Here is a 56536-nt window from a genome sequence, read left to right on the forward strand (position 1 = left end):
TGTCCCATAGGGGTTAGATGCTTAAAAATAGCCTCCATTTTGTCCTATATGCCTGCATTGCTCACATTAAGCGAATATGTTTATCGCATTCTGTTTCATATCCCCAAACTCAACATTAGCCAAATTATTGAAACATTTGCACTAATCTCTGCTTTTGCAGCAGCTTATCTTTTCGCTCGTTACCGCATTAGCCGTATTGCCATTTTTATCTTCTTTGCAACCAGCATGATAATTAACAATATCCATTACACGGTTTACCAAAGTTGGATAACAGGCATCAATTATTGGCTTATGTTCAAAGAAATAACCGAAGTGGGTTCGGCTGGCGCATCCATGTTCAACCTTGTGTGGCTGCCCGCATTGTGGGCATTGGCAGAAAGTGCGCTATTTTTTAGTATGAGCAAATTCGCCCCCCCTCCCGCAAAAACGCGCGCCCATTGCCGATTTTATCTTTTTTGCCGCACTTGTTTTTATTGCTGCGCGATCGTTCAAAACCACGCAAGAACACGGCATCTCTCCTAAACATACATACAGCCGTGTCAAAGCCAATTATTTCAGCTTCGGCTACTTTATTGGCAGAATTTTGCCTTATCAAATATTTCATTTGAGCAAAGTGCCTGTTTATCGCCACGCAGCACCGGTCAAGGCGCACAACCCCAATAGCCCCCAAAACATCATTTTAATTATGGGCGAAAGCGAAAGTGCCTCACACCTAAAAACATTTGGTTATCCACGCGATACATCGCCATTTATAGGCAGCCTGAAAAATCGTCCCTTGGCTATTGTAATGCCCACCTACTCCGCAGGCATGATGACGGCTATTTCGCTGCCCAGCTTTTTTAACGCCATTCCCCATGCCAATGGCTTTGAACAAATCAGCAGCGGCGACACCAATATGTTTCGCCTTGCCAAAGAGCAAGGCTATCAAACCTATTTTTACAGCGCGCAAGCCAGTAATGAAATGGCTATTTTGAACCTTATCGGCAAACGCTGGATAGACCATCTTATTCAACCCACGCAGCTAGGTTATGGCAGTAGCCAAAATATGCCTGACGATAAACTGCTTCCCTTGTTTCAACAAATCAATTTGCAGCAAGGCAAACATTTTATTGTGTTGCATCAACGCGCTTCGCATATCCCATATGGCTCATTGTTAAGCGCGCAAGATAATGTGTTTGGCACAAAAACAGTCATTGATAAATACGACAACACCATTCATAAAACCGATCAATTCATCCAATCTGTGCTAACTCAATTGCAGCAGCAGCCTAAAAACAATTGGCTGTTTGCTTACACATCTGATCATGGGCAATACGTTCAACTAGAAACATACCACCAAGGCACAGTCCATCCCGACAATTATATTGTGCCTCTTGTGTTATACAGTTCTCATGAACGCACACAGTTGCTGATGCAACAAACTTTTGCCTCTTGCACCACAGCTTTTCATCAACAGCTTGCAACCTTGCTTATCAACAGCATGGGCTATGAGATGCCTATTTCAGGCTGCATCGAGGGCTATGTAACAGGCAATCTACTCACAGGCGATGTAGGCAGCTTAAAAATCCAACATAATCAAGTGCAATTTATTTATCCTAAATAAAGCAGCTTGAACTTGCAAAACAACCTATAATTGATTGAATTTGCAATGATACAACCGTAGCCAACGCTTTTATGACCCACTCGTACACAGCGGGCGTTGCCGTCTTGTCTTATTTCAATCAACTATATAACGGATGACATGGCAATGGTTCACCAATATTGCTAACCAGCAAAGCCCTGTTGAATACGCCATTGCCCACCACTCTTGCTTTTTTAGCTTTTCAGGCTGCCACAATGGCAAACGGCATGCACAACCCAATTGAAACCAACGGCAATCCAGTATTAAAATAACGCAAACGCTTTAGCTTTTTAGGAGAAACCATCATGGCTACCAGCAATTTCAATATGAGCTTTGACCCCGAACTGCGTAAACAATTCACCGAAATTGTGGCGGATTATGGTTTGACTGCGCCGCAAGCATTCAAGCTGTTTGCCAATCAAGTGGTTAAAACAGGCGTAATTCCCTTGTCGTTTGACTGGCGCGAGAATATGGCAGAGCGCGTGCCAACCGCCAAACTGCTTAACGCCATTGCCGAGCTGGAAAACGGCGAAACAACCCGCTATGCCAGCATGGAAGCGTTTGAGAAAGCGTTTAGAAATGAGAACGATTGAAACCACGCGCCAATTTGATAAAGACTTGAAAACCATCGGTTTAATGGCAGAATTGATTGATGTGCTCCACGCGCTGATTAACAACACGCCCATCCCCGCCCAATACCGCGACCATGCGCTGCAAGGCAATTTGAGCCCCTATCGTGAATGCCATCTCAAACCCGATTTGCTGCTTGCCTATCAGCTTACCGATGATGCGGTAAAACTGATTGCCATTGATAACTATAATAATCTGTTCAAAACGTTGAAGAAAAAATAATGCGCGGTTAAAGCGGTTTGGCGTGGATAAATTTTTCAGGCTGCCTATCGTGAACCAGTAGGCAGCCTGAAAACTATTCCGCCAGCAGTTTGCGCCAACGCGCTACTTGCGCTTGCACTTGCGCGGGGGCGGTGCCGCCGATGTGGTTACGCGCGTTCAGGCTGCCTTCGGGGGTAAGAATGTGGTAAACATCGTTGTCAATCAATGGGCTAAACCCTTTCAGCACGGCAAGCGGCAGGTCGGCAAGGTCGCAGCGTTGCGCATCGGCGTGGCGCACGGCTTGGGCGACGATTTCGTGACTATCGCGGAACGGCACGCCTTTTTTCACCAGATAATCTGCCAAATCGGTGGCGGTGGCGTAGCCTTGCAGCACGGCGGCGCGCATATTTTCGGGCTTCACGGTGATGCCGCGCATCATGTCGGCGTAAATGCGCAGTGTGTCTATCAGCGTGTTCACGGTGTCAAACAGCGGTTCTTTGTCTTCTTGATTGTCTTTGTTATAAGCCAAGGGCTGCGATTTCATCAGCATAATCAAGCCTGTAAGGTGTCCTATCACGCGCCCTGATTTGCCGCGCACCAGCTCGGGCACGTCGGGGTTTTTTTTCTGCGGCATGATGCTGGAACCTGTGCAAAAGCGGTCGGCGATGTCTATAAAGGCGAAGCGCGGCGACATCCACAAAATCAGTTCTTCGGATAGGCGGCTCAAATGCACCATGATTAGCGATGCGGCGGCGGTGAATTCTATGGCGAAGTCGCGGTCGGAGACGGCATCCAGCGAGTTTTGGCAAATTTGTTCAAAATCAAGCAGTTTGGCGGTGGTTTCGCGGCGGATGGGGAAGGTGGTGCCTGCCAGCGCGGCTGCGCCCAGCGGCATACGGTTTACGCGGCGGCGACAGTCTGCCATGCGTTCGTCGTCGCGCCCGAGCATTTCTACATAGGCGAGCAGGTGATGCCCGAAGCTGACGGGTTGGGCGACTTGCAGGTGGGTGAACCCTGGCATCACGGTGGCGGCGTGTTCGGCGGCTAAATCCAGCAGCGCGGTTTGCAAGTCTTTGATGAGACTGCGGATGGTGGTGATTTCGTCGCGCAGCCACAGGCGGATGTCGGTGGCGACTTGGTCGTTGCGGCTGCGCCCTGTGTGCAGGCGTTTGCCTGCGTCGCCGATTTTGTCGGTGAGACGGCGTTCTATGTTCATGTGCACGTCTTCTAGGTCTAGAGACCAGTTTAGGCTGCCTGCTTGGATTTCGGCGGCGATTTCTGCCATGCCGCGTTGGATGGCGGCTAGGTCGGCTTCGGATAGGATGCCTGCTTCGTGCAGCATTTGGGCGTGGGCGAGCGAGCCTTGGATGTCCCATTGGGCGAGCCGTTGGTCAAAGCTGATGGAGCCTGTGTATTGTTTGACGAGTTCGGATACGGGTTCGTTGAAACGTCCTGACCATGTTTTTTGTGGGGTTGTCATGAGGTGTCCTTTGGCGTTGGGGTGGGAATGGGTTTGGCTTTGTTGAAGCTTGTGGCTTTCAGGCTGAAACCTTTGCAAAACTCTCAGCAGCAGCCTGAAAAATAAGAAATGCCGTCATTCCCGCGTAGGCGGGAATCTTGTTTGATATTCAGAAATTTCCTTAAAAACAATTTATTGCATAAATTCAACCAAGATTCCCGCCTACGCGGGAATGACGGAGAATTGACTATTTCTTGTGGCGTTTTGGGTTTTGCAAAGGTTTCAGGCTGCCTTTGTGGGGCTTGGTTTGGTGATGTTTTGTTGATGGGGTGGTTTGGCTTTCCACCTCCATCCTAGCCTTCCCCCGCCAGTGGGAGAAGGGACAGGTTGCGGAATGGTTCAGTGATGCTGGGTTATCATCAACAATGATAACGATTGTGCTATTTGCGTTTTCAGGCTGCCTTGGTGTTGGGTGGATGTGTGGCAGCCTGAAATGGGGATTTAATCTGCGGGCGGTGGGGCTACATGGCGTGGGTATGGCGGCGCAACGCCATATGCATGGTTATGATTTTGGAATGTGTGTGGCAGCCTGAAATGGGGGTTAGGGTGCGCTGGCGGCGGTGGCTTGGCATTGGTCTAAATCGGTGCAGTAAAACGGGTAGGTGGCGGATAGGGCTTGGCGATAGACGGTGATTTCTTCGGGTGCGCCGCAGATGTCGGCAAAAATGACGAGTTGGGGCAGGTCGGCGCGGTGTTCGGGGTTGCGCCAGATGTGGTAGCTAAATGGTTGGTAGTCGCTGGCTTTGGGGGATTTTTGCTCGCACGATGTGGGTTTGATTTCTTCGGGCTGGCGGGTGTAGTCGGGCTGGGGTAGTCCTGCGGGCAGGGCGTAGCGGCTGTTGTCGCCGCCTAGGTTGTAGCGTTTGCCGCTGCTTTTGGCGATTTGGATTTGGTCGGTGGTGTTGTAGGTGAAGTCGTTGGGGCTGGGGGGCAGGCGTTTGATGTAGAGCGCGGTTTGGGCTTTGTCGTAGGCGAGCATTTCTTCAAATTGGGCATCGCGCTGCTCTTCGCTTTGGTTGCGGTAGTCAAAGACTTTTAAGCCCCATGCGGCTTCTAGCTCGGCGGTGGATAGGTCAAACAGGCAACCGCTGCCGAGCTCGCTGTGGATTTGTTGCAGGAGAGCATCGGTGGTGGGCGCGGGTTTCAGGCTGCTGCACGCTTTGCTGGCGGGGATGGCGTTGCTGGCGATGGCGGCGTTGGATGCGGCGTTGGGGGTGTGGGATTGGGGGTGGCAGGCGGTGAGGGCTGCTAGGGTTAGGAGGGTGAGGGAGGCGGTTTTCATGGTGGGTGTGGGTTTCAGGCTGCCTTTGGGTGTGTGTTTATAGGCAGCCTGAAAAGAGTTATAGAGTTAAATTTTCTGGATAAACAATAAAATAACCAAACTTGCCTTTTTTAACGATGCCGCCTGCGGCTTTGCCTTTTTCGGTTAGATGGTAGGACTTGCCTTGCAGTTCTTGCAAGCCTGCTGCGCATAGGCGTTTGTTGCATTCGGCGGTGTCTATGCCCCATTTCTCGGCGAGCTTGGCGGCAGTTAGGTGGTTGTATTGTTTATCGCTGGCTTCTTCGGCAAATTCTTCGGTTTTTTCTACCACGTCCAACGAAATTTTGACTTCTTCGCTGATGCGAATGATGCGTTGCGCTTCGTCATAGGCTTCTTTGTAAGTGGTGGCATCATCACGGCGGATAAGCAAAATGCCCATTTCGTTGTTGTTAATTTGGCTAAATTCGTAAAGATTGAGACTGGTAATGATGCACGCACCTTCGCTGATATAGCATTTGGCGTGCAAGTTAGCGCAATAGCTGGTGCGAACATAATCAAGTGTTTTGAGCCAGTTGGCTTCGGCGGGTTGCAATTCGCTTTTGCCGTACACAATCCGTATGTCAATTTTCATGCGGTTTTTGTCTTCCAACAGCTCTTTGATGCGGTCGCTGAATTTGAGATAGGGGCTAATCAGATACAGGCGTTCTTTGGCTTGTTTGATTAGCTCTTCTAAATAATAGGAAGTGGCACTGGTGTTGAGAAATTTGGGCATGGTGTAATCCTTGTACTGTAATTGTGTGAGACAGCCTGAAAATAGCTTTGGCGACGAGCCGTTGCCGCTCCATTTTAGGTTTCAGGCTGCCTATCCCATCAATCATCGCTCTTGCGTGCCAAAATCTTGCGCTTGCCTGAATGGTCGGCGGCGGAAACGATGCCTTCGGCTTCCAGTTGGTCGATGATGGTGGCGGCTTTGTTGTAGCCGATGCGCAGGTGGCGTTGCAGCGATGAAATGGTGGCTTTTTGCGTGCGCACGATGACTTCAACGGCTTGGTCAAACAGCGGGTCTTTTTCGTTGCTGTTGCCGCTGCTGGGGCTGCCGTCAAAGTTAAATTCGGCTTGCTCGGGCGATAGGATGTCTTCCACATAATCGGGCTCGCCAAATTGTTTCAGATAATCCACCACGCGGTGCACTTCTTCGTCTGCCACAAATGCGCCGTGCACGCGCTGCGGATAGCCTGTTCCAGGGGGTAGGAACAGCATATCGCCTTGCCCCAGCAGGTTTTCTGCGCCCATTTGGTCTAGCACGGTGCGGCTGTCAATTTTGCTGGATACTTGGAACGCGATGCGGGTGGGAATGTTGGCTTTGATTAAGCCTGTAATCACGTCCACGCTGGGGCGTTGGGTGGCTAAAATCAGATGGATGCCTGCGGCGCGGGCTTTTTGCGCCAAGCGGGCAATCAACTGCTCAATTTGTTTGCCGGCCACCATCATCAAATCGGCAAACTCGTCCACCACCACCACGATAAACGGCAGTTTTTCCAGCGGTTCGGCATCATCGGGGGTGAAGCTAAATGGGTTGGCGATTTTTTCGCCCCGCGCGGCGGCTTCGGCGATTTTTTCGTTGTAGCCCGCAAGGTTGCGCACGCCCACGTGGCTCATCAGGCGATAGCGTTTTTCCATTTCGTTTACGCACCAATTGAGCGCGTTGGCGGCGTGTTTCATGTCGGTTACCACGGGGGCGAGCAGGTGCGGAATGTCTTGATACACCGAGAGTTCCAGCATTTTCGGGTCTATCATAATCAGGCGCACATCTTCGGGCGTGGCTTTATAAAGCATGGAGAGAATCATGCTGTTTACGCCCACCGATTTGCCCGAGCCCGTTGTGCCCGCCACCAGCAAGTGCGGGGCTTTGGCAAGGTCGGTTACCACGGGTTCGCCTGTGATGTCTTCGCCCAGCGCAAGGGTTAATTTGCTGTGGCTGCTGGCAAAAGCGGGCGAGTCAAACACTTCGCGCAGGCGGATGGTTTGGCGTTTGGGGTTGGGTAATTCCAGCCCCATGCAGGTTTTACCCGGAATGGTTTCCACCACGCGAATGGCGGTTACACCTAGGCTGCGCGCCAAATCTTTTTCCAGATTGGTTACTGAACTGCCGCGCACGCCTACATCGGGTTCAATTTCGTAGCGCGTAATCACAGGGCCGGCGTAGGCATCCAGCACTTTCACTTTGACGCGATATTCGCCCAGTTTTTCTTCGATGGTGATGCTGTTTTCCAGCAATTCTTCGGGCGATTGCACGGCTTCGGGGTCGTGTTGCGCGGGGGAAAGCAGGTTTAACGGCGGCAGCACATAGCCTTGGCTGGGGTCAATTTCAGGCTGCCTTTGTTGCGCGTAATGGGCAGCGAAATCGGCTTCGGTGAGTGTGATTTCGCTATCGTGGTGCGCAGGGGCGTGCGGCGCGAAAAAGCTGCTGGCGAATTGTTCAGGTTCGGCGGCTTCGGGCGTTGCGCTGGCGGTTTGGGTTTGGGCGGCTTGCGCTTGGTAGAAATTGGCGGGCTCTATGATTTCGGGCGCAGGCAGCGGCGCGGGCGCAACAATGGTAGGCGCGGGGATGGCGACGCTGGCGATGGGCGCAGAGACAGCCTGAAACGCGACTTGGCTTTTTTCGGCAATGGGTAGCGGCAGACGGTTGGCTTGGGTGGTGAAGCGGGGGGCGTTTTCGGCTTGATGTTTACGCGCGGCGGGAGTGTCGGTGTGGGACAGGTTTGCCCAGATTTCGCGCTCGGGGATGGTTTTCAGGCTGCGTTTGTCGTCAAACGTGCTTGCCCACGGCTGTGGCTTGGGCAGGGGTTTTAGGTTGCTGGCAAGGGCGTGTTGCTCGGCTTGCTGTTTGAGCAGGCGGGCGGTTTGCTGTTTGGCAAGGCTGTATTGGATGTCGCTGAAATCAATGGTTTCTAAATTGGCGACGGGGAGCGTGATTTCGGGGTCGGGGTGGTGTTCGCTGGAGGGGTGGGGTAACTCGCTGTGTGGGTGGTTTTCAGGCTGCGGTTGGTTGGCGGCGATGAAGTTGGTTTCCAGCAGGAGGTTTACTTCGTCTTGCGGGTTGCGCACGATGGTGATGGGCGTGGCATCGTGGTCAATGGATGGGGGTTCGTTGGGGGTATTTTCGGGGGGTTCGTTGTGTGATGCGGTTGCGTGGAGCGGGGTGAACGCGGTTTCAGGCTGCCTATGGGGGTGCAATGCGCTGAAATCTAGCTGGATTTCTTCGTCTGGATGGTTTGGGCTGCGTTGGAACGTGTTGTAGTCGTTTTGGCTGCGCACAAACTCGCTTTGTTCGTTTTGGCTGTGCATCAACTCGCTTTGCTGGTTTTGGCTGCACGCAAATTCGTTTTGGCTTTGCCGAAACTCACTTCGTTCGTTTTCAGGCTGCGTTGGATGTTCGGGCTGGGGGTGTTCGGCGGCTTCGAGCGGTTCTACTAGGTGGAAGCGGTGGTCTATCAGGATTTCAGGCTGCTCGGCGGCTTGGGTGGCGGCGGCGCGCAGCATATTGCGGGTGGCTTCTTCTAGCGTGATAACGTTGTTGGGCTGCTCGGCGGGCTCGGCGGCGGGCGTGGATGCGGCGGCATCGTCAATCAGCGTGAAAGGGATGCTGTCGCTGGGGAGCGCGGCTTCGGGCTCGGGGGTGGGCTCTACGGGCAGTTCAAGCTGTTGTGTGATGGGTTCGGGCTGTGTGGTTTCGGGTTTGTAGCCGTCGATGATTTTGTAGCGGGGTTGGGTTTTTTGGTGTTGTTCTAGCTCGGCTTGCCATTGTTGTTCGCTTTTGTTTTGTTTGTAAACAAGGTAGGCAAGGGTGGTGATGAGCAGCAGGGTGAGAATAAAGTACATGATATTTAAGGGAGTTGTGGTGTCGTGAAAGGGGCGGATTTTACAGGGTTTTTGGGGGATTTTGTAGGGGTTTGGGGTGGGATGGGGCAGCCTGAAAGCCAATCTAGCCAGCAAAAAATCGTTTGGCAGGACACCAAGCTGTTTTGTTTTTTCAGGGCGATTTTGTTTTTTCAGGCTGCCTTTGGATGGGGCAGCCTGAAATGTGATGCGGGGCTTGGGGCGCGGGGGCGAATATTGGGCAGCCTGAAATGTTTGCCCCGCGTTCTCTACGGCTTGCGTGCAAGCCGTGCTATGGCTTAGTGGTTGTAATGGGTTGGTTTTGTTCAGGCTGCCTTGGGGTTGTGCTTATTTACTTGCTATGCGGGCTGTTTGCTATGCAAGAAGCGCACGGTTTTTTCTAAATCGCCTGCCATGATGTCGGGCATGGCTTGCAGGGATTTGGCGATGGCGTTGTCAATAAGCTGGCGTTCGGCGGCTGGGGGTTTGTTGAGCACGAAGCCGACCACTAGGCTGCGCTCGCCTGGATGTCCGATGCCAAGACGCAGGCGGTAGAAGTTGGGGGTGCCGAGTTTGGCTTGGATGTCTTTTAGTCCGTTGTGCCCGCCGTTGCCGCCGCCGAGTTTGTAGCGGATGTGTCCGCAGGGGATGTCCAGTTCGTCGTGCACGACTAGGATTTCTTCGGGCTGGATTTTGTAGAACTGGGCGAGCGCGGCGACGGCTTTGCCTGATAGGTTCATGTAGGTGTCGGGTTTGAGCAGCCATACGTCGCCTTGCGGTTGGGCGACGCGGGCGATGTTGCCGTGGAATTTTTTTTCGTTTTTGTATGGGGTGCGCCATTGGTAGGCGAGTTCGTCTAGAAACCAGAAGCCTGCGTTGTGGCGGGTGTGTTCGTATTCGGCGGTGGGGTTGCCCAGCCCGACAATGAGTTTGATGTTCATGGGGTGTCCTTTGGGGTGGATGGGCAGCCTGAAAATGGGGGAATGGGTTTTCAGGCTGCCTTGGGTTGTATGGAATGGGGGTGTTGAACCCAATCATTCAGGCAGCCTGAAAATGGGTTTTACTGCTTAGCTGGCTTTGTCGGCGAGCCGCCGACGCTCCATTTTGACTTTTCAGGCTGCCTTGCGTGTTCGCAAAATCAACAAGATACCAATACCGCGCTACTTCGTCCCTGCCACGATGCGGTTGAGCTGCCATTCCAAAAATGGGCTGTTGGCGATGGCTTGCTGGATGATTTGCTGGTCAGCGGGGCTGGGGGTGCTGGGCTGGGCGTTGGCGGTTAGGGTATCGCTGTTTTGCCATGTGCGGTATTGTTGGTTTTTGGTGTTGTAAAAGCCGTTGTCGGTTAGGATGACTTCGGGGTTGTAGCCGTAGCCGCAGAATGGGTTGGCGGTATTTTCGGCGGCGGTTAGGTTGCAGCCTGTTTGGTAATACTGGGCTTGCGATAGGCTGAGCGCGTATAGCGTGGGCACGATGTCTTTGTGCGAGCCTGCGCGGTTGGGCTGGTATTGCGCTGCTGCGCGGTATTCGTTGGGGACGTATAGGTAAAACGGCACGCCGTGCCCCAGCGCGGTGTCTTGCGGGGCGGGGTAGCTGATGGCGCGCATATTGTGGTCGCCTGTGGCGGCGATGATGGTGCGCGGGCTGTTTTGTTTCACTTGGCTGATAAAGTTGCCCAGCTGGTCGTTGCTGTATTTATAGGTGTTGAACACTTCGTTGAGCGTGTCGCCTTGGGCCAGGCTGGATAGGCGGCTTTGCTCTTGGACGGTAAGCTGGAAGTTTTGGCGTTGGTGCGGGGCGGGCAGTTGGTAGGGCGGGTGGTTGGTGATGGACAGCAGCATGATGAACACGGGCTTGCCGTCTTGCTCGGCGTGTTTGAGTTCATCGGCGGCGTAGCGGAACATATATTCATCGGGGATGCCCCATGTGGCGGGGATGGCTTGCGGATAGCGGGTTTTAATGGTGTTTTCGTCGATGATTTCGTCTGCGCCCAGGTTGCGGATAAAGGTGTCAAAATCGCGCCAGCCGCCGTTGCCTGCGGTGATGTAAACAATGCGGTAGCCTGCTTTTTTGTAGGGCGTGAACAGGTTGGTGGGGAAGGGTTTGTTTTTGGCGGAGGACTGGCTGATGTTGTTGCGCGGCGAGCGGATAAAGAAGCGGTGGAGCGTGTCGCTGGTACCGTCGCCTTCGGAAACAAATTTGTGATACACCCAATCTTGTTGCCAATGGCTTTTCAGGCTGCCTAATAGGTTGCGCTCGGGGCTGTCAAACGCCAATAAATGCGCGCTCATGCTTTCCATCACGGCAAGCACCACATTGGGCTGATGTTGCTCCACAGCGGGGTTTTTTGGCGTGGTGTGCAAAAATTGGTTTAAATCGGCGTTGCTGGTTTTGCCGATGAGCTGGCTGATGATTTTCGCGCCTTCGGCTTCGGACACGGGGGTGAAATGGTTGCTGTTGCGGTAGTCGTTCCATGCCCAGCTGATAGACGTGAGCGCGTTGGGCACGAGCTTGTTGATTTGTTGCACGGCGGAAATATACACGGCGGATTGGCGCAGCGGAAATTTGCCAAACGAGCCGCGAATACCCATCACCAGCGCGATAATCGGCAGCAAAACGATGGCGAACCACACGCCTTTGGATGCGCTCGCTTGCGGCTGGATGCGGCGCGTGCTGCGGTTCAGCAGCCATGTAAACAGGGCGATGGCGGCGATTAAGCCGATGATGCCACGGATAACGGGGTAGTCTGACCACATGGTTTTGACCACGGCGCGGGTGTCTTCGTCAAACAAGCCAAACATGAATACGTCAAACTGATGCCCGTACACCGAAAAATAGAACCAGTTGCCTATCGCGGCGGCGGCAACGATGGCGAACAGCACCGCCAATAAGGCAGCCTGAAAACGTTGCCACAGGCGGCTGGCGGCAGGATGCAGCAGGCTCAACAGCCCCAGCAAAAACGGCAGCGCGATGGTGATGCAGGCGACTTTGATGTCAAACAGCAAGCCTTTGGTGAACAGCGCGGCGGTTTCCAGATTGGGCTGGCTGCGGATGCTGCTGGGCACAAAATGCAGGAACATCAAGGCGCGTTCGGCAGAGAACAGGATAACAATGCTTGCCCACAGGATAAGGAGTTGGCGGATTTGGCGGCGGTAGTAAGCGAGACGGGTCATGGTTTCAGGCTGCTTTTGATGGTTAAGAGATGGGGTATGACTTATGGGCGTTTTGACTACGCTGAACTTCGTTTCAGGCTGCCTATGGTTTTAGCTTCTGCTCATTTTCAGGCTGAAACCTTTACCAAACCTTTGAGACAGCCTGCGTAGCGAAGCGGAGTTGCGAAGCTAAAAATAAGAAACGCCGTCATTCCCGTGCAGGCGGGAATCTTGTTTAATATTCATAAATTTATTGCAAAACAAGCTGTTGTTATCAGTAGGTCGGGCATTTATGCCCGACGTTTTTAGTTGTTGCGTATATAAATAGGTTAGTGTTTGTCGGGCATAAATGCCCGACCTACTCAGGTTTTGCAAAGATTTCAGGCTGCCTTATCAGGCGAAATCATGTAAACAGCCGCCGCACCGCTTCCCAACCATGATGGCTAATCGCAATCGGTGCGGCTGCTTGGGTCTTGGGCTTGGCATGATACGCCACGCCAAAGCCAGCGGCTTGCAGCATGGGAATGTCGTTTGCGCCGTCGCCAATCGCCAGCACTTCATCGCGCGTTGCGCCGATGGCTTGGCGATGCTGGTGGAGCAAATCGGCTTTGGCTTGCGCATCAATCACCTTGCCCAGCACCTTGCCCGTGAGCCTGCCGTTGATGATTTCAAGCTGGTTGGCAAACGCCCAATCCAGCCCCAAGCGGCTTTGCAGGCGGTCGGTGAAATAGGTAAAGCCGCCCGACACCAGCAAAAATCGGATGCCATGTGCTTGGCAATCGCGGATAAATTCTTCCGCGCCTTGCGCCAGTTGCAGCTTGTGTTCATACACTTCGGCAAGCTGGTTTTCAGGCTGCCCTTGGAGCAGGGCAACGCGGTGGCGCAACGATTGTTCAAAGTCCAATTCGCCTTGCATGGCGCGCTCGGTGATTTCGGCGATTTGGTCTTTGAGCCCCGTGCCAACGGCGATTTCGTCGATGCACTCGATGGTAATCAACGTGCTGTCCATATCGCTGACCACCAGTTTTAACGCGGAAAACGGCGTGTCGGGGATAAGCGCATAGTCAATGTGATGATGCTGAAATTCGGCAGCGGCAGCAGCGGGGATGCGCGTGTAGTCGCCATCGGTGGGCAGGCGCAGGATGCTGTTGGGCAGGGCATCGGGCAGGTCAAAATAATGCGCACTAATCGGCAGGCGTGCGCGGGCAAGGTGGGGCGATTGTAGGATTAGGGTGGCGGGCATGGTGTGGTGTTGGGGGGAACGAAATATTCTGATTTTATTGCTGTTTACGGCAAGTAGCATGGGTTGGATGTTCTGCAATCTGTTCCTTTCCCCGCTGGCGGGGGAAAGCTAGGATGGGGGTGGCTGTTTAACCTACCACCCCCGCCAGCGGGAGAGGGAACGGCGGTGCGGCATATTTTAGAACCTGTATTCACTATTTCCATAGGCAGATTTGATGATATAAAAGCGCGGATACAAGGCAAAAAGCACAGCAAGGTTGGACACCTTGCGAGCATTTTTAACGCGGTAGCCGCGTTTTTAGGGCATAAAAGATGCCTATGAGAATAGTGAATACAGGTTCTTAGGATGCTACTCATCGTTTTTGGGAAGAGGCAGCCTGAAAAAAGGAATGGTGTTTCAGGCTGCCTTTTGGCGCATAAACAAGCGGGGCGTGCGTATCATTTTGAACATTGCCAAACGGTGCATGGCACAGCCACACGCCCTACGCCGACTGAACTTTAAAACGCCAAGGCAGCCTGAAAACGCATCACCACATTTCAGGCTGCCTAAACCGTTTACGCCTGACTATCCAGCCAGCGTTCCGCGTCCAACGCCGCTTGGCAGCCGCTTGCCGCGCTGGTAATCGCTTGGCGATACACATGGTCTTTCACATCTCCCGCCGCCCACACGCCGTCAATATTGGTTGCGCCTGTGTTGCCATCGTTGCCGCCGCGCGTAATCAAATAGCCCGTTGCGTCCATGTCCAACTGCCCTTTGAAAATTTCGGTGTTGGGCTGGTGTCCAATGGCAATGAACACGCCTTGCACCGCGATGTCTTCGCTGCTGCCATCGTTGTGGCGCAAACGCGCACCTGTTACGCCCGCGTCGTCGCCCAAGATTTCGCCCAACTGCGCGTTGGTTTTCAGGATGATTTTGCCTTCGTCCACGCGCTGCATCAGTTTTTCTACCATGATTTTTTCTGCGCGGAACGTGTCGCGGCGGTGGATTAGGGTAACGCTGCGGGCGATGTTGGCAAGATACAAGGCTTCTTCCACCGCCGTATTGCCGCCGCCCACCACGGCAACGTCTTGCCCCTTATAGAAAAAGCCATCGCAAGTGGCGCAAGCCGATACGCCGCGCCCTGCAAACGCTTCTTCGCTGGGCAAGCCCAAATATTTGGCAGACGCGCCTGTTGCCACAATCAGCGCATTGCAAGTGTATTCGCCCATGTCGCCTTTGAGCGTGAACGGGCGGCGTTGCAAGTCCACGCTGTTGATTTGGTCAAACACAATTTGCGTGCCAAAGCGTTCGGCATGTTTCAAAAATTGCTCCATCAATTCAGGCCCTTGCACGCCATCGGGAAACGGCGGGTAGTTGTCCACTTCGGTGGTGGTCATCAGCTGCCCGCCTTGCGCCATGCCTGTGATGATAACGGGCTGCAAATTGGCGCGCGCGGCGTAGATGGCGGCGGTGTAGCCAGCAGGGCCCGAGCCTAGGATGATGAGTTTGTGGTGTTGGGTCATTTGGGGTTTCCTTGTAAACGATTGGGTTTAAATGATTTTCGGTTTTCAGGCTGCCTTGATGGTGTGTGCAAAAGCAGCCTGAAAATGGGTTAAGCAACAATATAAAAGGCAGCCTGAAACCTATTTCAGCGTGCGAATGCCCACCGCTTCTTTGGCTTCTGCCAACAATTCTCGCGCTTCGGTTCGCGCTTTGGCTGCGCCCGCTTGCAAAATATCTTCAATGCGCGATGGATGGGCAATCAGGTCGTTGTACACATCGGTTTTGTCGTCCAACTCCGCGCCGATTTTGGCGGCGAGCAGTTTTTTCGCTTCGCCCCAAGCCAAGCCTTCGTTGAGCATTTTTTCAAATTCGCGCGTTTCTTCGGGCGTGCTAAACGCTTGATAAATTTCAAACAATGGGCTTTCGTTTTTTTGCTTGGGTTCACCTGGTTCTTTTAGATTGGTTACGATTTTGTTTACCGATTTTTGCCGCTGTTTCGGCGTTTGAAACAGCGGGATGGTGTTGCCATAGGATTTGGACATTTTGCGCCCGTCCAGCCCCACCAATAATTGCACGTTTTCGTCAATCGCCGCTTCGGGCAACACAAAAATCTCTTTGCCAAAGCGATGGTTAAATCGTTGGGCGATGTCGCGCGCCATTTCAACGTGTTGGATTTGGTCGCGTCCCACGGGCACGCTGTTGGCTTTGAACATGAGAATATCGGCGGTCATCAGGATGGGGTAGCTGTATAGCCCGATTTCAATTTCGTAATCAGGGTCTTGATTTTCGGCGATATTTTTGTCCACGGCGGCTTTGTAGGCATGGGCGCGGTTCATCAAGCCTTTGGCGGTGATGCAGGTTAAAATCCAGTTCAGTTCTAGGATTTCGGGGATGTCGGATTGGCGGTAAAACGTGGTGCGTTCGGTGTCCAAGCCGCAGGCAAGCCATGTGGCGGCAACGGCGCGGGTGGATTCGGCTATCATCGCGGGGTCGTGGCATTTGATGATGCCGTGGTAGTTGGCTAGGAACAGATAGGATTGGGCGTTGTCTTGCGCGGCGGCGCGGATGGCGGGGCGGATGGCACCGACATAGTTGCCCAAATGGGGGATGCCTGTGGTGGTTACGCCTGTGAGAATGCGGTGGGTCATGGCTGGCTCGTTTGTTAAAAAGACAAGGGCAAATCTTAACACAGGCAGCCTGAAAAATCGCTATAATCGCGGTTTTTTCACACGCTATCAAAGGACACATCCATGAGCATTCAAGAGCAAATCAAAGAAGTGGTTACCACGCATCCGATTGTTTTATTTATGAAAGGCACGAAACAGTTTCCGCAATGTGGGTTTTCTTCTCGCGCGGTGCAAATTTTGAAAGCGGCAGGCTGCGAGAGCTTTGCCACGGTGAACGTGCTGGAAAACGATGAAGTGCGCCAAGGCATTAAGGAATTTAGCAACTGGCCTACGATTCCGCAGCTTTATGTGAACGGGGAGTTTATCGGCGGGGCGGATATTTTGATGGAGATGTTTGAAGCGGGGGAATTGCAGGAATTGTTGAAAACGGTTGAAGCGTAATTATTGGGATGGATGATTTTCAGGCTGCCTTGTCTTTTGGAGATGGGCAGCCTGAAATGTTTTTTATGGGGGGAAAGGCAGCCTGAAATGTGATGCGGGACTTGGGGTGCGGGGGCGAATATTGGGCAGCCTGAAATGTTTGCCCGCGTCTCTACGGCTTGCTTGCAAGCCGTGCGCTGGCGAAAGCTGGGGATGAGTGCGCGGTTTGTTTTTGGGTGTGGGCGGTTGTTTTGTGTATGGCGGTTGTGTTGATGGTTTTAGCTTTGCTGAAACTCACTTGGTTTGTTTTCAGGCTGCCTTGGGATTGCGCCCCCAAGGCAGCCTGAAAGTTTTATTTAATGGATGATTTGTAACCGCGCGGCGATTTTGTCCTAACTTCGCGTTTTATTTGTCCTATGTTGTAATGACAAAATGAATGCGAAGTTAAGCCCATCGTTAAATAACTTTGGCAATTTGGCGACGAGCCGTTGCCGTTCCATTGGTAAGGCAGCCTGAAACGCGCCATTATCCGTTCTTGCGCTGAAATTCGTGCATAAATTGCGCCAGCGTTTCCACGCCTGCTAGCGGCATGGCGTTGTAGATGCTGGCGCGCATTCCGCCGAGCGTTTTGTAGCCTGCCAGCGATTGCAAGCCGTTTAGCGCGGCTTCTTGCACGAAGCGTGCGTCCAATGCTGTGTTGCCTGTGCTGAAAATGACGTTCATGCGCGAGCGGGCTTCGGGGGCGATGGCGTTGCGGTAGAAGCCGCCGCTTTGGTCTATGGTTTGATAGAGCAGGGCGGCTTTGCGCTCGTTGATGGCGGCGATTTTGGCGATGCCGCCTTGTGTTTGCAGCCAGCGGAACACCAAGCCTGCGATGTAGATGGCGTAGGTGCAGGGGGTGTTGTACATGCCGTTGCGGTCTAGGTGGACTTGGTAGTTCCATACGTTGGGGATGCGGTCGGTGCAGCGTGCGAGCAGGTCTTCGCGGATGATGACGACGGTTGCGCCGGCCATGCCGATGTTTTTTTGCGCGCCTGCGTAGATTACGCCGAAGTCGGACACGTTAATCGGGCGCGATAGGATTTCGGACGAGAAATCGCACACCACGGGCGGTGCGTCGTTGCCGAGCTTGGGGATGGGGTGGTATTGCACGCCGTGGGCGGTTTCGTTGATGACGTAGTGCACAAAGGCGGATTGTGGGCTGATGTCCCATGTTTCGGGCGCGGGCAGGTTGGTGTAGTTGAACTGTTCGCCACCGTGCGCGGCGATGTGCACGTTTAGATGCGGCGAGAGTTTGCCCATTTGCTCGGCGGCGATGCGCGACCAGTTGCCTGTGATAACGGCATCCGCGCGCTGATGCCCTTGCGCTAGGTTGAGCGCGACTTGGGTGAACTGCGCCAATGCGCCGCCTTGCAAAAACAGGATTTTGTAGTGGCTGGGGATGTTCATCAGGCTGCGCAGGTCTTGCTCGGCGTGGTGCAGGATGCTGAGAAAGGCATCGGAGCGGTGCGACATCGTCATCACGGATAAGCCTGTGCCGTTGTAGTCCCGCATTTCTTGTTGCGCGGTGCGCAGTACGCTTTCGGGCAGGGTGGCGGGGCCGGATGAGAAGTTGTAAATGGGCATGGGCGTTCCTTTTGGGGCTGGTTGCGGATGCGGGGGATTGTAAGCGGGAAGTGTTAAGGTTTGCAAGGATGGGCTTTCAGGCTGCCTAATTGTTTTCAGGCAGCCTGAAAACGCCCATCCGATGCTTAAACGCGGGCGCAAACGTTAGGCAGCCTGAAACTATCCACGCGCTCCTACGGCTTGCTTGCAAGCCGTGCTCTGGCATGGTGGTGGGCTGGCTGACTATTGTGTGAGCAGTTCCACCAAATTCTGTTCACACGCCGCCGCCAATTCTGCCAACGATATGCCGCGCAATTGGGCAACCATTTCGGCGATGCGCTGCACGTTGGCGGGCGTGTTTTGCTGTTCAGGCTGCCCAAAGGGGCTGTCGGTTTCCAGCAATAAGGCGTTCAGCGGCAGTTGCGCGGCGGCAATGCGGGCTTTTTTGGCGCGGGGGTTGAGCAGCAGCGAGCCGATGCCGATTTTGAAGCCGCGTTGCATCAGCAGCCGCGCTTCTTCTAGGCTGCCTGAAAAGGCGTGGGCGATGCCGCCGCGTGTAAATTGGGTGGACTGGATGGCTTGGATGATGGCGGCGGTGGCGCGCAGGTTGTGCAGAATAATCGGGCGGCGATGCTGCTGGGCAAGCGCAAGCTGGGCTTGAAAGGCTTGGATTTGCGCGGCGCGGCGTTCGGGCGACTGGGTTTTGTCGTAAAAATCTAAGCCGATTTCGCCCACCAGCAGCGCGGGATGCTGATGCAGATGCTGCGCCAATTCGTGCAACGCGCTGGGACTGGCTTGCTCGGCGTGCCACGGGTGGATGCCCAGCGCAACGGCGCGGATTTCAGGCTGCCTGAGCAGCGCGAGCGCGGTTGCCCATTCGGCGTGTTCAGCGGTGGGCACGATAAACTGGCTAACCTGCGCGGCGCGGGCTTGGGCGATGATGTTAGGCAGCCTGAAAAACAGGGCAGGGTGGGTGAGATGGGTGTGGGTGTCGGTGAACATGGCGGGCGGGCGTTTATTGCAATTAACAAAGTTGCGTTACTTTTAACACATTTAAATAGTGTTTAAAATAGTAAACATCCGTTAAGCCATCAGGTTATCAACACGCAAACATAGGCAGCCTGAAAATTAACATTCAGGCTGCTTTTTTGGATTTTGACCATGAACGACAATCATCATCTCAACGCATCAGCCCAGATTCTGCAAACCATGCAACGCGCCCAGCAAGCCAGCCATTTGAAATGGTGGAAACGGGCAGCGTTTGCCATTGCCATTTTCCCACCGCTGTTGAGCCTGATTTTAGCGTGGCAACACACAGGCAAATTGCCCACATCGCTGCTGCTGTGGCTTGTTTTGATAACATTTGTGGCTATTTTCGGTTTATTTAGAAAGCCGCGCTAACCCCGTTTAGCTTTTTCAGGCTGCCTTTAAGGATTTCCCAAAATGAACAAACACACGCTTCACATCAACCAACGCGAACTCACCGCCTATCTCCCCGCCCAGCATCGCCCCAATGCCCCCACGCTGCTGGCGTTCCCCGACAGCCCCGCCGAAGCCGATGCGCTCGCCGCGCTGTTGCCCGACTACATCGCACTACTTGCCCAGCCCGAAGCCAACTGGGAACACGCCTTCACCCCGTGGCACGCGCCCAAGCTGTTTGCCAAAGGCGCAGATTTCGGCGGTGGCGCAGACGCAACCTTGCAGCAATTAACCGCCACCATCTTGCCCACCGCCGAGCGCGAACTGGGTTTGCAGCCGCAATGGCGCGGCTTGCTTGGCTACTCGTTGGCAGGCTTATTCGCGCTCTATACCGCCTACCGCAGCGATTTTTTCCAGCGCATCGCCAGCGTTTCAGGCAGCCTATGGTTTGACGGCTGGGCAGATTTCGCCGCTGCGCACACGCCCAACCCCTTGCCGCAAGCCATGTATTTTTCGCTGGGCGACAAAGAAGCGCAAAGCCGCAACCCGCGCATGGCAGCCGTGCAAACCGCCACCGAAGCCGTGTTCACACAATGGCAGCAATACGCCTGCCCCTGCACGTTAGAAATCAACGCAGGCGGGCATTTTGACAACGTGCCGCAGCGGCTAGCCCAAGCCGCGCGGTGGTTGATAGAGGCAGCCTGAAAAGCGGATAATCACATTTCCCACCATCTTTCTGTGAAAGGGCAACACCATGAGCGACAACAAAATTCTCCCCGCCATCATTCTCGCCGCAGGCATTGCATCAGGTGCAGGGCTGCTGGGCGCGCAATTCAAAAACCTGCGCCAACCGGGCACGATTACGGTAAAAGGGCTGGCCGAAGCGCAGCACAACGCCACGCTCGGCACATGGCGCGTGGGCGTAGAAACATGGGGGCAAGACTACGCCGCCGCATTAGCCGCCAACAAGAAACACCTTGCCAAGCTCAAAGATTTCCTGAAACAACAAGGCTTCCCCTATGAAGCCCTGCAACAAGACGAAGTGGACGTATCCAGCCACAACGAACGCTATTACGACGAAAAAGACAACGAGCGCACCCGCCAAAACGGCTACGATGCCACGCGCCACATCACCGTAACCACCAAAGACCTTGCCGCGCTGCAAAAAGCCCTATCCGCCATACAAGGCTTGCGCGCCGAAAACGAAAATGTTGTCTTTGGCGAGCCCAAATACTTTTTGGACAACTTGGAAACCATCAAGCGCGATTTAATCGCCAAAGCCACGCAAGACGCAAAAGTGCGCGCCGATGAGTTCGCCAAAACAGGCAACGCCCGCGTGGGCGCGATGACTTCCGCTTCGCAAGGTTCGTTTGACATCAAAGCCGCAGGCGTAACCGATGAAGACGGCGACGACAGCTACGGTGGCAGTTACAGCACCAGCACGATTGAGAAAAAAGTGCGGCTGGTGGTAACGATTCAATATACGATTGACTAGCGGCTAAAACCGCGCAGCGCAAAGCCAAGCAGGATGACTAAAATGATTTAGTCATCCTTTTTTTGTAAAGAAATTGACACGCACGATTACAAATCCTTAACATACGCAGCGATTACATTTCACTACATCCCAAGGAGAAATAAATGGCTGTTTCTGTAAGCGCGTTAGGCGCGATTGTGGCGTTGGTGGTCGCCATCGGTTTGATTTTGCGAAAAGTGCCGCCTGTTTACGGCATGATGGCGGGCGCGTTGGTTGGCGGGCTGATTGGCGGCGCAGATTTGGTGCAAACTGTTACCCTGATGATAGACGGCGCCAAAGGCATCACCACCGCCGTGATGCGGATTTTGGCGGCGGGCGTGTTGGCAGGCGTGTTGATTGAATCGGGCGCGGCAACCGTCATCGCCGAAACCATTGTGAAAAAGCTGGGCGAAACTCGTGCCTTGCTGGCATTAGCGGTTGCCACGCTGATTTTAACGGCGGTGGGCGTGTTTATTGACGTTGCCGTGATTACCGTGTCGCCGATTGCGCTGGCGTTGGCGCAGCGTGTGGACTTATCCAAAATGGCGATTTTGGTGGCGATGATAGGCGGCGGCAAAGCGGGCAATTTGATGTCGCCCAACCCCAACGCCATCGCCGCTTCCGACACCTTCAAAATCCCGCTCACTTCGGTGATGGTGGCGGGCATCATCCCCGCCATCTTTGGGCTGACGCTCACCTATTTTCTCGCCAAACGCTTAACCAAAACAGGCACCGCCGTTGCCCCCGAAGAAGCCGCCGCGCACGCGATTGATGGCAAATATCCATCGTTTGCCGCCGCGATTGCCGCGCCCGTTGTCGCCATTGTGTTGCTGGCGTTGCGCCCGATTGCCGATATTAAGATTGACCCGCTGATTGCCTTGCCCGTGGGCGGCATGGCAGGCGCAACCATCATGGGGCAGTTTCGCAAAATCAACGATTACGCCGTGAGCGGCTTGGGCAAAATGTCGGGCGTGGCGATTATGCTGCTGGGCACAGGCGCGCTGGCGGGGATTATCGGCAATTCAGGCTTAAAAGACGTGTTGATTCATGCGCTCACCGCTTCGGGCTTACCCGCCTATCTGCTCGCCCCCGTTTCAGGCAGCCTGATGTCGCTGGCAACCGCGTCCACCACCGCAGGCACCGCCGTTGCATCCAACGTATTCAGCGGCACGCTGCTGGATTTGGGCATCAGCAGCTTGGCAGGCGCAGCGATGATACACGCAGGCGCAACCGTGTTTGACCACATGCCGCACGGCTCGTTCTTCCACGCCACAGGCGGCAGCGTTGCCATGGCAATCAAAGATCGGCTCAAAGTCATCCCCTACGAAACCGCCGTCGGCTTGATTATGACCATCGTCTCCACGCTGATTTACGGCGTGTTCCGCTGGTTTGGCTAGGCGGTTTGGTTTGAGCTTGGTTGAAACGTGAGGCACTCGTTTTCAGGCTGCTCGGATGGATAAAGGCAGCCTGAAACAGAATGTTTATGTTTATTTCAGGCTGCATCGGTTGTTTTTAGCCAGAGCACGGCTTGCAAGCAAGCCGTAGGGGCGCGGGGAGCCGTTTCAGGCTGCCTAACCATCGCGCCCGCGTTTAGCCGTAGTGCGGGCAACTCGCTTGCCCACCGTAACCAACCGAAACATTCGGTGGGCAACCCGTTGCCCACCCTACGCCCGAAACCATTTTCAGGCTGCCTAAACCGCAGGCGAAAATGAATGTTGAAGCAGCCTGAAACCCATGCCCAACCCGCAACCGATGGAGCATCGTCTGTTCGCCAACATATTCCTGCTCGCCCGCAAAGCCCATTACCATTAAACACACCCTTTGGCGATGAGCCGTCGCCGCTCCATTTTTGGTTTTCAGGCTGCCTAAACCGCAGGCGCAACGATTAGGCAGCCTGAAAATACTACTCTTGTCCTATATACGGCTGATTGCAACCATGCGTAGGGTGGGCAATTGATTGCCCACCACGCCGAACAGCAATATTTGGTGGGCAACCCGTTGCCCACCCTACACCCGAAACCATTTTCAGGCTGCCTAAACGCGGGTGCAACGATTAGGCAGCCTGAAACGCCACCCCGCGCCCCTACGGCTTGCTTGCAAGCCGTGCACTTTCCCCACCCAACAAGGACACTCCATGAAAATCATCATCGCCCCCGATTCTTTCAAAGAAAGCCTAACCGCGCTGGAAGTCGCCGATGCGATTGAAGCGGGCTTAACAGCCGTTTTGCCGCACGCGCAATGCGTCAAAATCCCGATGGCGGATGGCGGCGAAGGCACGGTGCAATCGCTGATTGATGCCACCGCTGGCACGCTGCACACCGCCGAAGTAACCGCGCCGCTGGGCAATCGCATCGCCGCGCACTACGGCATTTCGGGCGATGGCAAAACCGCGATTATTGAAATGGCGGCGGCTTCGGGCTTGCATCTGGTGCCGCCCAGCGAGCGCAATCCGCTCATCACCACCAGCTATGGCACGGGCGAATTGATTTTGGCGGCGTTGAATCACGGCGTGGAAAAAATCCTGCTCGGCATTGGCGGCAGCGCAACCAACGATGGCGGCGCGGGGATGCTGCAAGCCTTGGGTGCGAATTTGCTGGATGAACACGGCGCAGCCATTGGCTACGGCGGCGGCAGTTTGGCGCAACTGGCGCGGGCGGATTTTTCCCGCTTGGATGCGCGTTTGCAGCAGGTTGCGCTGGAAGTAGCTTGCGATGTGAACAATCCGCTGTGTGGCGAAAAAGGCGCGGCGGCGGTGTTTGCGCCGCAAAAGGGCGCAACGCCCGAAATGGTGCGCTCGCTGGACGCCAATCTGGCGCATTTTGCCCAAATCATCCAGCGCGATGCAGGCAAAGACATCGCCAGCGGCGCGGGCACAGGCGCGGCGGGCGGCATGGGTGGCGGTGTGTTGTTGCTGCCGCGTGCCGAGCTGAAATCGGGCGTGCAAATTGTGATTGATTATGTGCAACTGGCCGACCAAATCCGCGATGCCGATTGGGTGATTACCGGCGAAGGGCGCATGGACGCGCAAAGCGTGCACGGCAAAACACCCATTGGCGTGGCGCGGGTGGCAAAACAGTTTGGCAAGCCCGTGATTGCGCTGGTGGGCTGCCTGCGCGCCGATTATCCTGCTGTTTACGATTGCGGCATTGACGCGGTGTTCCCGATTATTCGCCAACTGGACACTTTGGAAGCCACGTTGCAGCATGGCAGGGCAAATTTGCAATCGGCAGCGGAAAACGTGGCGCGGCTGTTTTTGGCGTTGAGATAAATTTTGTGGCTCAAAAAAGATACTGATTGAAAACAAGACAGTATCTTCTATTGAGCCATGATTTTTATTTAGATACTAATAACGATTTGTATTTTCTCTTTGTTCTCCGTATAATCGCGTCTTTTGTAAAGATTTTGAAAAGATATGTTAGTTGCGTTTCTCATCATGCTGCGCGAAGGTATTGAAGCGGCGTTAATCGTGGGCATCGTGGCAGGCTTTTTGAAGCAATCGGGCTATGCGCACATGATGCCGAAAGTGTGGATTGGCACGGTGCTCGCCGCGCTGATGTGTTTGGGACTGGGCTTGTGGATACACCGCGAAACGGGCGAAATCCCGCAAAAGCAGCAAGAATTTGTGGTCGGCGCGCTGGGCTTGTTTGCCGTGGCGATGCTGACTTACATGGTGCTGTGGATGAAAAAGGCTTCGCGCGGGTTAAAGCAATCACTGCAAACTTCGGTGAGCAATGCCTTGCAGCGCGGCTCGGGGCATGGCTGGGCGTTGGTGAGCATGGCGTTTTTAGCGGTGGCGCGTGAAGGCTTGGAAAGCGTGTTTTTCTTGATTGCGGTGTTTAACCAAGCACCGACCGCCGAAATGCCGCTTGGCGCGGTGTTGGGCTTGGTGGCGGCGGCTGTGATTGGTTATTTGATTTACAAAGGCGGCGTGAAAATCAACTTGGGCAAGTTTTTCCAATGGACGGGCGTGCTGTTGATTTTTGTGGCGGCGGGCTTGCTGGCGGGCGCGTTTCGTGCGCTGCATGAAGCGGGCGTGTGGAATATTGGGCAAACCATTGTGTTTGACTCATCGCATATTTTGCATAACGACAGCGTGATGGGCGTGTTGCTGGGCGGTTTTTTTGGCTACACCGACCACCCTGTTGTGAGCGATTTGGTGTTGTATGTTGTTTATCTGGTAACTGTGTTGTACCTATTTTTCAGGCAGCAAAAGGCAGCCTGAAAACTTGTTTTATTTACTACTCTAAGGAAACCTTTATGAAAGTGAAATATCTCTCCGCTACTTTGGCTGCAATGTTTGCCTTAACAGCGTGCCAACCGCCCGAAGGCAAAAAAGACGCGCCTGCGCCTAGCGCGGCATCGGGCGCGGCTTCCCAAGCTGCCGCTTCTGCACCTGCTGGCGAAACCCCACGCAATGCCGATGGCAGCGTGTCTGTTGCCGTGAACGACAACGCTTGCGAGCCGATGCAAATCACCGTGCCCAGCGGTCAAACCGTGTTCCAAATCAAAAACGACAGCACCCGCAAGCTGGAATGGGAAATCTTAAAAGGCGTGATGGTGGTGGACGAGCGCGAAAACATCGCGCCATCGTTGTCCGACAAAATGACCGTAACCCTGCTGCCGGGCGAATACGAAATGACTTGCGGCTTGCTCACCAACCCACGCGGCAAGCTGATTGTTACCGACAGCGGCTTTAAAGACACCACTGATGAAGCCGCGCTGGAAAAACTGGCGCAACCACTCGGCGAATACAAAAAATACGTTCAAGGCGAAGCCAAAGAGCTGGTAACCAAAACCGAAGCCTTTGTTGCCGCCGTGAAAGCAGGCGATATTGACAAAGCCAAATCGCTGTTCGCTTCCACCCGCGTGCACTACGAACGCGTAGAGCGTAGAGCCGATTGCCGAATTGTTTAACGAGCTAGACCCCGCCATTGACGCGCGCGAAGACGACTTCAAACTGCGCGCAAAAGATTCCATGTTCACAGGCTTCCACCGCATTGAACACGCGCTGTGGGTGCAAAAAGATGTGAAAGACATGGGCGCAACCGCCGATAAACTGCTGGCAGACGTGAAAAAACTGCAAGCCGAAATTGACGCACTTTCCTTCCCCCCAGGTAAAGTAGTCGGCGGCGCGGCAGAATTGATTGAAGAAGTCGCCAGCAGCAAAATCACCGGCGAAGAAGACCGTTACAGCCACACCGATTTGAGCGACTTCCAAGCCAACGTGGACGGTTCATACAAAATCGTAGAACTGTTCCGCCCACAAATCGCCGAGAAAAACCAAGCCCTGCTGGATAAAGTGGACGCGAACTTCAAAACCGTCAACGAAATCCTAGCCAAATACAAAAATGCAGACGGCAGCTACGCCGACTACGAAAAACTCACCAAAGCAGACCGCAACGCGCTGCAAGTGCCCATCAACGCACTGGCAGAAGACCTAGCGCAACTGCGCGGCACCTTGGGCTTGAAATAAGCCAGCAAAGGCAGCCTGAAAAGCCCCGCAAACGCTTTTCAGGCTGCCTTTTCACGTTTGAAAAACAGAGTAGTCGTTTCCATTCAGCCTTAGACAAGGCAGCGAGCCGCAGATAGTACAAGTAGTACAGCAAGGTGAGCCAACGCAGTATAAGGCTGAATGGGAACGACTAAGCCAGCGCACGGCTTGCAAGCAAGCCGTAATCACGCGAATACCGTTTTCAGGCTGCCTATTCTGTCACGCCCGCGCCCAAATATCGCAATCGCAACGCATAAGGCAGCCTGAAACGAAGTTCAGCGTAGCTAAAAACCATTCATCCAACGCAACCGCACCATACCCCCCAACAACGATAAAGGAAACCCCACCATGAGCGAACAACTCCAATCCCCCAGCAAACGCGCCCTATTCAAAACCGCCGCCGCTGTTGGCGCAACCCTAGCCACAGGCAGCCTAATCGCCTGCCAACAACAGCCCGCCACCAGCCCAAGCAACAGTCCAGCCAGCGGCACATCCAACCCCACCCCCGCCAACAACGACGCTTGCGGCGGCAGTGGGCATTCCAACGTCAGCATACCCTGCCACGGCGCACACCAAGCAGGCATCATCACCCCCGACAAAGAACAACCCTTCGGCACACTCTGCGCCTTTGACGTACTCGCCAAAAACACCAAAGAGCTAGAAAACTTCTTCCGCACGCTCACCGCCCGCATAGAATTTCTTACCCAAGGCGGCGAAATCGCCGAAATTGACGACAAACTCCCGCCCCCCAGCAGCGGCATACTCGGCAAACAAATCCCCCCAGACGGGCTTACCATCACCGTAGGCGTAGGCAACAGCCTATTTGACGCACGCTTCGGGCTCGCCAAACACAAACCCCTGCGCCTGCAAGAAATGACCGACTTCCCCAACGATGCCCTAAAAGCCGAATGGTGCGACGGCGACATCAGCCTACAAATCAGCGCATTCAGCCCCGAAACCTGCCAAAACGCCCTGCGCGACATCATCAAAAACACCAGCCACGTCGCCACCATCCGCTGGGCGATAGACGGCTGGGCACCCAAAACCGAAGCCCCCGATGCCGCCTCCCGCAATCTATTTGGCTTCCGCGACGGCACAGGCAACCCCAATATCCGCGACCCCAAAGTCGCCGACACCATGCTGTGGACAGGCATCACCGAAAACAGCCAAGACGAACCCGCGTGGGCAAAAAACGGCACCTACCAAGCCATACGCATCATTCGCCAACTGGTTGAATTTTGGGACAGAACCCCGCTGCAAGAGCAACAAGACATCTTTGGGCGCGCCAAATACTCCGCCGCCCCGCTGGGCAAAAAACACGAACACGATGCGCCCGATTATGCCAGCGACCCAGACGGCAAACGCATTCCCAAAGACAGCCACATGCGCCTAGCCAACCCGCGCGACCCCGAGTTCTTAAAACGCCACCAACTCTACCGCCGCCCCTACAACTACTCGCTGGGCTTATCAACCGCCAAACAGTTAGACGTAGGCTTAATTTTGACCATGTACCAAGCCAACTTGGCAGACGGCTTTATCTTCGTGCAAGGCTTGCTCAACGGCGAACCGCTGGAAGAGTACATCAAGCCATTTGGCGGCGGGTATTTCTTTGTGCTGCCCGGATTTGAGCAAGGCGGATATTTGGGGGACGGGTTGATTAAGCTGGTACAGCCGCAGCAGTAGTAGATTGATTGAAAAAGATTAGGCAGCCTGAAAAGCGAATGGGTGCTTTTCAGGCTGCCTTTGTTTGGCATGATGGCATCCGTTTTCAGGCTGTCTTGCGAATTAGGCTAACGCTGGCAAGAGCATCAATAGGCAGCCTGAAATTTATTCTTCCGCAATCGCAATCACCTTTTCAGGCAGCAATTTGGTCATGCAATCAAAATGCCCCAGCGGGCATTCGCGTTGGAAACAGGGGCTGCAAGCCAAATTCAGCGTGGCGATTTTGGCTTTGTCGCTTAACGGCGGCGTATGCTCGGGGCTGGATGAGCCGTAAATCGCCACCAGCTTGCAGCCCACCGCCGCCGCAAGGTGCATCAAGCCGCTGTCGTTGCAAAACACTTTATCCGCGCAGGCGAGCAAATCAATCGCTTCGTCTAGGCTGGTTTTGCCGCATAAATTGGTGCATAGGCAGCCTGAAAGCTGGTTAATCTCTTCGCCTAAATCAAAATCTTTGTGCGAGCCAAACAGCCAAATTTGATAACCGCGCTGGGCGTAATGCTGCGCCGTGGCGGCAAAATGGCGCGGCAGCCAACGCTTTGCCACGCCGTATTCCGCGCCGTGGCAAAACGCAATCACGGGCTTGTCCAAATCCAACCCATGCGCTGCCAACGCCGCCGCTTGGCTTGCCGCGCTGATGGTAAAACTGGGCTGCGAAGAATGCCCGTCAAACGCCGCTTGCGATGCGTGCGCCAGCGCGGTGTATCTATCCACCATCAGCGGCAGCGCGGCTTTATCCAGCTTGCGGATGTCGTTAAGCAGCACATAACGCTGTTCGCCCACATAACCCGTGCGCTGCTTGATGCGTGTGGCAAACGCCAGCAGCCCCATTTTCAGGCTGCCTGCGGTGGCAATCACTTGGTCATAACCGCGCTTGCCCAGCATCCGCCCCACGCGCCAACGCTCGCGCAGTTGCAACGCACCGTGTCCAAATGGGTTGTCCAAAACCTCGTTCACTTCATCCATGCGCCGATACACCGCCTGCGACCACTTGGGCGCAAACACATCAATCACGCAATCGGGATGCAATTCGCGCAAACGGCGCAGCATCGGCTGCGTCATCACGCAATCGCCAATCCACGAAGGCGACAAAACCAGAATTTTTTTAGCCATTTCATCCTGTTTGCAAAACCAAAAACGCGCCGATTGTAGGGCGAAAAACTGCCACGCGCAAAAGTTTAGGGCTACAATGCCACCTTTCGTTTACCCGCCCCCATTGCATAATATGACCGCCACCCAATGCTACGCCAACGCCCGCTTAACCGCCATCCGCCACATCCCGCACGAAGACAAACTGATTTTGAGCTTTGACGAACACGAAGACTGCGAGTTCAACAGCGTGGTGGATTTTTCGCTCAACGGCTTTTATCCGCACAATATTTTGTTTGATTTATACGAATACGACCTTGCATCGCTGCCACCGCGCGTTGCCGCCGAGTTTCCCACGCTGTCGTATTACATCCACAGCGGCGAAAACTGGCAAATTTTCCATCTCTCGCCGCAAGCGGGCATGGGCGGCATTATTGTGTGCGCCACGTTTTGATTGCTCGCTGCATGAATGAGCACTTTCAGGCTGCCTTATCGTGTATAGGCAGCCTGAAAAACTGTTTACGCGCCGAGTTAGATATCTGCCTTGCTGTAAACAACAGCGACATCAAAGGCAGCCTGAAAAACAAAAATGGAGCGGTGACGGCTCATCGCCATGCTGTTGAGTTGGCAACATTACCAAACCTTCTACTCGCCATACTCGTTTTCAGGCTGCCGTATCCGCCCAAACCACACCCGCGTCCCAATCCACCCATTTAGGCAGCCTGAAACTTCCCCCGCGCCCCGTTTTCCGTTAAAGTACACATTTTACAAAAACAAACAATCACAACAAGGATTTACAAAAAAATGGCAAAAACCAAAAGCAAAACAACCCCAAGCAAAAAAAACAGCCTGCGCGCCCAAGACCCCTATCTCGCGCGGGAGCAACAAAAATACCCCCACCCCCTGCCCAGTCGCGAATGGATTATCCAGCTATTAGAAACCGCAGGCATTCCGCAAAAAATCTCCAGCCTAGCCAATCAGTTATCCATTAGCGACAGCGAATACGAATTTTTTGAACGTCGCCTTAAAGCGATGGCACGCGATGGGCAAATTCTGATTAACCGCCGCAATCTGGTTTGCGCCGCCGAAAAACTCGCCATCGTGAAATGCCGCGTGGAAATGCACAAAGACGGCTTTGGCTTTGCCGTGCCGCTTATCCCCACAGGCGAAGGCGATTTGGTGCTGTATGAGCGGCAAACGCGCGGCGTGATGAACGGCGACATTGTAACCGTGCGCCCGCTGGGGCTAGACCGCCGTGGGCGGCGCGAAGGGCAAATTTTAGATATCATCGAGCGTGCGCAAACGTCCATCGTGGGCAGGTTTTACTTGGAACGCGGCATCGCCGTGCTAGACCCCGAAGACAAACGGCTCACGCAAAATGTGATTTTAGAACCCGACAGCGTGGTGCAATTTGCGCCCAGCGAAGGGCAGGTGGTCGTTGCCGAAATCACCGCTTATCCCGAAAACCATCGCCCCGCCGTTGCCTGCATTACCGAAGTGCTGGGCGATTACGCCGACAGCGGCATGGAAATTGAAATCGCGCTGCGCAAACACAAATTGCCGCACGAATTTAGCGCAGGCTGCCTGAAAGCCGCCGCCAAAATCCCCGCCAAAGTGCGCCCGAGCGACCGCAAAAACCGCGTGGATTTACGCAATTTGCCGCTGGTAACCATAGACGGCGAAACGTCGCGCGATTTTGACGATGCGGTGTACGCCGAAAAAATCGGGCGCAATTATCGGCTTATTGTTGCCATCGCCGATGTGAGCCATTATGTGAAACCCGACGATGCCATAGACCAAGACGCGCAAGAACGCGCCACCAGCGTGTATTTTCCACGCCGCGTGATACCGATGCTGCCTGAAAATCTATCCAACGGCATTTGCTCGCTCAACCCCGATGTGGAGCGGTTGTGCATGGTGTGCGACATGGACATCACGTTTGCAGGCAACATCAAATCCTATCGCTTCTACCCCGCCGTGATGAAATCACACGGCAGGCTCACTTACAACCAAGTGTGGGAATGGATTAGCCAAAAAACGCAAAATCCATACAGCGAGCAGCTCAACACTTTATACAAATTATTCAAAATATTGCAGAAAAAACGCCACGCACGCGGCGCGATGGAATTTGAAACCAGCGAAACGCAAATGCTGTTCAACGACAACGGCAAAATTGACCGCATCATCCCCGTGGTGCGCAACGATGCGCATAAATTGATTGAAGAATGTATGCTCGCGGCGAACGTGTGTTCCGCCGATTTTCTGTTAAAAAACAAACACCCCGCGCTGTATCGCAACCACGCAGGGCCCCCGCCCGAAAAATTAGCCGCGCTGCGCGAACAACTGGGCTTGCTCGGATTGAAACTGGGCGGCGGCGACCATCCCGCGCCCAAAGATTACGCCGCGCTTGCCGAGCAAGTCGCCGAGCGCGACGACCGCGAATTGCTGCAAACCATGCTGTTGCGCTCCATGCAGCAAGCGCAATACGAGCCGCACAACGCAGGGCATTTTGGGCTGGCGTATGAACACTACACCCATTTCACTTCGCCCATCCGCCGCTACCCCGATTTGCTGGTGCATCGCGCCATCAGAGCCGTGCTGGCGGGCGAGCAATACCAAGCCAACTGGCAAGCATTGGGCGCACATTCATCGCATTGCGAACGCCGCGCCGATGATGCCAGCCGCGATGTGGAAAACTGGCTGAAAACCTACTATATGCGCGACAAAGTGGGCGAAGTGTTCGCAGGCAAAATCAGCGGCATGGCGAATTTTGGCATTTTTGTTACGCTGGACGACATCCACATTGAAGGCATGGTGCACGTGAGCGATTTGGGCGAAGATTATTTCAACTACCACCCCGAAACGCTGTCCATGATAGGCGAGCGCAGCGGCGCGCAATTCAAAATGGGCGACCGCGTGGTAGTGAAAGTGGCGCGCGCCGATTTGGATACCAGCAAGATTGATTTGGCGTTGGTGTCGGGCGGCGAATCGCGCCAAGCGCGCAAAGGCAAAAAAACCGCCAACGCGGTTGCCAATATTTCAGGCAGCCTGAAAAATACGCGCGGCAAGAAAGCGGCTGTCGCGCCTGTTGAACCCAACGCGGGCAAGAAATCACGCAAAGGCAAAAAGCAAGCGGCGGCGGATGGTTTAGGCAGCCTGAAAACGGTAAACAGCGATGTGAAAGGCGATGCAAAACCAACCGCGCGCGAACAGGTTGAACAAGCTAAAAGCAATAAGCCTAGCAAATCGCGCAAAGGCAGCCTGAAAACTGAAAACGGCAGCGAAATGAAAGCGAACGAAGCCAAAGCAGCCAAGCCAGCGGTTCAAGCGCAAGCTGTTCCGTCGCAAACAGCCAAAGCCGTTGAAACCAGCCCAGCCAAGAAATCGCGCAAAGGCAAAAAGCAAGCGGCGATGGATGGTTCAGGCAGCCTGAAAACGGCAAAAAGTAATGTGAAAGGCGATGCGAAACCAGCAGCGCGTGAACAGGTTGAACAAGCTAAAAACAACAAACCTAGCAAATCACGCCAAGCCAAAGGCAGCCTGAAAACCACAGGCATCAACGAAATTAAAACCAATTCACCGCGCCCCACCCCAAAAGAAGCCACCCCAGCCCAACCCGCCGCAGGCACGCTCAAAATGGTAAACGGCAAAATCACCATCGTGAAAAAGAAAAAATAGGCAGCCTGAAAACAAAAACGGCACAGAATCAACCCTGTGCCGTTTTTATCCATTATCACGCCGCAAAACCGTTTTCAGGCTGCATCATGTATCCCCGCCGCCTGTAACGTATTCTCCAACAAACTCGCAATCGTCATCGGCCCCACGCCGCCAGGCACAGGCGTAATCGCAAAAGCACGTTCTTTCGCCGCCGCAAATTCCACATCGCCGCACAGCGAGCCATCGTCCAAGCGATTGATGCCCACATCAATCACCGTAGCATTGGGCTTAATCCAAGAGCCTTTGATGAAATTGGGCTTGCCCACCGCCACAATCAAAATATCCGCCGTCGCCACTTCCAAAGCCAAATTCTCGGTAAACCGATGGCACACCGTAGGCGTGCCGCCCGCCAGCATAATCTCCAACGCCATCGGCCGCCCCACAATATTAGACGCGCCCACAATCGTAACCTTCTTGCCCTTCACAGGAATGTTGTACGCATCCAGCAGCGTCATCACACCTTTGGGCGTGCACGGGCGCAGCGTCGGCATCCGTTGCAGCAGCCGCCCCACGTTATACGGATGAAAACCGTCCACATCCTTATCAGGATGAATCCGCTCCAACACCGCTTGGCTGTTGATATGCGGTGGCAAGGGCAGTTGCACCAAAATGCCGTCCACATCATCTTGCCCATTCAGCGCATCAATCAACGCCAGCAGCTCTGTCTCGCCGGTGTCTGCGGGCAAAATATGCGAAAACGATTGAAAGCCCACCTTATCGCAAGCGCGTTGCTTATTGCGCACATAAACCGCGCTGGCAGGATTATCGCCCACCAAAATAACCGCCAAACCTGGGGCGCGTTTGCCTTCGGTTTGGCGTTGTTGCACTTGCTCGCTGATGCGTTGCAAACATTGTTCGGAAACTTCTTTGCCATTGATGATTTGAGCCGTCATGGATTTGCTTTCGTTGCTGTGGAAGGAAAATCGCATTATCGCATTTTTACAAAAGGGGCAGCAAGGCAGCCTGAAAAGCATGGCGCGGGGCAAAATGGGGCAGCGTTTTATCTAGCATTTTTTGCTTTTATCAATTTTGTTGCGAATTTTAAAATTTTTGCAAAATTAGTTTAATTTACAATCAACGAGTTACCGCAATCAAGCAAAATAATAATAACTATCATTTGCACAAAGAAACAAAAGGGCGTACTATTCGTTTTACCAGCTACGCAGCAACAGAAATTGTTCGCAAACTTTGCTGCTGTGTAGTACATTTGGTAGTGGTTTGTGTTCCTTTTGTGCCCCCGTTGTGAAAACGTGGGGCAATTTTTTTGCGTATGAGATGTTACGCGGTGTAGTAATTGGAATAAAAGGTTTAGACAATGATTTTGAATATTTTTTATTATTGGCATTTTGTGCTACTGTTTTGCAAAAATAAAAAATTAAATGCCTGATTGCGATTTTGTGTTGTCAAGATTTGTAAGCAAGCATAAAATTCGGCTTACATTGAATTACAAAAACAACCAACGAGAAATATTCAACCCATTTCGGTGCGAGGTTTTGCATGGGCAGAACCGTGTGCTAAATCGCTTTGTTGTGCTGCTTCTTTCTCCTTTCGGGCAGCATAACGGAGGCAGGCGAAAGCCTGCATTGTTTGTGAAGCGTAAAATCTCTGATTGAGGTATTTGTGGCAGCTCTTCGTGAGCTGCCTTTTTTTTCGTGGTTTTTCTGTTTTCAGGCTGCCTATGCTGGCAAATAGGCAGCCTGAAAATTTATGATTTGGGTAAAATGCGCGTTTTGCTTTGGGAGTTGAACCGATGTCTATTGATGAGAAATTGTTGCCGCATCGCAATGCGATTGATGCGATTGACCAGCAGATTTTGGGCTTGCTAAACGAGCGGGCGATTCATGCGCGGGCGATTGGCGAGCTAAAAGGAACAGGCGCGGTGTATCGTCCTGAGCGCGAGGCGCAGGTGTTGCTGCGGATTAAGGCGTTGAACAAAGGCCCGTTGCCCGATGAGGGCGTGGCGCGCTTGTTCCGCGAAGTGATGAGCGAATGCTTGGCGGTGGAGCGTCCGCTGACGATTGCGTATTTGGGCCCGATGGGCACGTTTACGCAGATGGCGGCGATTAAGCATTTTGGGCACGCAGCGGTTACCGTGCCTTGCACCACGGTGGACGACAGCGTGCGGTTAACCGAAGCGTGGCAGGCGGATTATGTGGTTGCGCCTGTGGAAAATTCCACCGAAGGCTCGGTGGGGCGTACGTTGGATTTGCTGGTGAACACGCCGTTGCGCGCTTGCGGGGAAGTGGTGCTGCGCATTCATCATCATTTGTTAAACGTTTCAGGCAGCCTGAAAAAGGTGAAAAAGGTGTACGCGCACGCGCAGGCGTTGGCGCAATGCCAACATTGGCTGAACACGCATTTGAGCGGCGACGTGCCGCGCGTGGCGGTGTCCAGCAATGGCGAAGCGGCGCGGCTGGCGCAGTTGGACGAAGACGTGGCGGCGATTGCCAGCCAAACAGCGGCGGAGATTTATGGGCTCACCAAAATTGCGGAAAACATTGAAGACGAGCCCAACAACACCACGCGCTTTTTGGTGCTGGGGCATCAGGACACCACGCCCAGCGGCAAGGATAAGACTTCGCTGGTGGTCAGCGCACCCAACCATGTGGGGATGCTGCACCGCGTGATTGAGCCTTTAACGCGGGCGGGGATTTCGCTTACCAAATTTGAAAGCCGCCCCAGCCGCACAGGGCTTTGGGAGTATTTGTTTTTTATTGATATTGAAGGGCATGAATTGGATGAGCGCGTGCAAGCGGCGTTGGCGCAACTGCGCGAAACAGCGGCGTTTGTGAAAGTGGTGGGGAGTTATCCGATGGCGGTGTTGTAGTTGTAGTTTGGGGGCGCGGTTTGAATGCGAATAGGCAGCCTGAAAATGCGCAAAGCCAAAACGGTATTTGAAAATACGCTTTCAGGCTGCCCAATACTTCCGCCGTAAACAGATAAACCTGCCCGCACTGATATTAAGAACCTGTATTCACTATTTCCATAGACATCTTTAATGCCCTAAAAACGCGGCTACCGCGTTAAAAATGTTCGCAAGGTGTCCAACCTTGCTGTGCTTTTTGCCTTGTATCCGCGCTTTTATGTCATCAAATCTGCCTATGCAAATAATGAATACAGGTTCTAAGGCAGCCTGAAAACAGTTTGTAGGGTGGACAACTCGCTTGCCCGCTCGTTTTACGATGGGCGGCGTGAGCAAACCAGTTGCCCACTCTACACACAAAGGCAGACTGAAAACAAATCCACACCCACCAACACGCCACACAACGGCGCAAAGGCAGCCTGAAAACTTGCCCAATACCCCAGCAAAACGGTATGATTACGCCCGTTTGCAGCCGTTTGCTGCGCGTGTTTTTATTCAGCAACCAGAAAAAGGGTAGCCCTATGAAATTTCGTTCCGTTTTAACTTTGGCGACAGCCGCAGCCCTATTGACTGCGTGTTCTGCTGCCAAAAATTCTGCCCCCGTTGTGGCGGGCAATGGCGTAGGCTGCAACACCTCCGCACCGCCCTACAACCCCAGCAACGCCACCCCCTACGACAACGCAGGCGCAACAGGCAACGCAAGCAATCCCTATGGCGCAACCCCCTACACGCCCACACCATCCACCGTTTACAACCCCAACACAGGCGCAACCAGCAGCACAGGCGCAGCCCCCTACACCCCCGCCGCGCCCGCGCCAACCACCAGCGCATACAGCAACCCAACAGGCGTTTATCCCAGTGTGGACGTAAACGCCACCCACCACCAAGTTGTACCAGGCGACACCTTATATAACATCGCCAAACGCTATGGCGTAAGCCAAGACAACATCCGCGCATGGAACAACATGACCGATGACACCGTTAAATTGGGGACCAGCCTGCGGGTAAAGCCCCATAGCGCGGGCGGCACATCATACGGCAACGGCAGCACAGCCACAGGCAGCTACCGAGTAGTTTCGGGCGACACGCTATACAGCATCGCCCAACGCCACGGCATGACCGTAAGCCAGCTTCGCGCGGTAAACAATCTGCAAGACGAAAACCTGCGTGTGGGGCAAACCTTGCGCGTAACAGGCGCAGCCGTTGCCAGCACGCCCGTTGTTCAACCCACGCCCGCTGTTACCACCACAACCAGCGTAACCACCACGCCCACTATTACTGCATCGGGCAAAACCGCCAGCCATGCGGGGCTAACATGGCAAAACCCGCTCGCAGGCGCAAGCGTGAGCAAAGCGTTTAGCAGTAGCACGCGGGGTGTGGAATTGCAAGGCATAGCCAGCCAAACCGTGGTTGCCGCCGCCGATGGACAAGTAATTTTCAGCGGCAACGGGCCGCGCGGCTACGGCAAACTGGTGGTGGTGCAACACAGCCCTAACTTGCTGACTGCATACAGCGGTAGCGATAATTTGATTGTGAAAGAGCAAGAGCGCGTGAAGCGCGGGCAATCACTCGCCAGAATGGGCAGCGCAGGCAAGTTGCATTTTGAAGTGCGCGAAAACGGCACGCCTGTTAATCCAAGCAACTACATTCCGTTTTAAGCGGACAAAGCAGCAGGCAAGGGGATAATGACCTTGCCTGTTTTCTTGTTTATTGTTGTGTGGCGCGGAGCAGGTTTGGCTTTGCCCAAGATTTCAGGCTGTCTAATGGAGCAGGGTAGGGCAGCCTGAAAAATGGTTATGTTTGGTTACTTCGCACGATTGATGGCATTGGCGCAATCCACATAGGCAGCCTGAAAACCAAAAATTTCTGCCCTCAACCGCATCCACGCAACGCATTGCCCCAAGGCAGCCTGAAAACCCGAAAGCAACCCCATGATTATCGTTATGCAACCGCACGCCAGCGAAGCCGCTGTGCAAAATGTCGTTCAATTTATCCGCGCCCAAGGTTTAACCGAGCATCTATCGCGCGGCACGGAACACATCATCATCGGTGCGGTGGGCGATGAGCGCGTGTTTGACCCCGCCCAAATTGAAGCCCTGCCCGAAGTGGAACGCGCCATCCGCATCATGCAAGATTGGCGCATCATCAGCCGCGAAGCGTGGGCAGACGACACGCAAATCAAAATTCGTGGCATTCCCTTTGGCGGCACGAGCACACCGCAAACCATCGCCTATATCGGCAGCCTGAAAATGGGCGAAACCCAAGCAAGCACGCCCCAAGCCCCCGCCGTGCTGCTTGACCCGTTCTATCTCCCCGCCAACCCCTATGCGCCGTTTAGCCCGCAAAGCGAAGCCGACATCGCCCGCCAACTGCAACACAGTATCGCCCATTGGCACGGCGCACAAAAAGCCGTTGCCATCCGCATCCGCGACAGCGCACACATCCAAGCCGCGCTCAAAGCCGAAACTGACTTGCTTTATCTAGGCGGCGAGCTGATTAACAACCGCTACATTCTGTACGAACTGGGCAGCTTGAATACGCCTGCCATCGTGTGCAAAGACATTCATCACACCGTGCGCGATTGGCTGATTGCCGCCGAACAAATCGTGCTGCGCGGCAATCAACATATTTTGCTGGGCGAAGCGGGCACATTGAGCCTACACGGCGCGCCCATTCGCTTGGACGTGGAAGCCATCGCCCAAGCCAAGCAGCAAAGCCATCTGCCCGTGCTGGCAAACATCAGCACGCTCGCCCATCGCTTGATGCCACTCGCCACTTTGCGCCAGCTTGCCATTGCCGCAGGCGCAGATGCGCTGATTGAATAGGCAGCCTGAAAACTGCTGTTGGCAACAAGATTAAACACACCGCATAGGCAGCCTGAAACCCCATCGTTATCCCAAGGCAGCCTGAAACCCACCCATCCATCCACACCACCATGTCGCAAAAATCCCCCATCCGCAAACGCATCGCCCGCCTGTTTAAACTGCTGATTTGGCTCTACCACACAGGGCGCAACCTACACCAGCTAGACCACGCCACCGCCGAACAACGCGCCGCCACCCTGCGCCACATGGGGCAAAGCTGCCTAGACACGCTCGGCATCCAAATCCATGTTGAACCATCCAGCAGCCAGCCCAGCCAGCCAAAACAATCCGAACACGGCTTGCTGATTGCCGCCAACCACGTCTCATGGCTAGACATTTTCGTCATCACCGCGCTGTATCCATCCAGCTTCATCGCCATGCAAGAGCTCAAAAATTGGCCCATCATCGGCAAAATGGTAACCAACGCAGGCACGGTGTATATAGACCGCAGCAACCGCAAAGACATCAACATCATCAACGCTGCCATCTCCCGCGTGCTAGATGCCAACGGCAACGTCTGCTTCTTCCCCGAAGCCCGCACCACGCTGGGCAACGGCATGCTCCCACTCAAAGCCGCCCTGTTTCAGGCTGCCCTAGACAGCAACGCCCCCGTGCAGCCCATCGCCATGCGCTACTACAACGCCAACGAGCGCACCACCGCCGTTTCCTTTGCCAACGCCAACCTGTTCCAATCGCTGTGGCGCATCGTATCCATTGAGCAAATCAACGTCAAAGTAACCGTCGCCCCGCAGCTCTTGCCCTGCGATTTGCCCGAGCGCGACCGTTTCTTGCTCAAAGACCAAGTGGAACAAACCCTGCTGCCGATTGTGTTGTCTGATAGCCCGCATCCCGAGCAAGTGATGCCGTAATCGTAAGCAAAAAATGTTTTCAGGCTGCCTTAATTGCAAAAGGCAGCCTGAAAATTAAAATAGGACGATAACAAAAGCGTGTATGGTATGTGAACTTGTTCACGCACCGCTTGGCAATGGCTAAACGGTGCATGGCAAAGCCACACACTCTACGTGTATCGTTATTATTTTGATTGATACGTTTTCAGGCTGCCGCAATCACCAAAGGCAGCCTGAAAACCATCCCCGCCTATTTATCCTTATTCCGCCCAAACCGCCCCTTCAACCCCGCGCCCAAGCCCACCGCCGCCAGCGCAATAATTTTGCCAAACTTCACAAAAAACGCGCCAATCACCGCCAGCAAGCCCAGCTTTTTCGCCGCCACACCGCCGATTAACGCCGCCAAACCATATTCCGCCACCTTATCCGTGGTCGCGTTAAAGTCCGCATAGCGCAAGCCTTGGTTGAACTCAATATTGCTCAACAGCTCCCGCGCCACAGGCTTCATCTTGTCAATCTCTTTCAAATCCGTAATCAGCGTTAGGTTGATGTAGCCTTTTCTGCCCAGTTGAAACGTGTTGTAGTTCACCGCAGGGTTTTCATCCTTGCCGCCTTTGTCATACACATCAATGGACCAAATCAAGCGATGCGTTGCCGCATCATACTGCGGTTTTTCAATCCAGCCGCGCGTTTCAATTTCCGCCAACCCTTTGGATTTGCGCACTTTATTTTGCTCTTCGTTGCCCGCTTTCAGCTCGCTGAGCATGGATTCCGTGTCCCATTCTTTCGCGTCATCGTCTTTGATGTAGCCCGAATCCACATACACCAAATCCACCATCCAAGACGCATCGCCTTTATTTTTGGCATCGGGGTCAGCGCCTATCAAGCCATAGCGGTTGGGATTAGAACCATTGCCCATTTCCACCATCAGCGCATTGGCGGCATCTTTTTTGATGAACACCATGCCCGCAGGCAGTTTCAGGCTGCCTTCCGCCCCCAAAGGAATGGTGGCAGGGCCTCTGATGGTATCGTTGTCCAAGCTGTTTTCTTCGGCGGTTTGTTCAGCGGGTTGTTCAGCTTGTTTGCCCTGCTGTTTGGTTCTATTGGCATGCTTGCGCGCCGCTTCTTGGGCACTTTTTTCCAACTGCGATTGCCCCGCCGCAGGCTCGCTTGAACTTTTGGGCGCAGCCCAACTCGCTGCCGAATGCCATGCCAACAGCGCGCACAAAACCGCGCCCGCCCAATTTTTCTGCTTAAATGAAGTCATAAATAATCCTTTTACTGGTAAACAACAGCCCGCTCTGAGCCGCAAAAACGTTTTCAGGCTGCCTTAATCGCATAAGGCAGCCTGAATTTTAACTCAAATACAAAAATCTTAACAAAAATTATCGTGCTTTGATTAAATAGATTTTAATACTCCCGCCGCTCTTGGCAGCCTGAAACCAATGATTGCAAATCGCGCGGCAACAAAATGCGAATATGCTTGTGCTCCACATCAATCAAGCCATCTTGCTTAAATTTAGACAGCGTGCGGCTCACCGTTTCCAGTTTCAGCCCCAAATAGCTGCCAATTTCTTCGCGCGACATCCGCAAAATAAAATCATTTGCCGCAAAACCGCGCACATACAAGCGGTCAGACAAATTCAGCAAAAACATCGCCAGCCGCTCTTCCGCCCGCATATTGCCCAAAAGCAGCATCACCGTTTGGTTACGCACAATCTCGCGGCTCATCAAGCGCAGAAAGTGCAGATACAGATTGGAGATTTTTTCATTCAATTCATCCACTTGGTCAAACGGCAACTCGCAGACTTCGCTGTCTTCCAATGCCACCGCATCGCAAGCGTATTTGCCCAAGCAAATGCCATCCGTGCCCACCAATTCGCCCGACATAAAAAAACCCGTAACTTGGTCGCGCCCATCCTGCGTACTTACGGTTGTTTTAAAAAAACCTGTGCGAACAGCGTATAAAGAACTAAATGTTTCCCCCGCATGAAATAAAAACTCTCCCTTTTTTACACGGCGATTTTGTTTTAAAACCGCGCCAATATGGTTAAAATCCTCCTCCTGAAACCCAACGGGCATGCAGATTTCTTTTAAAGAACAGTGTGTGCATTGCGTTTTGCAAATAGGTATTTTTGACATCTCTCTTCTAGTCCTAAATAGTTATATTGGCTAATTGACAAAAGTTTACATTGCTTGTATAAGCCAACGTATTTTAACAAAATTTGATTAAAAGCAAAATATTTTACAGACCCCTAGGGTCTGTTTACAATTGGTTTGCGAAGCGAATTTTGCGTCAGAAAGCGGCAGATGCAAGGCGAAAATGCGAGCCTATGCCATCCATAGGCCATAGGCGAGTATTTTCAACGTGGCAGATGCCGTTTTATGGCGTAAGAGCCGCCGCAACACTAATCGTAAACAGACCCTACCACCATGAAAAAAACCATCTCTATCACACCACACACACCAACCTTGTTTGACTTTGACCGCGAGCTTATCGCCAGCCTACCCGCCAGCGGCCCGCGTTATACGTCCTATCCCACCGCCGACCGCTTTTACAGCGATTTCAGGCAGCCTGAATACATCTCCGTGCTAGACAACACGCTGTCGGGCAACGATGAACCCGTTTCGCTGTATGTGCACATTCCGTTTTGCAACGTGATTTGCTATTACTGTGGCTGCAACAAAGTCATCACCAAAGACACCCGCAAAGCCGATGAATACTTAACCTATCTGGAAAAAGAAATGGCGTTGCTCGCCCCGCATTTGCACGGCAAGCACAAACTCGCCCAGCTTCATTTTGGTGGCGGCACGCCTACGTTTTTAAGCGATGAGCAGTTGGAGCGCGTGTTTCGTATGATACGCACGCATTTTGAATTGCTGCCCGATGGCGAATATTCCATTGAAATTGACCCGCGCAAAGTGAGCCGCGAGAGCGTGTTTAAGCTCGGCAAGCTGGGCTTTAACCGCATGAGCGTGGGCATTCAGGATTTTAACCCCAAAGTTCAGGCTGCCGTAAACCGCATTCAAACGGTGGAAGAAACGCGCGAAGTAATTGAAGCAGCGCGGGCAGCGGGCTTTAAATCCATCAGCGTGGATTTGATTTACGGGCTGCCGCATCAATCGGTGGCGAGCATCAAGCCCACTTTGGACACCGTGTTGTCGCTGTCGCCCGACCGCCTTGCGCTGTATCACTACGCGCATCTGCCGCATATTTTCAAGCCGCAGCGGCGCATTGACACCAACGCCGTGCCGTCCAGCGAAGAGAAATTGGACATTTTGCAATACGCGGTGAAGCTGCTGGACGAGCGCGGCTATGTGTTTATCGGCATGGACCATTTTGCCAAGCCCGAAGATGAGCTGGCGATTGCGCTGCGCGAAGGGCGGTTGCAGCGCAATTTTCAAGGCTATTCCACCTATGCCGATTGCGATTTGGTGGCGATTGGCGTGAGCAGCATCGGCAAAATTGGCAACACATACAGCCAAAACGAGCGCAATTTGAACGATTACTACGCCGCGCTGGATAACAACCAACTGCCGATTATGCGTGGCTTCCAGCTTAATGCCGACGACGTGATGCGCCGCCAGATTATCCAAGATTTGATGTGTCGCTTTGCGCTGGAATTGACCGATTACCAAGCGGATTTTGCCGATTATTTCGCCGAAGAAATCCCTGATTTGCAACGCTTTGCCGAGCTGGGCTTGATTGATTGGCAGCCTGAAACAGGCAGCCTGAAAGTAACCTCCAAGGGGCGTTTTTTGATTCGCAACATCGCCATGATTTTTGATTACTACCTGCGGCATAAAGAGACCAAAGCGAAGTATTCGCAGACGGTTTAAACGCCGCAAGCCATTTTCAGGCTGCCTATTGCGCATCAACCATAGGCAGCCTGAAAACATAAACAGCGTTGTGCGCCAAGCCATTTTGACGGTTGATAATCCTGCGATTGATTTGGGTTGAGCTATTTATCGTGCCAGCGCACGGCTTGCGAGCAAGCCGTAGGGGGCGCGGGGATGCGTTTCAGGCTGCCTTATATCGCACCCGCGTTTAGGCAGCCTGAAAACTTTTGCAAAACCCTAGCAACCTAAAAAACAAGAAATGTCGTCATTCCCGCGTAGGCGGGAATCTTGTTTGATATTCAGAAATGATTGTAAAAACAAGCTATTGTTGTAGGTCGGGCATTTATGCCCGACAAGCACTAACTATTTATCTTAATGCGCTGAAAATGTCGGGCATAAATGCCCGACCTACTGGGTTTTGCAAAGGTTTCAATCTCATTGAACGCACCATCTAGCCAAAAATCCCACCGTCCATTCCCATTTTCAGGCTGCCTATCACCCATCCCCCATAGGCAGCCTGAAAACCATCCCGCCCCGCCCAATTTGCTATAATCCGCCCCTTTTTTGCCCCATATAGTGGATTCAATTTGAATGAGTACAAGGCGGCGAGCCGCAGATAGTACAAGTAGTACAGCAAAACTGGCTTTGTCCAAATCTACGATTTGGCAACAAACCATTTCGCCAATGGTGGGCGAGCCAACGCAGTAATCATTCAAATTCAATTCACTATACCGGTTTCCCTCATTTCAGGCTGCCTTATGCGTCTCACCCAAATCAAACTCGCAGGATTCAAATCCTTCATCGACCCTACCACCATCCACGTTCCCAGCCAGCTTGTTGCTGTGATTGGACCTAACGGCTGCGGCAAATCCAACGTCATCGATGCCGTGCGCTGGGTGTTGGGCGAATCGTCCGCCAAGCAGTTGCGCGGCGAATCCATGCAAGACGTGATTTCCAACGGCGCAGCCACCCGCCGCCCCGCGCCCCGCGCATCGGTGGAATTGGTGTTTGACAACAGTGCCCACGTTTTGCAAGGCGCGTGGGGGCAATACGCCGAAATCGCCATCAAACGCCAGCTCACGCGCCAAGGCGATTCCAGCTATTTCATCAACAACCAAGCCGTGCGCCGCCGCGACATCACCGACCTATTCCTAGGCACAGGCGTGGGCGCAAAAGGCTACGCCGTGATAGAGCAAGGCATGATTTCGCGCATCATCGAAGCCCGCCCCGAAGAATTGCGCGTGTATATTGAAGAAGCCGCAGGCGTTTCCAAATACAAAGAACGCCGCCGCGAAACCGCTGCCCGCCTAGACGACACGCGCGAGCATTTGCAACGGCTAAGCGATTTGCAAACCGAGCTTGCCCGCCAAGTGGGAAAACTCAACGCCCAAGCCGCCACCGCCGAGCAATACCGCAGCCTGAAAAGCGAATTGGCGCAAAATCAAAACCTATCCGACTACATCCAATGGCAAAACGCCATCGCCCAAGCCGATGCCGCCCAAGCGCAGCATGTTGCCGCCCAAGCGCAACAAGAAAGCCACCAAGCCAACAGCGACAGCCTAAACCAGCGCATCCAAGAGCTACGCCTAACCGAGCGCGAACAACAGCAGCAACACGACAGCCTGCAACAGCAACACGCCCAATCGCGCGAACACATCGCCCGCCTAGAAGAACAAATCCGCGCCCAACACGCGCAAAACGAACGCGCCGAACGCGACCGCCAATCCGCCCAAGCCCAGTTGCACAAACTGCGCCAGCAACACGCCGACACCCTAGCCGAGCGCGAAGCCTTGCTGCAACAAGCCGACAGCAAACACAGCGAGCTTGCCGCGCTTGCCCTAATCGTTGCCGAACACGAAGCGCGCCTGCCCGAGCTAGAAACCGCCGAGCAAACCAGCCAGCACAACCACCAAAGCCAGCGCGACCAAATCGGCAGCCTGAAACGCGAACTCGCGCTCAAACAGCAACAGCAACAGCACACCCAAACCACGCTTGCCAACCACCGCAGCCGCATCCAACGCCTAGAAGACGAATTATCCCAGCTTGCCGCCGCCGATAATCCCGCCTTGCAACAAGCCAAAGATGCCGCGCAAACCCTGCAACACCAATGCCAAGCCGCCGAAATCCAATGGCAACACAGCCAAGCCCAATTAGGCAGCCTGAAAACGCAGCAGCAAAAGCAGCAAGCGCATTATCAAACGCTCAATCAGCAACACATCGCCGCGCAAGCCCAGCAGCAAGCCCTTGCCCAAATCCTGCGCAGCAGCGCGGCCAATGACTTTTGGGCGACCACCGACTACGCGCAAACCCCAAGCCTATGGCAACAGCTTACCGCGCCCGAAGCATGGCAACACGCCATCAGCGTGGTGCTTGCCGAACGCTTGCACGCCAAAAAGCTGCCCGCCCAAGCCGCCTTGCCCAGCCCCTTGCCGCAAGGCGCAGCCGCATGGCTCAACCAAGTCCATCCCGTGAGCAAGAAAACCCAGCCCGCCCAAGCCCTGCTCAACCAAATCCAAGCGCATAAAGATTTTCAGGCTGCCTTACACGACTGGTTAGACGGCATCCTGTGCGCTCCCGATTTGGACTACGCCATCGCCCACCAAAGCGAACTTGCCCCGCAGCAAACATGGCTCACGCCGCAAGGGCATCGCGTGGACAGGCACAGCATCGCGCTCTACAACGAAGCCAGTAGCCAAAACCTGATGCAGCAAAAAGCCCAGCACGACCAATTAAGCGCGCAACTTGCCGCGCTTGCCCCGCAGCTTGCCGCCGCCCAACAGCAAGCCGAAGACGCGCAAACCGCGTTAGACCAAGCCGAAACCGCGCACGACCAAGCCCAAGCGCAATATCGCGAACTGTTAAGCCAGTTGCAACAAGCGCAAAACCACGCCAACCAGCTTACCGAGCGCAGCAACCAAGCCCAGCTGCGCCGTGAACACATCGCCCAAGAGCAAGCCCAGTTGCAAGACGAAATAGAACTGCTTGCCCAACGAAGCGACAGCCTAGCCGAAGACAGCGACACCCTTGCCCAATCGCTCGCCGAGTTGGAACACCAATTTGACACGCTTTCAGGCAGCCTGAAAACGCAACAGCACGCGCTGAAAACCGCCCAACTCGCCCTGCTGGAAGCCAATCGCCAATACGGCGCAGCCGAAGTGGAACAGCACAAAATCCAACAACGCGCCGACAGCCTAGCCGAGCAAGCCGCGCAAATTTTGCTGCAACAGCAAGACTGGCAGCAGCGCATGGAAGAAGCCGCGCTCGCCCAAGAAGCCGATGCCGAAAGCACCGAGCTTGCCGAGCAACTGGTTATCGCGCAAGAAAGCAGCACTGCGCTTGCCGAGCGCATCGCTACCGCGCAAGACACCCTAGCCGCCACCCAAGCGCAAGGGCAAGATTTGTTCCAACAAGCCCAAGCCATCGCCGCCGAGTTGCCGCAGATTCAGGCTGCCGTGCAAAACGCGCTGTTGCAACAACAGCAAGCCGAGCTTAACGCCCAGCGTTACCACGAGCAGCTTCACGAACGTGGCGCAGATTTAGCCGCCCTTGCCACCGGCGAGCATTCAGGCAGCCTGAAAAGCCTATCGCAACACATCAACCGCCTGCTGGCGCAAATTGAAGCCTTGGGCGCGGTAAACCTTGCCGCGCTGGACGAGCTTGCCGAAGCCCAGCAGCGCAGCGACTACTACCGCAGCAAAAGCGAAGACGTGCAAAACGCCATCGCCCTGCTGGAAGAAGCCATCGCCCAAATTGACCACGAAACCCAAACCCGTTTTTTGGAAACCTTTAACGCGGTCAACGCCAAAATGCAAAGCATCTTCCCCACGCTGTTTGGCGGCGGCGAAGCCACCTTGCAGCTCACCAACAGCGACCCGCTCAGCGCAGGCATCAGCATCATGGCGCGCCCCATAGGCAAAAAAAACAGCTCCATCCACCTATTGAGCGGCGGCGAAAAAGCCCTAACCGCCATGAGCCTAGTATTCGCCCTGTTCAGCCTAAACCCCGCGCCGTTCTGCTTGCTGGACGAAGTGGATGCCCCGCTGGACGACGCCAACACCAGCCGCTTTTGCCAACTGGTGAAAGAAATGTCCGCCCAAACCCAGTTTCTCTATGTCTCGCACAATCGCCTAACCATGGAAATGGCAGAGCAGCTTATCGGCGTAACCATGCAGGAAAAAGGCGTATCGCGCATTGTGGCGGTGGATATCAAACAAGCCATGCAGATGGCAGAAGCAGCCTGAAAATAACAATGGAGCGTTGATGGTTCGCCGACATTATTAGTAAACCAGTTATGCGATGTTTAGAACCTGTATTCACTATTTCCATAGACATCTTTTATGCCCTAAAAACGCGGCTACTGCGTTAAAAATGCTCGCAAGGTGTCCAACCTTACTGCGCTTTTTGCCTTGTATCCGCGCTTTTATTTCATAAAATCTGCCTATGGAAATAGTGAATACAGGTTCTTAATCGGCGTTGGCGATAAGCCGCCACCGTTCCATCTCAAAGGCAGCCTGAAAGATAATTTTCAGGCTGCCTTTGCCGTTATCCGCTACAATACGCTACTTTTTTATTAACCCATCCTGCCGTGATTGCCACACCGCAGAAGAACCGTTTTCAGGCTGCCTCAATCCAATTGTTCACAAATGATTGTTCGCAAAAGGCAGCCTGAAAACCGTTACGGAGACCCACCATGTCCAAAAAATCCAAACGCTCCTATCTTGACGACATTTCCGCCAACAAGCCTGCGCGTTCATCCAAACCAGCCAGCAAAGCCAAAGGCAGCCTGAAATCCCATCCCCAAAGGCAGCCTGAAAACGAGTTCAGCGAGTTTCGGCGAAGCCAAAGTAAACAAACCGAGCGCAGCCCAAACCATCCCACCGCCGACCAACCCATCAAACCGCGCGTAACCAAAGCCAAAAAACTCATCGTCCGCGCCCCCAACCAAAAAATTCAACAGCGCGCCGATTTTCTAAAAGAGCAACGCGCCGACCTATCGCGCCAAGAGCCCGAACGCCTGCAAAAAATCCTTGCCGCATCAGGCGTAGGCTCGCGCCGCCAAATGGAAGAATGGATTAGCAACGGCTGGGTGCAAGTGAACGGCAAAACCGCGCAGTTGGGCGACAAAGTCTCGCCCGACGACCAAGTAACGGTGAAAGGCAACGCCATCAAGCTCAAATGGGCCGACCGCCTGCCGCGCATCATCCTGTATTACAAGCAAGAAGGCGAAATCGTCTCGCGCGACGACCCGCAAGGGCGTGTTAGCATTTTTGACCGCCTGCCGCAAGCCGCCAGCAGCCGCTGGGTCGCCATCGGGCGGCTGGACATCAACACCAGCGGCTTGCTGATTTTGACCACATCGGGCGAGCTGGTGCAGCGTTTCGCCCATCCCAAATTTGAAGTGCAGCGCGAATACGCCGTGCGCGTGCTCGGCGAAGTCAGCCGCGAGCAAATGCAGCAGCTCACGCAAGGCATCATGCTGGACGACGGCTTGGCGCAGGTGGAACGCATCAACGAACAGGGCGGCGAAGGCGCGAACAAATGGTACAACGTGGTCATCAAAGAAGGGCGCAACCGCGAAGTACGCCGCATTTTTGAACACATCGGGCTCACCGTCAGCCGCTTGGTGCGCGTGGGCTTCGGGCCGATTGGCTTGCCCAACCGCCTAAAACGCGGGCAGTTCTACGAACTCAACCCCGCCGAAGTTGCCGCCATTTTGAAATGGGCAGACATGGCGTTGCCCAATAGCGGCAAACGGCGCAGATAGGGCAGGCGTTAGGCAGCCTGAAAACGGGATGGATGGCACGGCGTGGCTGTTGCCCAGCATTATCCGCTGGCAAAATCCGTTTTCAGGCTGCCTAATCCCATCAACTTAGGCAGCCTGAAAAACCATTCAGCCAAGCCCAATCCGCATTACCATCCCCATGCTTTTCAGGCTGCCCCAACGCATAAGGCAGCCTGAAAACAAACAGAACGACAACCCTTTCAGGCTGCCTTCATCCCATCCATCCAACTCGTTACTCAAAGGAAAATCTATAGCCATCCAAGCCGAATATCAAAAAAATGGCACAGTCAGCTACACGCTCAAAACCGTCCCCAACGACCGCGACCCGTTAGACGACTGCGGTGTGGACTACACCAACGCCCAAGCATGGATGTTCGCCTGCCGCTGGCAAGAAGTGGACGGCAAACTCTTTCGCATTCAGCACTACGCCAAAGACCAAGTGGACAAATTAGACCTACTAGAACGCGACCGCGAAATCCTGCACCAACTCAAACAATCGCTCCGCTACGGCAACGATGACGTGCTGGATTTATCCTGCGAAACCATCATCCTAGAAGCCATCTACACCAAATATTGCCAACTCTATCCCAACGTATAAGGACAACGCCATGACCGACTTCCGCCAAGACTTTCTCCAATTCGCCCTGCGCCAAAACGTGCTCAAATTCGGCGAATTCACCACCAAAGCAGGCCGCCAATCGCCCTATTTCTTCAACGCAGGCTTGTTCAACGACGGCGCGTCCACCTTGCAACTGGCGCGGTTCTACGCCCAAGCCATCGCAGACAGCCCAGTCCAGTTTGATATGCTGTTCGGCCCCGCCTACAAAGGCATCATCCTCGCCGCCGCCACCGCCATGATGCTCGCCGAGCGCGGCATCAACGTCCCCTTCGCCTACAACCGCAAAGAAGCCAAAGACCACGGCGAAGGCGGCACGCTGGTGGGCGCACCGCTTCAAGGGCGCGTGCTGATTATCGACGACGTGATTTCCGCAGGCACGTCCGTGCGCGAAAGCGTGCAGCTTATCCGACAAGCAGGCGCAACAGCCGCAGGCGTAGCCATCGCACTAGACCGCATGGAAAAAGGCACAGGCGAATTATCCGCCGTGCAAGAAGTGCAACAACAATACGGACTGCCCGTTGTCGCCATCGCCAACCTGCTGGATTTATTCGCCCTGCTAGAACAAAGCGGCAGCGCAGAATTGGCGCAGTTTGTTGAACCCATGCGCGCCTACCGCGCCCGCTACGGCGTGGCATAGGCAGCCTGAATACAGGTTCTTAATACGCAAGAACACGGCTTGCCAGCAAGCCGTAGCGGCGCGGGGCGCGTTTTAGCTACGCAACTCCTCTTCGCTACGCAGGCTGCCTATTGTTGCGCCCGCGTTTAAATAATTGTTGCCATCCCAGCAAATAAGGCAGCCTGAAAAGCACAACACAAACACAACGCCAAACAAAAATACAGGCAGCCTGAAACCATCGCAATCCGTTTCAGGCTGCCTTGTCCAATATCCTAACTCCATCATTTTCCAGTACAATCTGCCCTTTACCAACCACAAATATAGTCGTTTCACACAGCCTTAGACAAGACGGCGAGCCGCAGATAGTACAAGTAGTACAGCAAAACTGGCTTTGTCCAAATCTACGATTTGGCAACAAACCATTTCGCCCGTGGTGTGCGAGCCAACGCAGTATAAGGCTGTATGGGACGACTATAACAAGGAACCCAACCATGCCCCTACACCTTACCCGCCGCCGCTTTATCAAAAGCACCGCCGCCGTTGGCACACTCGCCTTTGCCAGCCCCGTTTACCGCGCCCTTGCCGCCGAAGAAGCCGCTGCCTACTATCCGCCCGCGCTCATCCGCGCCCTGATGGGCGATAACGACGGCAGCCAAGCCGCCGCCCACGGCGTTGCCCTGCGCGGAAAAAGCGTAACCCTGCCCGCCACCGCCAGCGAGCAATACGATTTAATCATCATCGGCGCAGGATTAAGCGGGCTGTCCGCCGCCTATCTGTACCAAAAATCGCGCCCCAAAGCCAAAATCCTGATTTTGGACGCGCACCAAGACTTCGGCGGACACGCCATCCGCAACGAATTTCGCGCCAACGGCAAGCTGATTCTAGGTTACGGCGGCAGCGAATCCATAGACTCGCCCAAAACAGGCTACTCGCGCCAAGCCAAGCAAATCCTGCGCGATTTGGGCATTGATTACACCCAATTCAACCGCTATTTTGACCAAACCCTATACGAGCAAAAATGGGGCTTGAAAGAAGGCGTGTTCTTTGACGAAGCCAGCTTGGGCAAAAACGCCGTGGTGGCAGGGCAGCCTGAAACCGGCAACGCCCAATCCGCCGCCGTGATTGCCCAGTTCCCCCTGTCTGATGACGACCGCGCCGCGCTCACCCAGCTTTACACCCGCCCCGCCGACTATTGGCAAGGCAAAAGCCGCCGCGCCCGCGCCGAACTCGCCCACAGCACCAGCTACTACGACTTTCTCAAAAACACCGCCAAACTGCCGCAAGGCGCGTTGGACTACCTTACCCAAATCAGCAGCGAATACTGGGGCATCTCCATCCACGCCATTTCCGTGTACGCCGCGCTGGAAAACGGCTACCCTGGGGTGCAAAACCTGAAACTGGCGCACACCGCCCACGCCGAAGAGCCCTACATCTACCATTTCCCTGACGGCAACGCTTCCATCGCCCGCCTGCTGGTGCGCAAACTCATTCCCAGCATCGCCGCAGGGCACAGCATGGAAGACATCGTTACCGCCCAATTTGATTACAGCAAACTGGATTTGCCCGCCAACAACGTCCGCATCCGCCTGAACAGCACCGCGCTGATTGCGCAAAACACCGCGCAAGGCGTAGCTGTCGCCTATCAAGCGCAAGGCAGCCAAGAATTGCAACGCGCCGATGCCGCCAAATGTATTTTCGCAGGGCACAGCGCATTGGCAGCGCGCATCATGCCTGATATGCCCGCAGCGCAAAAAACCGCCGAGCAGAGCAACTCGCGCACGCCTATGGTTTACGCCAACGCGCTGGTAAAAAATGCCCACGCATTCAAAAAACTCGGCGTGCACCGCCTATACGCGCCCACCGCGTTTTTCTGCGACGTGAAACTGGACGACCCCGTGAGCATCGGCGACTACCAATGCACCCAAACGCCAGATGAGCCGATTGTCATCCACATGGCGCACATCGCCACCGCGCTGGAAGGCAAAACCCCGCAGGAAATGTACAAAAAAGGGCGCGGCAAACTGGCAGGCATGACGTTTGACGACATCAAAGCCGAAATGCTCAAACAGCTTCGCGCCATCTACGCGCTGGCAGGCGAAAATCTGGACGACAACCTGCTGGACGTATCCATCAACCGCTGGTCGCACGGATACAGCTACGAGCGGCTGGATTTGTTCAACACCGGGCGCAACGCCGCCGACACCACCGCGCAAATGCAAAAGCGCGTGGGCAACATTTTCATGGCAGGCAGCGATGTGGCATGGAAACCCTATGTGCAAGGCGCGTTTGACCAAGCCTATCGCGCGGTGAAAGAAGCCTTGGCGTAGTTTTTGCGCACAATAAGGCAGCCTGAAAACGGGTTTGATTGCGCTGTATCGCGTTTACTCGTTTTAGCTTCGCTGAAACTCGCTACGCTCGTTTTCAGGCTGCCTCAATTATGTCGCCATACGCAAAGGCAGCCTGAAACAGTATTTTTGGATTTCAGGCTGCCTTTATTGCGCCCTTGCTATGCCACACCAAGGCAGCCTGAAACCCACAATCGTGCTACAATGCGCGGTTTTCTTATTTCAACCCCCTTGTTTACGCAAACAACCGCGCCCCAGCGGCTTTTGTTTTTGTAAACCAGTACAAATCAAACCAAAAGGCAAAACAATCGCCATGAAAAACATCCGCAACATCGCCATCATCGCCCACGTGGACCACGGCAAAACCACCCTTGTTGACCAACTTTTGCGCCAATCAGGCACATTCCGCGCCAATCAGCAAGTAGAAGAGCGCGTGATGGACAGCAACGACCTAGAAAAAGAGCGCGGCATCACCATTCTCGCCAAAAACACCGCCATTGAATACAACGGCTACCACATCAACATCGTTGACACCCCAGGGCACGCCGATTTTGGCGGCGAAGTGGAGCGCGTGCTGGGCATGGTGGATTGCGTGGTGCTGCTGGTGGACGCGCAAGAAGGCCCAATGCCGCAAACCCGCTTTGTTACCAAAAAAGCCCTTGCGCTTGGCCTGCGCCCGATTGTGGTCATCAACAAAATTGACAAACCGTCCGCCCGCGCCAGCTGGGTGATAGACCAAACCTTTGAATTGTTTGACAGTTTAGGCGCAAGCGATGAGCAACTGGATTTCCCGATTGTGTACGCATCGGGGCTAAGCGGCTTTGCCCGCTTGGAAGAAGACGGCACCGAAACCGATATGCGCGTGTTGTTTGAAACCATTTTGAAACACACGCCTGAGCCCAGCGGCGATGCTAATGCCCCCTTGCAACTGCAAATTTCGCAGTTGGATTACGACAACTACACAGGTCGCCTTGGCATCGGGCGCATTTTGAACGGCAAAATCCGCCCTGGGATGCAAGTTGCCGTGATGAACCACGAAAACCAAGTCGCCACAGGGCGCATCAACCAGCTACTAGGCTTTAAAGGCTTGGAGCGCGTGCCGCAAGATGAAGCCGAAGCGGGCGATATTGTGATTATTTCGGGCATTGACGAAATCGGCATCGGCGTAACCATTTGCGATAAAGAAAACCCCGTGGGTGTGCCGATGTTGAGCGTGGACGAGCCGACTTTGACCATGGACTTTATGGTAAACACCAGCCCGCTGGCGGGCACAGAAGGCAAATTTGTTACCAGCCGCCAAATCCGCGACCGCCTAACCCGCGAACTGCTCACCAACGTGGCGTTGCGCGTGGAAGACACCGCCGATGCCGATGTATTCCGCGTGTCGGGGCGCGGCGAATTGCATTTGACCATTTTGCTGGAAAATATGCGTCGCGAAGGCTTTGAATTGGCAGTCGGCAAACCGCGCGTGGTGTACCGCGATATTGACGGGCAAAAATGCGAGCCGTATGAAAATCTGACCGTGGACGTGCCCGATGAAAACCAAGGCGCGGTGATGGAAGAACTCGGTCGCCGCCGTGGCGAGCTGACCAACATGGAAAGCGATGGCAACGGGCGCACCCGCTTGGAATACCACATTCCCGCGCGCGGCTTGATTGGTTTCCAAGGCGAATTTATGACGCTGACGCGCGGCACAGGCTTGATGAGCCACGTGTTCGACGACTACGGCCCGGTCAAACCCGATATGCCCGGCCGCCACAACGGTGTGCTGGTGTCGCAAGAGCAGGGCGAAGCGGTGGCGTATGCGCTGTGGAATCTGGAAGACCGCGGGCGAATGTTTGTGTCGCCCAACGACAAAATCTACGAAGGCATGATTATCGGCATTCACAGCCGCGACAACGATTTGGTGGTGAACCCGCTCAAAGGCAAAAAGCTCACCAACGTGCGCGCCAGCGGCACAGACGAAGCCGTGCGCCTAACCACGCCAATCAAGCTGACGCTGGAAGGCGCGGTGGAGTTTATTGACGATGATGAACTGGTGGAGATTACGCCCGTGTCCATTCGCCTGCGCAAACGCTATTTGAGCGAGCTGGAACGCCGTCGGCATTTTAAAAAGCTGGATTGATTGAGCAGCAGATGGCATCCGATTGAAGCCGCTTAAAGGCAGCCTGAAAATGGTTTTTTACCGTTTCAGGCTGCTTTTTGTTTTTCAGGCTGAAACCTTTACAAAATCCTAGAAGCAGCCTGCGTAGCGAAGCGAAGCGGAGTTGCGAAGCTAAAAATAAGAAATGCCGTCATTCACGCGTAGGCGGGAATCTTGTCTGATATTCATAAATTTATGAGAAAACAATATATTGTGTGAGTTCAGCCAAGATTCCCGCCTATGTGGGAATGACGGACGTTACTATTTCTTGTTGTGTTTTGGTTTTTGCAAAGATTTCAGGCTGCCTTTTATCTAAGCCAGCGCACGGCTTGCAAGCAAGCCGTAGGGGGCGCGGGTTGGCATTTCAGGCTGCCAAGCATTTGCACCCGCGTTTTAGCCTTGCAAAAGGCAGCTTGAAAAAAAGGATGCTTCGTTCGGCTGAATGTTGTGGAGACGGCAGTAGCATTAAACATTCGTGAATAGTTAGGCAGCCTGAAACCTTGGCAAAGCCTGCAACCGATGGAACGTCGGCGGCTCGCCGACATCGTAGCAAATCAGAAATCAGATATTTAATAAGCAATTTTGGCGGCGAGCCGTCGCCGCTCCATGGCGTTTCAGGCTGCCTATGTTTACACGATTATGCAGCCTGAAATCCAGTCCATCCAGCAAAAAACCGTTTGGCGGCATACCAAACGGTTTGTTTTTTCAGGCTGCCTATTGCTTCACCCAATCAGGCAGCCTGAAATCCCCCAATCCCATCATCCCACCCCAATCAAAAATCCCCCCACAACACCTGCATCGCTGCCATCGCTGCCATCGCCGCCGTTTCGGTGCGCAGCACGCGCTTGCCAAGCGTGATGGTTTGCACGCCTGCTGCCAGCGCGGCTTGTTCTTCGGCGGGTGTCCAGCCGCCTTCGGGACCTATCATCAGGCGCAGCGATTGCGGCGCGGGGGCGATGTCGCGCAGGGTGGTGGCGCGGTGCAGGCTCATCATTAGGTGCGGCTCGTGGCGCAGCATTTGGCGCAGGTAGTCGGCAAACGACACGATGGGCTGCACGGTGGGCACGATGCTGCGCCCGCTTTGTTCGCAGGCGGCGATGGCAATGTCTTGCCAGCGTTGCACGCGCTTGTCGGCACGCTCGCCGCTAAGCCGCACCACGCAGCGTTCGCTAATTATCGGCTGGATGGCGTGCACGCCCAGCTCTACGCTTTTTTGCAGGGTGAAGTCCATGCGCTCGCCGCTGGAAATGGCTTGGACTAGGGTGATTTTGAGCGGGCTTTCGTTTTCAGGCTGCCTTTGCGCGGTGATGTGGCATTGGGCGTGGCGTTTGCCGATTTCTTGCAAGGTGGCGGCAAAATCGGTGCCTGTGCCGTTAAACAGCGTGATGCTGTCGCCCGCGTTCAGCCGCAGCACATGAATATGGCGGATGATGTTGTCGGGCAGGTTGAGCGTGGTGTGGGGGGCGAGCGCGGTGGGGAGATAGAAGCGTGGCATAACGTAAGGATATGTTAAAATTGCGTTCCCAAC

At 54.2% G+C, this 56536-nt stretch carries 58 protein-coding genes and 2 pseudogenes; 36 read left to right on the plus strand and 24 right to left on the minus strand.

What is annotated here, in order from left to right; all coding sequences use genetic code 11:
• Positions 1-48: 48 nt before the first annotated feature.
• The 3 genes and pseudogenes from Q4A85_RS00895 to Q4A85_RS00905 all read left to right on the plus strand — a co-directional run bounded on the left by Q4A85_RS00895 (position 49) and on the right by Q4A85_RS00905 (position 2473).
• Positions 49-1603 (plus strand): annotated as a pseudogene (locus Q4A85_RS00895) (phosphoethanolamine transferase).
• A gap of 323 nt (positions 1604-1926) precedes the next feature.
• Positions 1927-2214 (plus strand): type II toxin-antitoxin system RelB/DinJ family antitoxin, encoded by a 288-nt coding sequence (locus Q4A85_RS00900; RefSeq protein ID WP_303107115.1) that lies wholly within the window; start codon positions 1927-1929, stop codon positions 2212-2214.
• On the plus strand, positions 2201-2473 hold the full coding sequence (locus Q4A85_RS00905; protein WP_303107117.1) for a type II toxin-antitoxin system YafQ family toxin: 273 nt from the start codon (positions 2201-2203) through the stop codon (positions 2471-2473). Before Q4A85_RS00900 ends, Q4A85_RS00905 begins: the two co-directional genes overlap by 14 nt.
• A gap of 73 nt (positions 2474-2546) precedes the next feature.
• Here Q4A85_RS00905 and argH read toward each other — a convergent pair whose 3' ends face one another.
• Positions 2547-3932, minus strand: a complete 1386-nt coding sequence (gene argH, locus Q4A85_RS00910; RefSeq protein WP_303107118.1) for an argininosuccinate lyase — start codon at positions 3930-3932, stop codon at positions 2547-2549.
• 404 nt (positions 3933-4336) lie between these two features.
• Between argH and Q4A85_RS00915 the strand changes: the two genes are divergently transcribed.
• Complete coding sequence (locus Q4A85_RS00915; RefSeq protein WP_303107120.1) at positions 4337-4504, plus strand: hypothetical protein; 168 nt, start codon at positions 4337-4339, stop codon at positions 4502-4504.
• An 8-nt stretch (positions 4505-4512) separates the two neighbouring features.
• On the opposite strand, the gene Q4A85_RS00920 is transcribed toward Q4A85_RS00915, so the two are convergent.
• The 10 genes from Q4A85_RS00920 to trpS form a co-directional block, all read right to left on the minus strand.
• Positions 4513-5253, minus strand: a complete 741-nt coding sequence (locus tag Q4A85_RS00920; RefSeq protein ID WP_303107122.1) for a hypothetical protein — start codon at positions 5251-5253, stop codon at positions 4513-4515.
• 58 nt (positions 5254-5311) lie between these two features.
• Complete coding sequence (locus Q4A85_RS00925; protein ID WP_303107124.1) at positions 5312-6004, minus strand: phospholipase D family protein; 693 nt, start codon at positions 6002-6004, stop codon at positions 5312-5314.
• 98 nt (positions 6005-6102) lie between these two features.
• Positions 6103-9114: a DNA translocase FtsK gene (locus Q4A85_RS00930; protein WP_303107126.1), complete on the minus strand. Its 3012-nt coding sequence runs from the start codon at positions 9112-9114 to the stop codon at positions 6103-6105.
• Between the two features lie 151 nt (positions 9115-9265).
• Entirely contained in the window at positions 9266-9397 is a 132-nt protein-coding gene (locus Q4A85_RS00935; RefSeq protein WP_303107128.1) for a hypothetical protein, read from the minus strand.
• 73 nt (positions 9398-9470) lie between these two features.
• On the minus strand, positions 9471-10052 hold the full coding sequence (gene pth, locus Q4A85_RS00940) for an aminoacyl-tRNA hydrolase (protein ID WP_303107276.1): 582 nt from the start codon (positions 10050-10052) through the stop codon (positions 9471-9473).
• 97 nt (positions 10053-10149) lie between these two features.
• A complete protein-coding gene (locus Q4A85_RS00945; protein ID WP_303107129.1) occupies positions 10150-10308 on the minus strand; it encodes a hypothetical protein in 159 nt (52 codons plus the stop codon).
• Positions 10272-12284 carry an LTA synthase family protein gene (locus Q4A85_RS00950; RefSeq protein WP_303107130.1) on the minus strand — a complete coding sequence of 671 codons (2013 nt, stop codon included), beginning with the start codon at positions 12282-12284 and terminating at the stop codon, positions 10272-10274. Before Q4A85_RS00950 ends, Q4A85_RS00945 begins: the two co-directional genes overlap by 37 nt.
• Positions 12285-12666: 382 nt before the next feature.
• Entirely contained in the window at positions 12667-13506 is an 840-nt protein-coding gene (gene serB / locus Q4A85_RS00955; RefSeq protein ID WP_303107277.1) for a phosphoserine phosphatase SerB, read from the minus strand.
• 554 nt (positions 13507-14060) lie between these two features.
• Positions 14061-15008 carry a thioredoxin-disulfide reductase gene (gene trxB, locus Q4A85_RS00960; RefSeq protein WP_303107132.1) on the minus strand — a complete coding sequence of 316 codons (948 nt, stop codon included), beginning with the start codon at positions 15006-15008 and terminating at the stop codon, positions 14061-14063.
• A gap of 120 nt (positions 15009-15128) precedes the next feature.
• Positions 15129-16136 carry a tryptophan--tRNA ligase gene (gene trpS / locus Q4A85_RS00965; RefSeq protein ID WP_303107133.1) on the minus strand — a complete coding sequence of 336 codons (1008 nt, stop codon included), beginning with the start codon at positions 16134-16136 and terminating at the stop codon, positions 15129-15131.
• Between the two features lie 102 nt (positions 16137-16238).
• On the opposite strand from trpS, the gene grxD reads away from it, so the two are divergent.
• On the plus strand, positions 16239-16556 hold the full coding sequence (gene grxD, locus Q4A85_RS00970; protein ID WP_303107135.1) for a Grx4 family monothiol glutaredoxin: 318 nt from the start codon (positions 16239-16241) through the stop codon (positions 16554-16556).
• 151 nt (positions 16557-16707) lie between these two features.
• Here grxD and Q4A85_RS00975 read toward each other — a convergent pair whose 3' ends face one another.
• The 3 genes from Q4A85_RS00975 to Q4A85_RS00985 all read right to left on the minus strand — a co-directional run bounded on the left by Q4A85_RS00975 (position 16708) and on the right by Q4A85_RS00985 (position 19142).
• Positions 16708-16872, minus strand: a complete 165-nt coding sequence (locus tag Q4A85_RS00975) for a hypothetical protein (RefSeq protein WP_303107136.1) — start codon at positions 16870-16872, stop codon at positions 16708-16710.
• 188 nt (positions 16873-17060) lie between these two features.
• The gene (gene serC / locus Q4A85_RS00980) at positions 17061-18161 is read right to left on the minus strand and encodes a phosphoserine transaminase (protein ID WP_303107138.1); all 1101 of its coding nucleotides are present in this window, start codon (positions 18159-18161) and stop codon (positions 17061-17063) included.
• A gap of 222 nt (positions 18162-18383) precedes the next feature.
• A complete protein-coding gene (locus tag Q4A85_RS00985) occupies positions 18384-19142 on the minus strand; it encodes a TatD family hydrolase (RefSeq protein ID WP_303107140.1) in 759 nt (252 codons plus the stop codon).
• Between the two features lie 159 nt (positions 19143-19301).
• On the opposite strand from Q4A85_RS00985, the gene Q4A85_RS00990 reads away from it, so the two are divergent.
• The 4 genes from Q4A85_RS00990 (at position 19302) to Q4A85_RS01005 (ending at position 22469) form a co-directional block, all read left to right on the plus strand.
• Positions 19302-19541 carry a hypothetical protein gene (locus tag Q4A85_RS00990; protein ID WP_303107141.1) on the plus strand — a complete coding sequence of 80 codons (240 nt, stop codon included), beginning with the start codon at positions 19302-19304 and terminating at the stop codon, positions 19539-19541.
• Positions 19542-19583: 42 nt separating this feature from the next.
• Complete coding sequence (locus tag Q4A85_RS00995) at positions 19584-20264, plus strand: alpha/beta hydrolase (RefSeq protein ID WP_303107142.1); 681 nt, start codon at positions 19584-19586, stop codon at positions 20262-20264.
• 49 nt (positions 20265-20313) lie between these two features.
• On the plus strand, positions 20314-21054 hold the full coding sequence (locus Q4A85_RS01000; RefSeq protein WP_303107143.1) for an SIMPL domain-containing protein: 741 nt from the start codon (positions 20314-20316) through the stop codon (positions 21052-21054).
• A 143-nt stretch (positions 21055-21197) separates the two neighbouring features.
• Entirely contained in the window at positions 21198-22469 is a 1272-nt protein-coding gene (locus Q4A85_RS01005) for a GntP family permease (RefSeq protein ID WP_303107144.1), read from the plus strand.
• Between the two features lie 95 nt (positions 22470-22564).
• Here the strand turns inward: Q4A85_RS01005 and Q4A85_RS01010 are convergent, their stop codons facing one another.
• A complete protein-coding gene (locus Q4A85_RS01010; RefSeq protein WP_303107146.1) occupies positions 22565-22954 on the minus strand; it encodes a hypothetical protein in 390 nt (129 codons plus the stop codon).
• 71 nt (positions 22955-23025) lie between these two features.
• Between Q4A85_RS01010 and Q4A85_RS01015 the strand changes: the two genes are divergently transcribed.
• The 5 genes and pseudogenes from Q4A85_RS01015 to efeB all read left to right on the plus strand — a co-directional run bounded on the left by Q4A85_RS01015 (position 23026) and on the right by efeB (position 28246).
• The gene (locus Q4A85_RS01015; RefSeq protein ID WP_303107147.1) at positions 23026-23277 is read left to right on the plus strand and encodes a hypothetical protein; all 252 of its coding nucleotides are present in this window, start codon (positions 23026-23028) and stop codon (positions 23275-23277) included.
• Positions 23207-24340: a glycerate kinase gene (locus tag Q4A85_RS01020; RefSeq protein WP_303107149.1), complete on the plus strand. Its 1134-nt coding sequence runs from the start codon at positions 23207-23209 to the stop codon at positions 24338-24340. Before Q4A85_RS01015 ends, Q4A85_RS01020 begins: the two co-directional genes overlap by 71 nt.
• Before the next feature lie 144 nt (positions 24341-24484).
• The gene (gene efeU / locus Q4A85_RS01025; protein ID WP_303107150.1) at positions 24485-25294 is read left to right on the plus strand and encodes an iron uptake transporter permease EfeU; all 810 of its coding nucleotides are present in this window, start codon (positions 24485-24487) and stop codon (positions 25292-25294) included.
• A gap of 35 nt (positions 25295-25329) precedes the next feature.
• Positions 25330-26545 (plus strand): annotated as a pseudogene (efeO, locus tag Q4A85_RS01030) (iron uptake system protein EfeO).
• Positions 26546-26911: 366 nt separating this feature from the next.
• Entirely contained in the window at positions 26912-28246 is a 1335-nt protein-coding gene (efeB, locus tag Q4A85_RS01035) for an iron uptake transporter deferrochelatase/peroxidase subunit (RefSeq protein ID WP_303107151.1), read from the plus strand.
• 144 nt (positions 28247-28390) lie between these two features.
• Here the strand turns inward: efeB and waaF are convergent, their stop codons facing one another.
• Complete coding sequence (gene waaF / locus Q4A85_RS01040; RefSeq protein ID WP_303107152.1) at positions 28391-29395, minus strand: lipopolysaccharide heptosyltransferase II; 1005 nt, start codon at positions 29393-29395, stop codon at positions 28391-28393.
• A gap of 112 nt (positions 29396-29507) precedes the next feature.
• Here waaF and Q4A85_RS01045 point away from each other — a divergent pair, with 112 nt between their 5' ends.
• The 3 genes from Q4A85_RS01045 to rnr all read left to right on the plus strand — a co-directional run bounded on the left by Q4A85_RS01045 (position 29508) and on the right by rnr (position 33049).
• On the plus strand, positions 29508-29825 hold the full coding sequence (locus Q4A85_RS01045) for a hypothetical protein (RefSeq protein WP_303107154.1): 318 nt from the start codon (positions 29508-29510) through the stop codon (positions 29823-29825).
• Positions 29822-30088, plus strand: a complete 267-nt coding sequence (locus Q4A85_RS01050) for a hypothetical protein (protein WP_303107155.1) — start codon at positions 29822-29824, stop codon at positions 30086-30088. Before Q4A85_RS01045 ends, Q4A85_RS01050 begins: the two co-directional genes overlap by 4 nt.
• A gap of 87 nt (positions 30089-30175) precedes the next feature.
• Complete coding sequence (gene rnr / locus Q4A85_RS01055) at positions 30176-33049, plus strand: ribonuclease R (RefSeq protein ID WP_303107156.1); 2874 nt, start codon at positions 30176-30178, stop codon at positions 33047-33049.
• A 74-nt stretch (positions 33050-33123) separates the two neighbouring features.
• Here rnr and folD read toward each other — a convergent pair whose 3' ends face one another.
• Positions 33124-33981, minus strand: coding sequence for a bifunctional methylenetetrahydrofolate dehydrogenase/methenyltetrahydrofolate cyclohydrolase FolD (gene folD, locus Q4A85_RS01060; RefSeq protein ID WP_303107157.1), 858 nt, complete (start codon positions 33979-33981; stop codon positions 33124-33126).
• On the opposite strand from folD, the gene Q4A85_RS01065 reads away from it, so the two are divergent.
• Both Q4A85_RS01065 and pheA read left to right on the plus strand, forming a co-directional pair.
• The gene (locus Q4A85_RS01065; RefSeq protein WP_303107158.1) at positions 33970-34155 is read left to right on the plus strand and encodes a hypothetical protein; all 186 of its coding nucleotides are present in this window, start codon (positions 33970-33972) and stop codon (positions 34153-34155) included. The two genes, folD and Q4A85_RS01065, sit on opposite strands and share 12 nt — an antisense overlap.
• Positions 34156-34838: 683 nt before the next feature.
• The gene (gene pheA / locus Q4A85_RS01070) at positions 34839-35915 is read left to right on the plus strand and encodes a prephenate dehydratase (RefSeq protein ID WP_303107160.1); all 1077 of its coding nucleotides are present in this window, start codon (positions 34839-34841) and stop codon (positions 35913-35915) included.
• Here the strand turns inward: pheA and Q4A85_RS01075 are convergent.
• Positions 35894-36043, minus strand: coding sequence for a hypothetical protein (locus Q4A85_RS01075; RefSeq protein ID WP_303107162.1), 150 nt, complete (start codon positions 36041-36043; stop codon positions 35894-35896). The two genes, pheA and Q4A85_RS01075, sit on opposite strands and share 22 nt — an antisense overlap.
• Positions 36044-36239: 196 nt before the next feature.
• Between Q4A85_RS01075 and Q4A85_RS01080 the strand changes: the two genes are divergently transcribed.
• Positions 36240-36374: a hypothetical protein gene (locus tag Q4A85_RS01080; protein WP_303107164.1), complete on the plus strand. Its 135-nt coding sequence runs from the start codon at positions 36240-36242 to the stop codon at positions 36372-36374.
• 98 nt (positions 36375-36472) lie between these two features.
• Positions 36473-37609 carry a M23 family metallopeptidase gene (locus Q4A85_RS01085; protein ID WP_303107165.1) on the plus strand — a complete coding sequence of 379 codons (1137 nt, stop codon included), beginning with the start codon at positions 36473-36475 and terminating at the stop codon, positions 37607-37609.
• A 146-nt stretch (positions 37610-37755) separates the two neighbouring features.
• Here the strand turns inward: Q4A85_RS01085 and Q4A85_RS01090 are convergent, their stop codons facing one another.
• Positions 37756-37884 (minus strand): hypothetical protein, encoded by a 129-nt coding sequence (locus Q4A85_RS01090; protein WP_303107167.1) that lies wholly within the window; start codon positions 37882-37884, stop codon positions 37756-37758.
• On the opposite strand from Q4A85_RS01090, the gene Q4A85_RS01095 reads away from it, so the two are divergent.
• The 3 genes from Q4A85_RS01095 to Q4A85_RS01105 are packed head-to-tail and all read left to right on the plus strand — an operon-like array spanning position 37883 to position 39684.
• Positions 37883-38776 carry a 3-deoxy-D-arabino-heptulosonate 7-phosphate synthase gene (locus Q4A85_RS01095; protein WP_303107169.1) on the plus strand — a complete coding sequence of 298 codons (894 nt, stop codon included), beginning with the start codon at positions 37883-37885 and terminating at the stop codon, positions 38774-38776. The genes Q4A85_RS01090 and Q4A85_RS01095 overlap by 2 nt on opposite strands.
• Positions 38777-38794: 18 nt before the next feature.
• A complete protein-coding gene (locus Q4A85_RS01100) occupies positions 38795-38941 on the plus strand; it encodes a hypothetical protein (RefSeq protein ID WP_303107171.1) in 147 nt (48 codons plus the stop codon).
• The gene (locus Q4A85_RS01105; RefSeq protein ID WP_303107173.1) at positions 38887-39684 is read left to right on the plus strand and encodes a 1-acylglycerol-3-phosphate O-acyltransferase; all 798 of its coding nucleotides are present in this window, start codon (positions 38887-38889) and stop codon (positions 39682-39684) included. Before Q4A85_RS01100 ends, Q4A85_RS01105 begins: the two co-directional genes overlap by 55 nt.
• Before the next feature lie 229 nt (positions 39685-39913).
• On the opposite strand, the gene Q4A85_RS01110 is transcribed toward Q4A85_RS01105, so the two are convergent.
• Positions 39914-40930, minus strand: a complete 1017-nt coding sequence (locus tag Q4A85_RS01110; protein ID WP_303107175.1) for a DUF2167 domain-containing protein — start codon at positions 40928-40930, stop codon at positions 39914-39916.
• A gap of 143 nt (positions 40931-41073) precedes the next feature.
• A complete protein-coding gene (gene fnr, locus Q4A85_RS01115; RefSeq protein WP_303107177.1) occupies positions 41074-41805 on the minus strand; it encodes a fumarate/nitrate reduction transcriptional regulator Fnr in 732 nt (243 codons plus the stop codon).
• A gap of 291 nt (positions 41806-42096) precedes the next feature.
• Between fnr and hemN the strand changes: the two genes are divergently transcribed.
• On the plus strand, positions 42097-43503 hold the full coding sequence (hemN, locus tag Q4A85_RS01120) for an oxygen-independent coproporphyrinogen III oxidase (protein WP_303107178.1): 1407 nt from the start codon (positions 42097-42099) through the stop codon (positions 43501-43503).
• 117 nt (positions 43504-43620) lie between these two features.
• Positions 43621-43752 carry a hypothetical protein gene (locus tag Q4A85_RS01125; RefSeq protein ID WP_303107180.1) on the plus strand — a complete coding sequence of 44 codons (132 nt, stop codon included), beginning with the start codon at positions 43621-43623 and terminating at the stop codon, positions 43750-43752.
• A gap of 110 nt (positions 43753-43862) precedes the next feature.
• Here the strand turns inward: Q4A85_RS01125 and Q4A85_RS01130 are convergent, their stop codons facing one another.
• On the minus strand, positions 43863-44219 hold the full coding sequence (locus Q4A85_RS01130) for a hypothetical protein (protein WP_303107181.1): 357 nt from the start codon (positions 44217-44219) through the stop codon (positions 43863-43865).
• Positions 44220-44261: 42 nt separating this feature from the next.
• Here Q4A85_RS01130 and smc point away from each other — a divergent pair, with 42 nt between their 5' ends.
• From smc to pyrE, 6 genes are all read left to right on the plus strand, one after another.
• Positions 44262-47744 (plus strand): chromosome segregation protein SMC, encoded by a 3483-nt coding sequence (gene smc / locus Q4A85_RS01135; protein WP_303107183.1) that lies wholly within the window; start codon positions 44262-44264, stop codon positions 47742-47744.
• A gap of 138 nt (positions 47745-47882) precedes the next feature.
• Complete coding sequence (locus tag Q4A85_RS01140) at positions 47883-48077, plus strand: hypothetical protein (protein WP_303107185.1); 195 nt, start codon at positions 47883-47885, stop codon at positions 48075-48077.
• Between the two features lie 116 nt (positions 48078-48193).
• Positions 48194-49267, plus strand: coding sequence for a pseudouridine synthase (locus Q4A85_RS01145; protein ID WP_303107195.1), 1074 nt, complete (start codon positions 48194-48196; stop codon positions 49265-49267).
• Between the two features lie 42 nt (positions 49268-49309).
• Positions 49310-49462, plus strand: a complete 153-nt coding sequence (locus Q4A85_RS01150) for a hypothetical protein (RefSeq protein WP_303107196.1) — start codon at positions 49310-49312, stop codon at positions 49460-49462.
• Positions 49425-49883, plus strand: coding sequence for a hypothetical protein (locus Q4A85_RS01155; protein WP_303107197.1), 459 nt, complete (start codon positions 49425-49427; stop codon positions 49881-49883). The genes Q4A85_RS01150 and Q4A85_RS01155 overlap by 38 nt, the downstream gene beginning before the upstream one ends.
• 10 nt (positions 49884-49893) lie before the next feature.
• Complete coding sequence (pyrE, locus tag Q4A85_RS01160) at positions 49894-50541, plus strand: orotate phosphoribosyltransferase (protein WP_303107198.1); 648 nt, start codon at positions 49894-49896, stop codon at positions 50539-50541.
• A gap of 72 nt (positions 50542-50613) precedes the next feature.
• Here the strand turns inward: pyrE and Q4A85_RS01165 are convergent, their stop codons facing one another.
• Positions 50614-50802 (minus strand): hypothetical protein, encoded by a 189-nt coding sequence (locus tag Q4A85_RS01165; RefSeq protein ID WP_303107200.1) that lies wholly within the window; start codon positions 50800-50802, stop codon positions 50614-50616.
• 209 nt (positions 50803-51011) lie between these two features.
• Here Q4A85_RS01165 and Q4A85_RS01170 point away from each other — a divergent pair, with 209 nt between their 5' ends.
• The 4 genes from Q4A85_RS01170 (at position 51012) to Q4A85_RS01185 (ending at position 55866) form a co-directional block, all read left to right on the plus strand.
• Positions 51012-52847: an NAD(P)-binding protein gene (locus Q4A85_RS01170; protein ID WP_303107201.1), complete on the plus strand. Its 1836-nt coding sequence runs from the start codon at positions 51012-51014 to the stop codon at positions 52845-52847.
• A 3-nt stretch (positions 52848-52850) separates the two neighbouring features.
• Positions 52851-53141, plus strand: coding sequence for a hypothetical protein (locus tag Q4A85_RS01175; protein ID WP_303107202.1), 291 nt, complete (start codon positions 52851-52853; stop codon positions 53139-53141).
• Positions 53142-53178: 37 nt separating this feature from the next.
• A complete protein-coding gene (gene typA / locus Q4A85_RS01180; RefSeq protein WP_303107203.1) occupies positions 53179-54990 on the plus strand; it encodes a translational GTPase TypA in 1812 nt (603 codons plus the stop codon).
• Between the two features lie 600 nt (positions 54991-55590).
• Positions 55591-55866, plus strand: a complete 276-nt coding sequence (locus Q4A85_RS01185; RefSeq protein WP_303107204.1) for a hypothetical protein — start codon at positions 55591-55593, stop codon at positions 55864-55866.
• Here the strand turns inward: Q4A85_RS01185 and Q4A85_RS01190 are convergent.
• The gene (locus Q4A85_RS01190; RefSeq protein ID WP_303107206.1) at positions 55781-56503 is read right to left on the minus strand and encodes a 16S rRNA (uracil(1498)-N(3))-methyltransferase; all 723 of its coding nucleotides are present in this window, start codon (positions 56501-56503) and stop codon (positions 55781-55783) included. The two genes, Q4A85_RS01185 and Q4A85_RS01190, sit on opposite strands and share 86 nt — an antisense overlap.
• Positions 56504-56536: the final 33 nt, after the last annotated feature.

It is taken from the genome of Kingella sp. (in: b-proteobacteria) (assembly GCF_030527935.1).
Taxonomy (GTDB): domain Bacteria; phylum Pseudomonadota; class Gammaproteobacteria; order Burkholderiales; family Neisseriaceae; genus Kingella_B.

Excerpts from the sequence above, each read along its gene's own strand:
- serB (WP_303107277.1), bottom strand. The coding sequence starts at position 13,506 with ATGCCCGCCACCCTAATCCTACAATCGCCCCACCTTGCCCGCGCACGC.
- Q4A85_RS01045 (WP_303107154.1), top strand. The coding sequence starts at position 29,508 with ATGACCGCCACCCAATGCTACGCCAACGCCCGCTTAACCGCCATCCGC.
- Q4A85_RS00930 (WP_303107126.1), bottom strand. The coding sequence starts at position 9,114 with ATGTACTTTATTCTCACCCTGCTGCTCATCACCACCCTTGCCTACCTT.
- efeB (WP_303107151.1), top strand. The coding sequence starts at position 26,912 with ATGAGCGAACAACTCCAATCCCCCAGCAAACGCGCCCTATTCAAAACC.
- trxB (WP_303107132.1), bottom strand. The coding sequence starts at position 15,008 with ATGACCCAACACCACAAACTCATCATCCTAGGCTCGGGCCCTGCTGGC.
- Q4A85_RS01085 (WP_303107165.1), top strand. The coding sequence starts at position 36,473 with ATGAAATTTCGTTCCGTTTTAACTTTGGCGACAGCCGCAGCCCTATTG.
- Q4A85_RS01190 (WP_303107206.1), bottom strand. The coding sequence starts at position 56,503 with ATGCCACGCTTCTATCTCCCCACCGCGCTCGCCCCCCACACCACGCTC.
- Q4A85_RS01090 (WP_303107167.1), bottom strand. The coding sequence starts at position 37,884 with ATGGGGTTGCTTTCGGGTTTTCAGGCTGCCTTGGGGCAATGCGTTGCG.
- pheA (WP_303107160.1), top strand. The coding sequence starts at position 34,839 with ATGTCTATTGATGAGAAATTGTTGCCGCATCGCAATGCGATTGATGCG.
- rnr (WP_303107156.1), top strand. The coding sequence starts at position 30,176 with ATGGCAAAAACCAAAAGCAAAACAACCCCAAGCAAAAAAAACAGCCTG.
- typA (WP_303107203.1), top strand. The coding sequence starts at position 53,179 with ATGAAAAACATCCGCAACATCGCCATCATCGCCCACGTGGACCACGGC.
- Q4A85_RS00905 (WP_303107117.1), top strand. The coding sequence starts at position 2,201 with ATGAGAACGATTGAAACCACGCGCCAATTTGATAAAGACTTGAAAACC.
- efeU (WP_303107150.1), top strand. The coding sequence starts at position 24,485 with ATGTTAGTTGCGTTTCTCATCATGCTGCGCGAAGGTATTGAAGCGGCG.
- smc (WP_303107183.1), top strand. The coding sequence starts at position 44,262 with ATGCGTCTCACCCAAATCAAACTCGCAGGATTCAAATCCTTCATCGAC.
- serC (WP_303107138.1), bottom strand. The coding sequence starts at position 18,161 with ATGCCCATTTACAACTTCTCATCCGGCCCCGCCACCCTGCCCGAAAGC.
- waaF (WP_303107152.1), bottom strand. The coding sequence starts at position 29,395 with ATGGCTAAAAAAATTCTGGTTTTGTCGCCTTCGTGGATTGGCGATTGC.
- Q4A85_RS00915 (WP_303107120.1), top strand. The coding sequence starts at position 4,337 with ATGATAACGATTGTGCTATTTGCGTTTTCAGGCTGCCTTGGTGTTGGG.
- Q4A85_RS00945 (WP_303107129.1), bottom strand. The coding sequence starts at position 10,308 with ATGGCAGCTCAACCGCATCGTGGCAGGGACGAAGTAGCGCGGTATTGG.
- Q4A85_RS01000 (WP_303107143.1), top strand. The coding sequence starts at position 20,314 with ATGAGCGACAACAAAATTCTCCCCGCCATCATTCTCGCCGCAGGCATT.
- Q4A85_RS01020 (WP_303107149.1), top strand. The coding sequence starts at position 23,207 with ATGAAAATCATCATCGCCCCCGATTCTTTCAAAGAAAGCCTAACCGCG.
- fnr (WP_303107177.1), bottom strand. The coding sequence starts at position 41,805 with ATGTCAAAAATACCTATTTGCAAAACGCAATGCACACACTGTTCTTTA.
- pyrE (WP_303107198.1), top strand. The coding sequence starts at position 49,894 with ATGACCGACTTCCGCCAAGACTTTCTCCAATTCGCCCTGCGCCAAAAC.
- pth (WP_303107276.1), bottom strand. The coding sequence starts at position 10,052 with ATGAACATCAAACTCATTGTCGGGCTGGGCAACCCCACCGCCGAATAC.
- argH (WP_303107118.1), bottom strand. The coding sequence starts at position 3,932 with ATGACAACCCCACAAAAAACATGGTCAGGACGTTTCAACGAACCCGTA.
- Q4A85_RS01110 (WP_303107175.1), bottom strand. The coding sequence starts at position 40,930 with ATGACTTCATTTAAGCAGAAAAATTGGGCGGGCGCGGTTTTGTGCGCG.
- Q4A85_RS01105 (WP_303107173.1), top strand. The coding sequence starts at position 38,887 with ATGTCGCAAAAATCCCCCATCCGCAAACGCATCGCCCGCCTGTTTAAA.
- Q4A85_RS00950 (WP_303107130.1), bottom strand. The coding sequence starts at position 12,284 with ATGACCCGTCTCGCTTACTACCGCCGCCAAATCCGCCAACTCCTTATC.
- Q4A85_RS00900 (WP_303107115.1), top strand. The coding sequence starts at position 1,927 with ATGGCTACCAGCAATTTCAATATGAGCTTTGACCCCGAACTGCGTAAA.
- Q4A85_RS01095 (WP_303107169.1), top strand. The coding sequence starts at position 37,883 with ATGATTATCGTTATGCAACCGCACGCCAGCGAAGCCGCTGTGCAAAAT.
- Q4A85_RS00925 (WP_303107124.1), bottom strand. The coding sequence starts at position 6,004 with ATGCCCAAATTTCTCAACACCAGTGCCACTTCCTATTATTTAGAAGAG.
- Q4A85_RS00985 (WP_303107140.1), bottom strand. The coding sequence starts at position 19,142 with ATGTTCACCGACACCCACACCCATCTCACCCACCCTGCCCTGTTTTTC.
- trpS (WP_303107133.1), bottom strand. The coding sequence starts at position 16,136 with ATGACCCACCGCATTCTCACAGGCGTAACCACCACAGGCATCCCCCAT.
- Q4A85_RS01005 (WP_303107144.1), top strand. The coding sequence starts at position 21,198 with ATGGCTGTTTCTGTAAGCGCGTTAGGCGCGATTGTGGCGTTGGTGGTC.
- folD (WP_303107157.1), bottom strand. The coding sequence starts at position 33,981 with ATGACGGCTCAAATCATCAATGGCAAAGAAGTTTCCGAACAATGTTTG.
- Q4A85_RS00920 (WP_303107122.1), bottom strand. The coding sequence starts at position 5,253 with ATGAAAACCGCCTCCCTCACCCTCCTAACCCTAGCAGCCCTCACCGCC.
- Q4A85_RS01165 (WP_303107200.1), bottom strand. The coding sequence starts at position 50,802 with ATGGAGTTAGGATATTGGACAAGGCAGCCTGAAACGGATTGCGATGGT.
- Q4A85_RS01145 (WP_303107195.1), top strand. The coding sequence starts at position 48,194 with ATGTCCAAAAAATCCAAACGCTCCTATCTTGACGACATTTCCGCCAAC.
- hemN (WP_303107178.1), top strand. The coding sequence starts at position 42,097 with ATGAAAAAAACCATCTCTATCACACCACACACACCAACCTTGTTTGAC.
- grxD (WP_303107135.1), top strand. The coding sequence starts at position 16,239 with ATGAGCATTCAAGAGCAAATCAAAGAAGTGGTTACCACGCATCCGATT.
- Q4A85_RS00995 (WP_303107142.1), top strand. The coding sequence starts at position 19,584 with ATGAACAAACACACGCTTCACATCAACCAACGCGAACTCACCGCCTAT.
- Q4A85_RS01170 (WP_303107201.1), top strand. The coding sequence starts at position 51,012 with ATGCCCCTACACCTTACCCGCCGCCGCTTTATCAAAAGCACCGCCGCC.
- Q4A85_RS00990 (WP_303107141.1), top strand. The coding sequence starts at position 19,302 with ATGAACGACAATCATCATCTCAACGCATCAGCCCAGATTCTGCAAACC.
- Q4A85_RS01155 (WP_303107197.1), top strand. The coding sequence starts at position 49,425 with ATGCTTTTCAGGCTGCCCCAACGCATAAGGCAGCCTGAAAACAAACAG.